We start from the raw sequence: 48,988 nt of genomic DNA, 5'->3' as shown, positions 1-48,988 counted from the left end.
CGCGGGGGGCGGCGTGGCGGGCTTGGCCTCGGGCGCGGGCGGCGGCGGGGCCGGGGGCGGCGCGGGCGGCGGCGCGGACGCGCACGCGGCGAGGAAGACGGTCGCGGTGGCGAGGGCGAACGAACGGGAACGAGGGCGCATGGCGCGGTGCAACATTCCATTTCCAGCCGCGCGTCAAGCGTCGTGTGTGGTGCGGCACTGCGGAACCTCCGGCGGCGGGAAGGTGTCCTCCCAAGCCATGAGGTTCCACGTTCACGCTTTACGCGGGTGGCTCGTCGGTCGGCGGCTCGGCAGGGAGCGATGGGTCTCCGGGCAGATGACGACGCTCTCGTGGCTCGGCAGGGGCACGCTGCTCCTCCTCGCGTTCGTGATGGTCCTCGGCGACGACGAGGATCAAAAGGCGCGCGCGAAGGGGCTCATGCCCGTGCAGATCGAGCCCCTGCCGGCGTTCGTCGGGGCGCACTCATGTATCTCGCCGAGCGACGTGGACGAGCCTCCGCCCGAACCGGAAGAGCCGCCCTGCCCACGAAAGGGCAAACGCCCGGACGCGCGCTGAGCGCCGCTACTGCGCCCGCTCGGGCAAACCGAGCGCAATCCGGCGGAGCAGATCGAGCACGGCATACGCTGCGGCGATCTGCACCTCCTCGCGTTCGCCCTGAAAAACCTTGCTCCGCACGACCGTGCCGCCCGGATGCGCGACGGCCCAGTACACGAGCCCCACGGGCTTCTCCGGCGTGCCGCCCGTTGGGCCCGCGATACCCGTCACCGACAGACCCACGTCCGTCTCGCATGTGCGGCGCACGCCCTCGGCCATCTCCGCCGCCACCTCGGCCGACACCGCGCCGTGCCAGCGCAGCGTGTCCTCCGAGACCCCGAGCAGCCGCGTCTTCGCGCTGTTCGCGTACACCACCGCGCCGCCCACGAGGTAATCGCTCGCCGGGTATCGCGTCAGCATGTGCGCGATGAGCCCGCCCGTGCACGACTCCGCGAGCGCCAACCGATAGCCGCGGCTGCGCACCGCGCGGCCCACCATCTCGGCGAACGCCTCGTCGCCCTCGCCGTACACCACGTCGCCGAGCCGCGCCTTCACCTCGGTCGACGCCCGGATCGCGAGATCCCGCGCCACCTCTCGATTCGCGCCTCGCGCGTGCACCTTCACGTCGACCTCGGGGAAATGCACCCGATAGCCGAGCGTCACGCCCGCGTGCGTCCCCTCGATCCCCGCGAGCGCTTGCCCGACGAGGCTCTCGCCGAGCCCGTACGTCCGGAGCCGCACCTGGGACGTGTTGTTCGGCGCCGACGGCCGGATCCGCGGCAACACCTGATCCGTGAACATGCGCTTCATCTCGCGCGGCACACCCGGCAGGAAGAAGAGCGGCGTGTCCCCGAGCAGGATCGAAAAACCCGGCGCCGAGCCCACGCTGTTCGACAGCACGTCCGCGCCCGCGGGCAGGTCCGCTTGTTTCTCGTGGCCCGCGTTCATCGTCTTGCCGCGCGACTCCACGCGCCGCCGGATCGCGAGCAGCGCGCTCTCGTCGCGCGCGAGCGACACGCTTGCGGCCTTCGCCGCCGCTGCTGCCGTGAGGTCGTCCGTGGTCGGCCCGAGCCCGCCCGTCACGACGACCAGCCGATGCGACTGCGCGAGCGTGCGCAGCGCCGTGACGATCTGGTCCACGTCGTCGGGGATCGCGTCGATCACATCCACGGTGAAGCCCGCGGCCGTCAGCTCCGCGGAGAGCCACGCCGCGTTCGTGTTGACGATTTCGCCTCGGGTGAGCTCGGTACCGATCGAGAGAATCGCGGCGGTCATTTGGGGGCATGCACTCTATCCCATCACGCGCCCTTGACGAGGGGCTCGATGGCGAAAAAGCCACGATTCAGCGCGGAAGGGCAGAGCCCTCGGCCGCCGCCGCGAACGGATACACACACCGGAAGCCCACCTCGGTCGAGCGCGTGCTTGCCGCGATCTCCAGCCGATTCCAGCTCCGAAGCGCGCTCGCCGCGCCGTTTCCGAACGACCCGCCCCGCACCTCGGCGAGCGCCGCGCCCTCGACCTCGCCCGTTCTCGGCGCCGCCCACTCGGCCACGTTGCCGGCGAGATCGTGCGCGCCCTCGGGCGAAGCGCCGTCCGGATGCGAGCCGGCGATCTCCGGCCCCGTCGCGCCCTCGCCGCAAGGACCACGCACGAGCCCCCACGCCGCCCGCCGACAAACCGCGCCCGTGTCTCCCCAAGCGTAACGTCGACCCTTCGGACCCGCGGCCGCGAAGGCGAGCTCTTCCGGCGTGGGGAGCGCGCCGCCCGCCCACGCGCAGAACGCGCGCGCCTCGGACAAACCCACGCCGGAGAGCGCGCGACCGGGCTCGTCCGTGAGCGGCACCGGCGCACAGGCGGACGCGGCCACGCAGGCGGAATACCGAGCCTCCGTGACCTCGTAGGCGTCGAGCGCGAAGGCCTCCATCGGCACGACGCGCGGCGTGACCTGACCTTGCGCTTCCCAGTCACTCGGACCGATCCGCAAGAGGCCCGCCGTGATGCCCACGGCGCGCGGCGTGGCCACGCACCCGGCCTCCGTCACGACGAGCCCCGCCGCGCATCGCGTGGGTTTGCCCGCGCAACGATCACCCGCGAGGGTTTGCCCTTCCCCGCAACAGCGCGCCCCGAGCGCGATCATGCCGGCCGCGCACCGTGCCGGCGGGGCCGCGCGCTCCCGCGCCACGAGCACCACGGCGACGGCGAGCCCGATCGAAAGGGCGACGAGGCCGATCGTCCGGACGACCGGCCTCGCCCTGCTCGCTTCAGGCCGAGCCACCCTCGCCGCGGGCCTCCCCTCGGGGTCGTCGCGTCTCGCCGCGGTCACGCCTGCGCTGCTCGGCGCGCGCGGCCTTCACCTCGTCGAGGCGCGCTTCGATCCGCGCGAGCGCGTCGAGCAGCGCGGCCTTGAGCCGACCGTACGTCTTCGGACCGATGTCGCCCTTCTTGTGCGCCTTCTCCAGCGCGACGAACTCGCCGAGCAGCGCCTCGCGGGCTTCGATGAGATCGTCCTTCGCCTCTTCGGGCACCGAGCCCTCCGTGCGCTGGCGGATCGTGTAGGCCGCCGCGAGCGCGGCTGCCGAGAGCGCGAAGAACAGCGCGAACCAGCGCGTGTTTCCGGGCACGGGCAGGCCCGTGATGGTGATGTCGAGCCCGCCGATGCCGCGCTCGCCTTGCATCGCCTGGCGCATCGTCACCATCACCTTGCGGCCGTCGCGCCCGGTCTGGCGTTGCGCCTCGGGGAAACCGGCGACCTGGAGGCCCATGGTCTTGTTCGCCTCGGAGAAGATCCGCACCTCGCCCACGCGCGGCGGGAGCGCGACGTGGAAGGTTTGTCGGTCCTTGCCTTCGAGCTTCACCTGGTAGCTGAACGAGGCCTCGTGCCGGCCGGGCGCGATCGTGCCCGAGAGCCACGGTCCTTTGTTCGGCTCGTCGACGAACCGCACGTCGGTCATGCCGTCGGGGATGCGGAACGCTTGATACCCCTCGGGCAAACCGACCTGCGCGTCGCCCTTGCCCGGCACCCACGCGACCTTGCCGATGTTGAACACGTTGAAGAGCTGCTCGACCTGCAGCACGCCTTCACGCAGCGACACGAACACGAACGACTGCGCGCCGACGAGCGCGTTGTTCACGTCGTTGGTCGCTTCGTAGGAATGCAACACGACGCGCTTGCCGGCCTTGTCCGAGAGCGCGAACGGCTCCGTCGCGTACGTACCGAGGCCACGCTGCGTGGTCACGCGGTAACTCGTGCCCGCGCCGACGGCCAAGCCCTCGAGCCGCGCCGTGCCTTGCGCGTCGGTCGTGACCTCGCGGCGCTCGCGCTTGTCGCCCTGCGCCACGCTGCTCTTGAGGATGCCAATGATCGCGGTCGCGTTCGGGATCGGGCGATCGTCGGCGTCGCGGATCGTGAAGACCATCGTGCCCGGCGGCAGCGTTTGATCCTCGACCGCGGTGTCGGGCGGCGCCTCGAAAAACCCGCTGTTGTTGCGGCGCATGTCGCCGCCATGCGGGTTCGCCCCGTGCGGCGATTCGCCGGGCCCGTGCGGATCCATCCCCGCGCCGTCCTCGACGCTCGGATGCCCCGGCGGAAGCTCGCCGACGTCGGGATGTCCCTCGGGCAGGGGACCGGCCGTCTTGCCGGCATCCCCCGCGCCCGCGTCGCCGGGCCCTGCGTCGGGTTTGTCTGCGCTGGGCTTTTCCTTCTCGGCCTTCGCGTCCGGCTTCTTCGGGGCCGCCTCGGCCTTCTTCGGCTCCGCGGGTTTGTCCTCGCCCGCGGCGGTCGCCACGTGCGGCAGCGAGATCGCGGCGGCGATGGTCAGGGCCGCGCCGAGGATCCCGAGACGGGTTCGTCGGATCGTGCTCACGACGCCTCCGCCTCCTCGTCGGCCTTCTTCGCCTCGCGGGGCTCTTCCGCGGGCTCGGGCGCGGCCATGCGCGCGCCGCATTTCTTGCAGAACAAAGCGTCCTCGTCGTTCTCCGTGCCGCACGCGTCACACGCGCGCTGCGCGGCGGCCTCGTCGCTCGCCTGTGCGGGCTTCTTCGCCTTCTTCTTTTTCTTGGGCTTGCGCGGGGCCTCGTCGGCCTCTTCCTTCGCCGCCACAGGCTCCGGCGCGTCCTTCGGCGCCGGGGCCTCCACAGCCTCCGCAGCCTCGTCCGTCGCGCCGTCCTCGTCCGCCTCGTTCGTCTCTTCCTCGGCGTCGACCAGGCCGAGCTGCTTCAGGCGTCGCTGCACGAGCGCCTCGGCCCGCTCGCGGCCGGGCGCCGCGCTCTGGTCGAGGGCCTGGAGCAGGCGCTTCGCTTCGGCGCGGTACTTCGCGACGAGGGCGCGATAGTCCTCCTCGCTGATCTTGCCGACGCTGCGTTCGAACTCGAGATCCTTCAGCGCGCGGATGACGGCGCGCTTCTGCTCCTCCTCGGCGCGGGGCGGGGCGCCGATCGCGTAGGCGTCAGCGCCGGAGAGCGGCGTCTCGCCGAGCAGCGTGCGCAGACTCGCCCAGAAACTCGCGATCACCGTCACGAGGACGCCGGCCGCGAGGACCAGGATGGCCGTGGACACGTCGACGAAGAGGCCGCCGAGGAGCGCGAGAAAGGCCGTCACGATCGGAACGCCGTACTTCACGGAATCCGCGATCTTGCGCTCGAGCTCCTCGTCGCGCTTGTCCGCAGCGCGTTTGTCCACGGCGCGCTTGTCCGTGCTCTTCTCGGAGCTCATTCGTCGTCGAGGTCCTTCAGCTCCTGATCGAGCCTGTCGTCGTAGGCGTCACGCGCCTCGTTCTTGGCCTGGGTCTTCTTCCCCGCGGGCGCGGCCGCCGCGGCGGCGAGGCCGCGGCGCTGCCAGCGACGCAACATGACGAACACGAGCCCGGCGCCGGCCACGATCGCCGTGATGGGCACGACCCAGAGCGCGCGGCTCGCGCCCTGGTTGCGCGGCACGGCGAGCGACTTCGGCCCGTACTGCGACACGTAGACGTCCTGCGCTTGCTCGACCGTCTTGCCCTCGGCGAGCAGCTCGCGGAGCGCCGAGCGGCGCTGATGCGCGATGTCGCACGGGCAGGTGCCGAGTGTCTCGCGCGGGCAGCCGCAGGTGCAGATGAGGCTCCAGAAGAGCTGGCGCTCGGTCTCGTTCTGGATCGACACGGTCCCCGTGCCGCCCGTGTGCTGGCCGTGCGCGAGGTGCGGATCGAACGTCAGCCACGCGGCCGCGAGGCCGGCCGCGGTGAGCAGCGCGAGGTGGAGCGGTGTTCGTCGGGTGGTCATTCGGAGTTACTTGGCGGGAGCGAGAGCAGCGCCGGGAGCTGGCGCAGGGGAGGGCGCTTCGATCGCCGGCGCGGGCGGGGCGCGCGGCGCGGCCGGTCCGCCGTACGCGAGGGAGGGGCCGCCCGCGAGGAGCAGGGCGAAGATGACCGAGGTCGCGACCGAGGCCGCGGCGCGGATGTAGCCGAACGCGCCCGCCTCCTCCAGCGCGACCTCGGGCCACATCGACACGATCGCCCCGAGGATCAGGATGCCCACGCCGATCCAGATGAAGTTCACGAGCGGGTTCACGTGGAACTGGAACGAGGCGACCTTCGTCGTCGGGTTGACCATTCCTACGATCACGTAGAGATCGTCGCGGATGGTCATGTGCTTGGCGACCTCGGTCGAGGGCTGATCGGCGCCCGTCTTGTAGATGAACTTCGCCGGCGTGACGCGGCCGATGGCCTTGCCCTGACGGACCACGTCGAGGTCCGTGAAGATCATGCGCTTCTCGTTGTCGACCTCCATGCGCGGGCCGACGTACGTCATGGAGTAGTAGTCGACCTGGGCCGTCTCGCCCGGCGACATGCTGAGCTCCTTGTCGACGCCCCACGCGCGGCCGGTGAAGCCGAGGAACATGAGCGCGATGCCCACGTGCACGACGTAGCCGCCGTAGCGGCGGCGCGACTTCGCCACGAGGTTGAAGAGCGAGGTGAACAGGCCCTCGTCGCTCTTGCTGCGCTGCCGCGCCGCGACCCCGCGGTAGAACTCCTGCACGACCACGGTGATGTTGAACGCGACGAGCATCACCGTGACGAACGGCAGCTTGCCCGAGATCCAGGCGAGCGCGCGGCCGAGCGTGCCCTCGTAGATCGGCGCGGCGTCGTAGAACGCCGGGTAGTTCACGCGCTTGCCGACGAGCAGGTGGAGCGCGCCGACGACGAGCATCACCGCGACGGGCCAGCGGAAGCTCTTCAGGAAGAGCTCCGGGCTCGTCTTGCGCCAGCCGAGGAGCGGTGCCGCGCCCATGAGGAAGAAGATCACGAGCGCGAGCGGCGGGATCCAGGTGTTGTAGAACGTCGGCCCGAGCGTCGACTCCTGCTGCAGCAGCCACTCGCTGATGCGCGGCCACGTCGTCGCGACCGCGATGAAGACCGTGAGGCTCAAGAGGCCCCAGTTGTTCAGAACGAACGCGGTCTCGCGCGAGAGCACCGACTCGAAGACGCCGTCGCTGCGCAGCCGCGGCAGGCGGTAGGCGATGAGCGAGATGCTCACCGCGGCGATCACGCCCATGTACCAGACGAAGAAGATGCCGATGCCGGACTGGGCGAAGGAGTGGACCGACGAGATGAGGCCGGAGCGCGTGAGGAACGTGCCGAAGATCGTGAGGAAGAACGTCGCGCAGATGAGGAAGACGTTCCAGACCTTCAGCATGCCGCGCCGCTCCTGGATCATCGTCGAGTGCACGTAGGCGCTCGCCGTGAGCCACGGCAGGAACGCCGCGTTCTCCACGGGATCCCAGGCCCAGTAGCCGCCCCAGCCGAGCTCCTCGTAGGCCCAGAGCATGCCGAGCGCGTTGCCGATCGACAGGAAGAGCCAGGCGAAGAGCATCCACTTGCGCGTGGCCACGATCCACTCGTTGTCGAGCCTTCCCGTGGCGAGCGCCGCGATCGCGAAGGCGAACGGGATCGCCGAGCTCGTGAACCCGATGTACAGGCTCGGCGGGTGGATGATCATGTAGAAGTTGCGGAGCTGGTAGTTCAGCCCGCTGCCATCCATCGGCGCGCCGCCCGCGCTCGTCTGGAAGGGGTTCGCCGCGAAGATCATGAGGATCGCGAAGAAGCCGATGATGGTCATCAGCGTCGCGATCACGAAGGGCTGGAGCTCGAGGTATCTGCGCTTGAGCCACGCCACACAGCCCGCGGAGAAGCCGGACGTGAGGAAGAGCCACCAGAGGAGCGAGCCATCCTGGCCGCCCCAGAGCGCCGCGACGAGGTACGGCGTGGTCATCGAGCGGTCGCTGTACCGAGCGACGTAGCTGATGCGGAAATCGTGGCTCACGAAGGCGAACGCGAGGACCAGGACCGAGAGCCCGACGAGCGCCACGGTGCCGTACGCGCCGAGTCGAGCCGCCTGGAGCAGGCGTGGCCTGCCCGTGCTCGAGGCGAGCGCGACGGCGAACGTGTACGCCGCGGCGATCAGGATCGCGTAAAGAACGCCGGTTCCGAACTCGGGGAGCGATTGCCAGATCGACATGGCCGGGGGCAGAGCTTAGGCCGGCCACGGAGCCGGGGCCACGTCTACGCGCCCTATTTCCCGAGGACGCCTCGTCGCCGCTCGCCGGGCGCGGTCACGACGACGCGAGGCGGCAAATACGCGTCCCCTCGTCCGATGGGAGCGAACGCGATTATACTCTTCCACATGAGCGCCACGCCCGACTTCCGATCCGACGACCTCATCTACGACTGGAACGAGATCGGGCGCAAAGGACGCTTGATCCCCCGGGACGTCACGTTCTTCGACGAGACGCTTCGCGACGGTCTGCAGAACCCCTCGGTCGCGGATCCGAACATCGAGCACAAGCTCCGGCTGATTCACCTGATGTCCAAGATCGGCATCCACGTCGCGGACATCGGCCTGCCCGGCAGCTCCAAGCGCGCCTTCGACGACGTCCTGCGCATGTGCCGCGAGATCACGGACAACCGCCTGCCGCTCGGCGTGGCGTGCGCGGGTCGCACCGTGGTCTCCGACATCACCCCGATGATCGAGATCTCCCAGCGCGCGGGCATCCCCGTGGAAGTCTACTGCTTCATCGGGTCGAGCCCGATCCGCCAGCTCGCGGAGGACTGGGACCTCGACACGATCGTCAAGCGCAGCGCCGAGGCGATCGACGTCGCGGTGAAGGCGGGCCTGCCCGTCGCGTACGTGACGGAAGACACGACGCGCTCGCGGCCGGACATGCTGGCGACCTTGTTCAAGATGGCGATCGATCACGGCGCGTCGCGGCTCTGTCTCTGCGACACCGTGGGTCACGCGACGCCGGACGGCGTGCGCAACCTGATCTCGTTCACGAAGGCGATCATCGCGGGCCATGGCGCGGACGGAAAGGTCCGCATCGACTGGCACGGTCACAACGATCGCGGGCTCGCGCTGGAGAACGCGCTCTGGGCGCTGGAGTTCGGGGCGGATCGGGTGCACGGGACGGCGCTCGGCATCGGCGAGCGCGTGGGGAACGCTGCGATGGAGCTGATCCTCCTGAACCTGAAGCTCCTCGGCCTCCTGGAGCACCAGGACCTCACGCACATGCTGGACTACTGCAACACGGCGGCGGAGGCGGTGGGCTGGCAGATCCCGATCAACTACCCGCTCGTCGGCCGCGACGCGTTCCGCACGGCGACGGGCGTGCACGCCGCGGCGATCATCAAGGCGCAAGGCAAGGGCGACGCGTGGCTCGCGGATCGGATCTACTCGGGCGTGCCGGCCGGCATGTTCGGGCGCAAGCAGGAGATCTGCGTGGGGTACATGTCGGGCGCCTCGAACGTGAATTTCTGGCTGCGGCATCGAAGGATCGAGCCTTCGAAGGAGCTCGTGGAGGCGATCCTGAAGAAGGCCAAGGGGTCGAGCCACATCCTCTCGGACGAGGAGATCCTGGCGGTCGTCGAGGAAGTGAACGGGCGGTAGGGGGTCGGACGGCTCTCCGGAGCGGTTCGAACCACCCTCGGAAGGTCGATCGACCTGCTCGAACCGGTTGCAGACGTGGTGGAGGAGGTCGATCGACCTGCTCGAACCGGTTGCAGACGTGGTGGAGGGGGTCGATCGACCTGCTCGAACCGGTTGCAGACGGGGTGGAGGGGGTCGATCGACCTGCTCGAACCGGTTGCAGACGGGGTGGAGGGGGTCGATCGACCTGCTCGAACCGGTTGCGGACGGGGTGGAGGGGGTCGATCGACCTGCTCGAACCGGTTGCGAGGCGAACACGACCCCTGCGACCGCTCACTTGGGATCCGGGATGTCCTCGGCCGCGAGGCGGAAGATCAGATACGCGCGGAACGTGTTCGAGCCGGTCGATTGAAATGGATTGGCGATGCCGCCCGGCTGATACCACATCCAGCGCGCCTCCGGGTCGATGCTCGCCGCCTCGGGGGGCGCGACGGTCGTGGGGCAGGTGGGAGGAAAGGTGCCGCCCGGCGCCGGATCATTGGCTTCCCCCACCGCGAGCGAGCCGACCGCGCCGGGCGTCACGGCCCCCGCGACGTTCACCCAGCCCGCGCTCGTCGTGGACTCGTCCCCATTGCCGCTGTTGCAAAGGGCGATCTGCTCGTTGATTTCGTTCTGGGTCGGGCCGGTCTGGCTCGCCTGCATGTTGATGCCGGTCGCGCAGACCTCGAACTTGGCGTCGCCGGTATACAAAGGCGCGCCGTCGCCGCGGCGGAACTGCCCGAGCACGCCTTGCGTCACCGAGAGGTCGTCCCAGGTCACGATGTACAGGTACGCGGACGGAGGCGCGTCGGCCGCGGGCACGACGTAGGCCTCGGGTCCTTCGCCGCAATTGAAGATCTGGCCCGCCGTCTGCGCGCGCGTGCCCTGCGTGAAATGCGTGATTCCGTCGACGTTCCCGTACCCGAAGCTGTACGCATTGTCGGCCGTGATGACCACGTCGACGTCGACCAAGGGGACGCCGCCGCCGCTCCCGGTCGTGAAATCGATGCCGCCTTGTCCCCCCGCGCCGCCTTGATCCTGGCCGCCGACGCCGCCCATTCCACCCATGCCGCCGGCCGAGCCACCCCCCGTCGAGCTGCCCGAACTGCTGGTCGATCCGCCCTGACCGCTCTCCGCGCTGCAAGCGAGCGCGGTGAGGCCGAGCGCGGCTTGGAGGATCAAGAGTCGAACCAAAGTGTTCGGGTTGGGTAAGGTGCTCATGGGTCGATTCTACCGATCGTCGGGTGGGTGTCGTACATGCTCCTGGCTGGTCGCCTCGCTGGGACCGCGCTAGCAACAGGGGACGTGAGCGCCCGCGTCCCGCACCCCTCCTGGCCCTCACGCCTCGTCGCGATCCTCGCCGCCCTCGTGTGCTTCGTCTACGTGGGGGGGCTCTTCGACACGCGGCTCTCGCCCTTCGACCTCGTGATGCAGGCGCCCGCGCTGCCGGCGATGCTCTCCACGCGCGACGCCGACGTGCGCGTGGCCATCGTCGACGAGCACGACAAGCCGCTGCCCGGCGCGTTCGTGCGGCTGTTCTCGATCCAGGGCGGGACCACGTACTTCGCAGGCGAGGCGCGCGCAGGGCAGGACGGCGTCGCGTCGCTGGAGAGCATGCCGCGCGGGGAAGCGTGGTTTCTCGCGTACGCGGAGGGGCGCGCGCGAGGGTCGGTGCGGGTCGTGCTCGGGCCCGGCGAGCGCGTCGTGAGGCTCGTGCTCCAGCCGGCCGCGGCGATCGACGTCGTCGTCGTCGACGAGGCCGAGAAGCCGTACCCCAGCGCGAAGATCACCGTCACGGGCGGGGATCCGCTGCCGTTCGTGAGCATGACCGGCGCGGATGGGCGCGCGCGGATCGATCGGCTCGGGCAGGGTCCATTTTCCGTGCGCGTGGCGGCGCGCGGGTACGACGACGTCGTGCGGACGGGCGTCTTGCCGGGTCCGGTTCCCGTGCGGATCAAGCTCGAACGGCTCGGCGCGCTCGAGGTGTCGGTCGTGGAGGCCGATGGCAAACCGGCGCCCTACGCGCGCGTGCTCTGCGCGGGCGCGGGGCTCTGGCCGGCGCGCAGCACGGTCGCCGATGCGAACGGCGTCGCGCGGATCGTGGGCCTGCGGCGCGGCGGGTACGATCTCAAGGCCGAGCTCGGCGAACGGGTGAGCGCGACGGAGCTCGGAGTCGAGCTCGAGCGCGCCGTGACGAAGCCCGTGAAGCTCGTGCTCGGCGCAGGTCGACGCATCACGGTGAAGGTGACCGACGGCGAGTCCGAGGACGCGCCGCCCGTGAAGGAAGCGAGCGTCGTGCTCGCCGAGGAGGGCCTGAGCCCGTTCCCGATCCACGGTCGTACGGACGCGAAAGGTGTGGTCGTGCTCGGCCCGATCGCGCTCGGCTACGCGACCGTCAGCGCGCGCGCCCCGGGCTTCGTGCCGCGCAGCGCCGTGCCCGTCGAGGACGACACGACCGAGGTGCGTGTCTCGCTCTTGCGCGGCGGCGCGCTCGTCGGCGAGGTCGTCGACGATCGAGGTTTTCCCGTCGGCGGCGCGACGATCGAGGTCGTCGGCGTGGACATCGAGGGGATGCCGATCGACGAGACGAGCGCGATGGCCGAGTTCCGCGACGATCACTTCGATCTCGCGCTGCCCGGCCCGCTGCCGCTCTTGCCCATCGGTGAGCTCGGCGTGATGCCGGGCCCGATCCCCGACTTGCCGCGCGCGGGCTCCTTTGCTTCCACCTCGCTCGGCGTCGGCGGTGATCCGTGGGTCACGCGCGCCGACGGTGAGTTCCGCGCCGAGCCGATCCCGCCCGGCCGCGTGCATGCGATCGTGCGGCATCCCGACTACGTCGAGGCCGAGAGCGAGACGGTCACGATCACCTCGGGCGGCGAGGCGCGCGTGAAGGTCGTGCTGCGTCAGGGTGGCTCGCTCGAAGGCCGCGTCGTCGATGCGGATCACCGACCCGTCGGCGGCGCGCGTGTCGAGATCGCGGCGGCGGTCGGTACGTTCGAGCGCGTCACCTACACCGACGACAGCGGCAGTTTTGCGGTTGCCGCCGTCCCGGACGAGGTGTTGATCAGCGTCGCGCGCCCCGAGACGCCGGGCGACGTCGCGGCGCGGCTCATCGTCGAGATCCCGGATCGCGAGCGCAAGGAGGTCGAGATCGTCCTGCCGCGCCAGCGCGACGCGGTCGTCGTGCACGTGACCGACGATCGCGGCTACGCGCTCGATCGTGTCGAGGTGCGCGCCGTGTCGCTCGACCCCGCCGTCCCGCTGCGCCGGACGTTCTTCACGGACGACGACGGCAACGTGGAAATCCCCGACGCCGCGGGTTTGCCGCTGCGGTTCGTGCTCATGCGGCCGAGCAAGGCGCCGATCGTCGAGGAGGTGGAGATCGCGCCGGCGAAACTGACGTACGAGCTCGCCGAGGGCATCACGGCACGCGGCGAGGTCACGGGCAGGGATGGGCGCGAGCGCATCGAAGGCGCCGAGGTCGTGGTCTACACGGACGCGGGCGTGCGGCGCGCGCGCAGCGATGCCGAGGGCGCGTTCGAGGTGAAGGATCTCGCGCCGGGCCGCGTGCGGATCGTCGCGTCGCATCCGGACTGGGCGCAGAACGAGAAGATCGCCACGGTCGCCGCGGCGCCGAGCCGCGAGGTGGATGTCGGCGCGGTGGATCTCGCCGAGGCCGGCGAGGTCGAGGGCACGGTGATCGATCCGAACGACGAACCCGTCGCGGGCGCGCGCGTGGCGGCGGGGCTCGTGCCCACGTACTTGCCGCTCGGGCCGCTACCGCGGGGCGTTGCGACGACGGATCGCGAGGGGCACTTCAAGCTCGTCGGCGTGCCCGAGGGCGATGCGACGATCGAGGCGTATTCGTCGGACCTCGGGCGCGCGTCGACGACGGTGAAGGTGCGCGCGGGGAGGAGCACGTCACGCGTGGACATCACGCTGCCGGGCGAGGGGAGCGCGAAGGGCGAGGCGAAGGGCGCGGGCAGCATCGCGCTGACGCTCGGCGAGCGGACGGAGCGGGGCGCGAAGGTGATCGTGGTGGTGATGGTGCCGCCGAACGGGGAGGCGGAGGTCGCGGGTGTGGAGCCGGGGGATCGGCTACTCAAGGTGAACGATCACGAGGTGCGGACGATCGAGGATGCGCGGAGGCGCATTTCGGGGCCGCTCGCGGAGGATGTGGTGCTGACGCTGGCGCCGGATGGGGCAGGGGAGAAGGCGCGGAGGCTCCGGGTGCGGCGGGAGCGGGTGCGGCGGTAGCTACGCGTAAAACGCGATGAACGCCGTCTGGCAGGCGGAGATGGTCCAGGCCGCGAAGAAGAGCCCTCGCGTCACGTTCACGTGCGCCGGCACGTGGAGCGGATGTGCATGCCGCAGGCCTTCCACGAAGCCCATGGGACCCAGGAGAACGCCGAGCAGCGCGGCCATGACGATGAAGATGTCGTAGTCCGCCGAGGGCTTGTACCTCTCGGGGTCACGAACGATCGACAGGACCAGGTACTTGCCCATGAGCCCGGCCCCGAGGACCGGACCCACGGCCGTGATCCACAACGCTCCGGCGGTATCGCGGATCGAGCGACGCTCGAGCGTCGTGTAAGCGCTTCCAGCGAGCGCTGCCCCGAGCGTCAATGCCCACACGACGAGGATCCACATTTCGCTGGGATCCCGAACGGCCGAGAGGCCCGCTTCAGTTCTGCACGGACTTCACGAGCACGATCTCCCGACCGTCCCCGATCTTCCACCGGAGCTGACCCTCGCCGACGAACTGCAACTCCGCCTCGTCGCGGCCGCCTTCGTCGCGCAGGAAGCTCAGGAGCACGCGGTCGCCGTTCGCCTCGGTCACCCGGAACGAGCCGGTGCGCGGCGATTCGGCTGGGATCGTGACCGTCACCTTGCTCCCGGTGAACTCGAACGCCGTGCCTTTCACCCAGCCCATGGCCTTGGCGAGGTGCGGCTCCGGCACGTTTTCGATCGATTCTCCGAGCCATCGCCCCTGGAGCCGGTCCTTCGGCGTCTTGCCGCAACCCGACGCGAACAGGGCGACGGCCGTCAGCGCGAGGGCCGTCTTCTTGGAAAAACGCATGGGCCTCCAACCGACGAACCGAGGCCGCGATCTCCACTCGCGTGCCACGTCCGCCGGCTGGGCAAAACGTTAAGGGAGCCTGGATCCTGGGGCCAACAAATGTAGGAGATCAGGCGACAATGTGCCGACGTGAAGGTGTGTCCCCTACGTAGCCCACCCTCACGGGCCGTCACCTTCGGCTGGACAAGGGGCCTCGACCTGCGCCAAGGCTAGCGTCCGGTGGGAGCACATTTCACGCATCGAAGGCTAGGCGAGGTAGAACGTAAGCGGCTGCTCCGCGAGGTCCTGGAGCGGTTACGCGATCGCTCCCGGGGGGCAGGCGTCGTCGTCTTCGACCTCGATGGCACGATCATGGACAACCGGCCGCGGGTCGTCGCCATCCTGCACGAGCTCGCCGAGGTCTGGCGGACGCGGCACCCGACCGAGGCCGCCGCCCTCGCCGCCGCCGGCATCCACGACGTGGTCTACGGTCTCGTCGACACGCTGCGACGCCTCGGCGTGAGCGAGCCGACGCTCCACGAAGAAGGCTTCCGGTTCTGGCGCGAGCGCTTCTTCTACGATCCGCACATCCGCCACGACACCGAGATCGCCGGCGCCCGGGACTACGTGCGCGCTTGTTACGACGGCGGCGCGACCATCGTGTACCTGACGGGCCGCGATCTGCCGAACATGGCGCTCGGATCCTTCGCGAGCCTCCGTGATCTCGGCTTTCCGATCGGCGTCGTCGGCACCGAGCTCGTCACGAAGCCCGCCTTCGAGACGCCCGACAGCGTCTTCAAGCGCGAGGTCGCGCCGGCGCTCTCGCGGCTCGGCGAGGTCGTCGCCGTCTTCGACAACGAGCCGGCGAACTGTAACCTGTTCGTGGAGATTCACCCCGCGTGCACGACGGTCTTCGTGGACACCCAGTACGCCCCCGATCCGCCGCCGCTCGATCCACGCGCCCACGTGATCCACTCCTTCGAGCTCGAACCATGAAACCCCCTGTCGCGCTCGCCCTGCTCCTCCCGGCCCTCGCCGCATGCGAGGCGCCGCCCGGCACGCCCTCTTCCACGACGTCGACGACCGACGCCGCCAGCCCCAACGCGAGCATCCTGCCCGCGCCCCTCGCCACCGAGGCGGAAGAGGCGCCGCACGACGCCGGCCTCCCCGAAGGCGGGCCGATCGGTCTCATGGCCGATCCCTCGGGCCGCCTGATCATCCCGGACGCGGGCGCGCCGCCGCCGGGGGTTCTTCGCGGCGACGAGGCGATCCCCGCGGAGGCGCCGGCCACGAAGGACCTCGCAGGCGCCACGCTCGAAGCCGTCTTCCGCCCGCGCAACGTCCCGCCCGCGCCCCGCGGCCCCGAGATCTCGCAGGACGGCATCAAGGCCGCCGCGGCGCTCACCGCGCCGAAGTGGAAGATCGACCTCACGGACACGGGCCGGATGCGCATCGAGTTCGCCTCGCGCGCGATGCCGCTGCCGCAGCGCTCGGAGATCCGCGCGCGTACCGATCGGTACGGTCACATCGTCCTCTGGCCCGACGCGACCGACTACCGCGTCGTCCCGCCCGGCGCGCTCCGCACCGTGCTCGGCGAGCGGCGCGTCGACGTCACGCCGCTCTCGCCCGGCGTCGTGCGTTCGGTCGGCGAAGGCAAACGGCTGCAGCTCCCGACGCGCAAAGTGGAGATCACCTCGAGCCTCGGCTCGGTGCGGCTCGAGCTCGGCAAGTCCGCGGAGATCGGCGAGGGCGGGGCGCTGCTCTGCCGCGCGCTCGTGGAGGTCGTCGGCGTCGATCCGCGCACGCCGGTTTGTCAGGGCGGCGAGGTCCCGCTCGCGGCCGCGTACACGTGGCAGGACGGCGGCGGCATCGACTTCGAGATCACCACGATCACGCGTCGCACCGACATCCCGACGAACGATACGCTCGTGCCTCCGCCCGGCTCGGCGTACCAGCCGAGCGGCCTTCCGGCGTCGCCTGGCGGCGTGTTCCTCACGCGCGAGGAGGTCACGGCGTTCCGATCATCGGCGCTTTCGCTCCCGCCGCCCACGGATCCGCTCGCGCCGGGCGAAGGGTTCGTCGCGGTGAACGCGTCCGACATGCTCGCCTACGTGCTCGTCGACGGCGTGCCCGTCGTCGCGGTCCCGCCGAACGACCAGCGCTACGTGATCGGCACGTTGCGCGGCAAATACGTGATCCAGTGGCGCACGTTCCTCGGCGACCGCATCGGCCCGGCGAGCACGCTCGACCTCCCGGCGCGCTTCACCTTCGGCGAGGTCCCCGACGCGGGCGCGCCGGATGCCGGCGGAAGCGCGAACTAAACCGTCTCAGGGCTCCGAAACACGGCAGCGATCTCCGCCGGCAAACGCTTCGGCGTGAGCTCGTTGCCCACGCATGCGAGCAGCGTCTCGCCTTCGCAGAGCACGTCCGCGCCGCGCAGGATGCGATAGGCGAAGCGCACGGTCACACGCGTCACCTCGGCGCACGTCGTCTCCACGACGAGCGTCTCGTCGAAGCGCGCGGCTTTCCGGTAGCGGAGCTTCGCCTCGACGACGGGGAGGTGGATGCCCATTTCGACCCACTTTTCGTAGGAGATGCCGCGCCGGTGGAGCCAGTCGACGCGGCCGGCTTCGAAGTAGGTCAGGTAGTTCGCGTGATGCACGATGCCCATGAGGTCCGTCTCGCAGAAGCGGACGGTCAGGGTCATGCGGCTCGTCAGGTGCTCGGGGAGCGGCTCTTTTCCGGTGGCCATCACGAAATTGCGCCGGCCGAGCCCTCGTTGGAGCTCTTTTTCTTCACTTTCCGCTCGAACATCCGGCGGGTCGAGATCGGCACGAGGCGCGGAATGGTCGGGTCCTGCTCGTGGGCATTCTCGAAGGCGCTGATGATGTGCGTGAGCAAGAGGAGATTCACCCCGTCCGCGCGATCGAGCGACCCCTGGGTGATCTTCTCCCCCGCGGGCCGCGCCGAGGCGGCCCGGGCCGTGATCGCGAGCGTATTGGCGGCATTCTCGAGCTTCGCGACGTACTCGAAATCGAGCCGCATGAGCTGAGCGCGCGTCTTCACCGGCCCGGACAGCTCGTCGAGATACTTCTTCGCGAGGGCGACGAGCGCGCCGAGCCCTCGCGCGAGCGCCGCCGGATCCTCCGCGGTCCCCACGGCCTGATTCACCTCTTCCTCGGCCGCGGCGTGATTGCCTGCGACCTTGAGCAGAATGGAGTGCGCCTGATCCCGCAGCGTCAGCGCCTTCTCGAAGGCCTCCCTGAGCGCCGCGTCGCGCGTCGCGCGTGAAGCCTCCCGCGAATCTCCCCGCTCCTCGTGCTCGACGAGCATGGCATCGAGCGCGATCGCCTGATGCACGGCGACCGAGAGCAATGCCGGCGAAAACCCCCGGAGCGCCTCCTTCTGCGTAACCGTGGCCGATTCCCAGAACGAATACGCGAGCGCATAAAGCCGCCGCACATCGGTGAGGACGCGCGACGAGGCGACGTGTTTCCCCTTGGCGACGAGCTGGGCCTCGGTCGTGCCGTCGAGCAATGCATCGAGCAGCGCGGGATCGGGCGCCCCGAGCGCGCTGGCGATGCTTGCGAGGGTGTGTTCGGACATGGGGGATTCTCCGGGGACGGGATGAGGGTGGTGGGGCAGGGTACGAGGGAGGGTGGTGGGGTGTAAAGGGTGGAAACCCTGCTCTGTAGGCTGCTGTGGGTGATGCTTGACAGCCGAGCCCATGCGTGCCGGCTACGCCGCGACCCACCGTCACCCGGCCAAGACCCATGGTCACCTCGCCGGGACCCATGGTCACCCGGCCGGAGCCCATGGTCACCCGCCCATCGACCCGCGCAACGCCTCCCGGAACGCCCGCACCGCTTGGCTCTGGTTCGGCGATTCGAGGAAGCTCTGGAGCAGCGGCAAGTCGAGCTCGGGCAAAAGGGCGCTCCTCGACGCCTTCTCGTATCGACCTGCGCGGAGCAGGTGCACCGAGATCCCCGCGCCTCGCTCCCAGACCCAGACCTCGCCCACGCCGAGGCTCCGGTAGATTTCGAGCTTGTTCAGGCCGCCGCTCGTCCACACGACCTCGATGGCGAGCTGTGGCACGTCGCCGCTCGGCACGCCGAGCGCGTAACATTCGTCCGGCTCGATGCCCTTTTCCACGAGCGCGTTCTTCAGCGTCCAGGAGCCGTAGCCGTTGAGGTCGAGCCCCCGCTCGTCCGCGTAGGCCTCGACCAGACGAGCCATCGTCTTCTTGACACCCTCATGGTTGATGGAAGGACTCATCAGCTCGATCGCTCCGTTCGAGTAGGCCATGCGGACGCCCGACTCGTCTCCGCGGACGGCGAGCAGGATCTCGTAGTCTTTCCAGCTCATCCCATTCAGGATCACCCGCTGATCCTCGGCCGGCGCGGGCGCGCTCCAGGCATGAGGCTCGGGCTTGTCCGGACGGGCCGACGGTTCGACGTGAAGCGCCATGCGAACAGCATAGCGCGCCACGGAATCCACCGGGAGCGCGCCCCCACGCCGTCCACCTAGTCGCCCCGCCCCTCCGGTGCTACCTCGCGCTCCCGATGGCCACCAACGTCACCACGATGATCGACTCCGACCGCATCGCGCAGCGTGTGCGCGAGCTCGGCGCCGAGATCACGCGCGACTACGCGGGGCGCAACCTCGTCCTCGTCTGCGTCCTCAAGGGCAGCTTCGTCTTCACCTCGGACCTCGCGCGCCACATCGATCTGCCGATGCGCGTCGAGTTCCTCGGCGTGCGCAGCTACGGCGAGGGCACCAAGTCCTCGGGCGTCGTGCAAATCACCCACGACCTCACACAGCCCGTCGAGGGCGACCACGTCCTCATCGTCGAGGACATCGTCGACACGGGCCTCACGATCGCGCACCTGCTCGACCTGCTCCGCACGCGCAAGCCCGCGAGCGTGAAGGTCTGCGCGCTCCTGCACAAGCCCGCGCGCACGCGCATCCAGGTGCCGGTCGACTACCTGGGCTTCACGATCGAAGACAAGTTCGTCGTGGGCTACGGGCTCGACTGGGCCGAGCGTTACCGCAACTTGCCGTTCATCGGCCTCGTGGAGTCGTCGTCGTGAGCAAGCGCCTCGCGGTCCTGGAGAGCATGATCCAGAAGGGATCGAAGGATCCCTTCGCGTGGTACGCGCTCGCGATGGAGTACGCGGGGGCCGATCGGATCGACGACGCGCTCCGCACGTTCACCGAGCTGCGCGACATGGATCCGAACTACGTGCCGCAGTACCTCATGTGCGGGCAGATGCTCGTGAAGGCGGGGCGCGTGGACGCGGGGCGCGAATGGCTCGAAGAGGGCGTCACGCGGGCGCGCGGCAAGGGCGATTCGCACGCGCTTTCGGAGCTTCAGTCGGCTTTGTCGGCGCTCGACGACTGATCCTTCGGCTCGGACGACTCGCTCACCCCCGACCCTTCTTCGTCGCGACGCTCTTGCTGCGCGCGTACCCATCGCACGCGCTCGGCGATCACCTTCTCGTAGCCGCGCTCCGTCGGTTCGTAGAAGTGCGTCCCTGCGATCTCGTCCGGCAGGTACGTCTCGCCCCACGCGACGCCGCCCTTCTCGTCGTGCGCGTAGCGATATCCCGTCCCGTACCCCTCGCGCTTCATGAGGCCCGTCACCGCGTTGCGTAGCTTCATCGGCACGGGCAGGCTGCCCCGCTCGCGCACGACTTCTTGCGCCGCCTTCCACGCCATGTTGCACGCGTTCGATTTGGGCGCGCACGCGAGGTAGATCGTCGCCTGCGAGAGGAAGTAGATCCCCTCGGGCATCCCCACCCGCTGAAACGCCGCGTCTGCCGCGACGGCCACGTCGAGCGCGCGAGGGTCCGCGTTGCCCACGTCCTCGCTCGCGAAGATCATCATGCGCCGCAAGAGAAACAGCGGATCGTCGCCCGCTTCCAGCATGCGCATGAGCCAGTAGATCGCCGCGTCGGGATCCGATCCGCGCATCGATTTGATGAACGCGCTGATGACGTTGTAGTGCTCGTCCCCCGCCTTGTCGTAGAGCAGCGTCTTCTGCCCGCTCGTCTGCACCACGTCCTCGCGCGTCACGCGCGCGCGAGGCTCCCCTTCCCCGCGGCGCTTCGCCTCGTCGGCGGCGATCTCCAGCGTCGTCAGCGCTCTGCGCGCATCGCCGCTCGCGAGCTTCGCGATCGCCTCGATCGCCTCCTCGTCCGCGTCCACCGACCCCGCGAGCCCCTCCTGCGATTCGAGCGCGCGCCGGAGTAGCTCCGTGATCCCCTTCTCGTCGAGCAGGTTCAGACGGAAGACGCGGCACCGCGACAGGAGCGGCGCGTTCACGGCGAACGAAGGGTTTTCCGTGGTCGCGCCGATCAGCGTGATCGTCCCGTCCTCCACGTGCGGCAAGAACGCGTCCTGCTGCGCGCGGTTGAACCGGTGGATCTCGTCGACGAACAGGATCGTCCGCTTCCCCTCGTACGCGCGCGCCTCTTTCGCCGCGGCCATCACTTGCCTGAGCTCCGGCACGCCGCCGAGCACCGCGTTGAACGGGACGAACCGCGCCCGCGTCGACTCCGCCACGATCCGCGCGAGCGTCGTCTTGCCCGATCCCGGCGGCCCCCACAGGATCATCGACGGCACCCGATCCGCCGCGATCGCGTGCGCGAGCAGCTTCCCCTCGCCGACGATGTGTCCTTGCCCGACGAGGTCCGAGAGCGCGCGTGGTCGCATCCGCTCGGCGAGCGGCACGAGCTCCGCGAGCTTCGGGTCACGCTTCAGCGCGGCCTCGAACAGCGTCGGGCCCGCGTCCTTGTCGCCACCGCGAGGACTTCGCCGAGCCGTCATTTCACCGGTCCAGGAGCGCGATCACCGCGCGCTGGATGCTCGACGGATCACGCCCCACGAAACGCACCGTCCCCGACCGATCGACCACGAACGTCGTCGGCACCTCCGACACCCCGAACGCGTACTGAAGCCCGTGACCGCCATCGTGCACGATCGGGAACGACACGCCGAACGCCTCGGCCCCGCGCGCGGCTTCATCGGCGCTGTCGTCCACGCTCACGCCCACGACCACGAGCCCCTCGGCGCGTCGATCCTGATAGAGCCTCTCGAGCGCGGGCATCGTCTGCTGACACGAGCCGCACCACGACGCCCAGAAATCGATCACGGTCACGTGTGTGCGGAGCGTGCCCGGCACGTCGACCGAGCGCTCGTCGATCGCGGTCTCGTGAAACGGCGGCGACGTCGAGCCGAGCAGCGGATGGCCCATCGACACGGGCATGGCCGGCGCGCAACCGAAGAGGCCGATCGCCCACGCGCAAGCGAGCACGCTCGGCGTGGCAGCGATGGATCGAAGAGGACCACGCATGGGGATGCCCAGACTCTAGGCCGCCTCCTTCGGGAAGGCTATCGGGCGCCGAAGATGGCCGTACCGACGCGGACGATCGTCGCGCCTTCCTCGATCGCCACGTGGAAGTCGTGGGACATGCCCATCGAGAGCTCGGGCAAGAGCGCGGGCGCTTCGAGTGTGTCGCGCAGCGCGCGCAGGCGCGCGAAGTACGGGCGGACGGCCTCGGGATCGTCGAGGTAGGGCGGGATCGCCATGAGCCCGACGACGCGCAGATGCTCGGCGCGCCTCGCCGCCTCGAGCAGAAGAGGAACGGCCTCGGGCGCGCATCCGGCCTTCGACGCTTCGCCGCCCACGTTCACCTCGAGCAGCACGTCGAGCTTGCGCCCGAGCGCGCCGGCGCGCTTGTCGAGCTCCGTCGCGAGCTCTTCGCGGTCCACCGTGTGGATGACGGCGGCCGCGCTCGCGGCTTGCTTCGCCTTGTTGCGCTGGAGCGCGCCGATGAAGTGCAGCCTGAGCTCCGGCAGGTCCGCGAGCGCTGCGGCCTTCTGGGCCATCTCTTGCACGTAGTTCTCGCCGAAGTCGCGCTGGCCCGCGTCGTACGCGGCGCGGATCGCCTCGAGCGGCTTGGTCTTCGACACCGCGACGAGCCGCACTGATCCCGGGCTCCGCCCGGCTCGGATCGCAGCTTCATCGATGCGCGCGCGCACGGCGGCGAGGCGCGCGGGGATCGTGCTCTCTTCCTCGTTCACGGGCCTCACGATACCGCGCCGCGCGCGCCTCGCGAGGGCTGCACCTGTGCCAACGGTGAGCGCGATCCGGGCGTCCGGAGACGTGCCAAGTTGTGCCGCTCGTGCGCCTCTTTCCTCATGGAAACGACGTTGGACGTCATGGCATGATGGTTGCGGCACAACGCCCTCAGCCATGCGAAAGCTCTTCGTCCTCTTCGTAATCACGAACCTTGCCATCACGGCGTGTTCCTTCAACCCGCAACCGGATCCGCCTGGAGCCACCGAGACAGGCAGCGCCGGCGCGGGCGCGTCCGACGGGGCGGGCAACGGTGGGGGCGGCGGCGCCTCGGGCGGCGTGGGTGGCTCGGGCGGCGGTTACGGGGGGGACGGCGGTCCCAGCGGGTCGGGTGGCGAAGGCGGCTCCGGTGGAGCGGGCAGCGCGAGTAGCTCCAGCGGCAGTGGCGGCGCAGGCGGCGCAGGCGGTGCCGGCGGAGAGGGCGGCGCCGGCGGAGAGGGCGGCGCAGGTGGTGCCGGTGGCGCAGGCGGCGCCGGTGGAGCTGGTGGCACCGGCGGCGGTGTCGGCGCAGGCGGCGCGCGCGGCAAGTAGACGAAGCGGACAGGCGCCCTCACCCCCGCGGGGGTGAGGGGCGTCGAGGCGCGGGTCGCTAGGTCCGGTTTGGCCGGGTGTACTCGTCGATCACGTTCGCGACGAGCTCGGCGAGCAGGTTGTCGCAGACGCGGAGGCGTCGGGACATCTCGCGCGCGATGTTCAGCACGAGCAGCGAGTAGGCGCGCAGGTCGCGCCGGTAGAGCGAGTCGAGGTCGTGCGCGGTGATCCGCAGCAGCCTCGAGGGCGCCACGGCGCGCACCGTCGCCGAGCGCGGCAGCACGTCGAGGATCGACATCTCGCCGAACCAGTCGCCCGGACCGAGCACGGCCACGCGCGCCTCGTGCTTGCGCTTCGACTGCTTCAAGACCTCCATCTCGCCGTCCAGCAAGACGAACATCTCGCGACCGCTGTCGCCCTCGCGGAACACCACCGAGCCGGGCGGGAGCTCGATCAGATCGAGCGAGCCCGACAGGTCTTGCAAGACCTCGTCGCCGAGCCCGCCGAACAGGCCGATCTCCCGCAGCCGCTCGGTACCCTGGAAGCCGAGTTTCAGAGACATGCGCCGTACGTCACGTTGCCGATGATTACTTCCACTGCGTCATTGCCGATCGTGATCGGCGTGCACGTCGTGCCCGAGGGACAGCTCGGTGCGTTCACGTTGCAGTACTTCAAGCACTCGTCCGTGCCCGTGTTGAAGCACCCGTACGTCGCCGCGCAATCGGTGTCGTCCGTGCACGCGGAGTTTTGTGTGCCGCTGCCGGCCTCGCGGCACGTCGTGTAGAGCCGCATCTGTCCCGCCGCCTCGCGCCCGAACGTGCAGGCCGTGCCCGCCGCGCAGCCGACGTTCGTCGTGGCGTTGCAGTTCTCCGAGCAGAGCGTGACGCCCGGGACCTGGCCGCCGCTGCCGTCGTTGAGCTTGATCACGCACAGGCCGCCCGGGGCGGTGCACTGCGCGTCGGTCGAGCAGAACTCGCCGCACGTGCTGATCGTCGGCGTCGTCGCGAGGCAGATGCCGCCGGCCGCGCAGTCGTTGTCGATGCCGCAGAGCGCGCCGATCGGCGCGCTCCCCGCGGGCACACACGCGCGCTCGCCCGTGCCGTCGATATCGCACATCTCACCGGCCGCACACCCGCACTGCGGCGACACGAGCTTGCAGGGCGTCTCGTTGCAAGCGCTGCTGCCGCCGGATCCGCTCGAGGACGACGACGACGAACCCGCGCCGCTCCCCGACGAGCTCACCGCGCCGCCGCCCATGCCTCCCGCGCCGCCCATGCCGCTCGCGGACGACGAGCTGTTCGACGCGGGCCCAGGCCCCTCCCACTCGCCGCCCTCGCCGCCGCCTCCGCCCACGCCCGTGCCCGAGCTGCCTTTCGCGCAGGCGCCGAGCACCGATCCCACGAGTGAAACGAGCCCTATCGCCACGGCCAAGCTTGTTCTCATCGTCACCTCGCGCGAACGGGAGCAGGAGGAAGAAGCGAGAGAAACGTTACGCCCAAGGGGCGAAGGCATCAACGAGCGGAGAGCTCCTTCGTGAACACGATCCGTTGACGCCCCGGGCCCGCGTAGTCCTCGACTTCGGCTCTCGACCAGCCGAGGGCGTCGTGGAAGCGCACCGAGCCCTCGTTGCCGAGCGTGGTGATCGCCTTCATCAGGCGACAGCCGGCCCCGTGACAATCGGCTTCGAACGCGGTGTAGAGCAGGCGCGCGACGCCGCGGCGTCGGTAGTCGGGATGGATGCCGACGATGTGCACGTAGCCGACCGGCCCTTCGGGCGCGATGAACCCGAACAGGAAGCCCACGAGCTGCTCTTCGTGCTCCACGACCCGCGCGAGCTTTCCGAGCTCGTAGAAGAAGATCGGATGCGCGAGCGCGCTCGTGGGGCCGCCCCACCAGCGGTCGATGACGCGTACGATCTCGTCGTAGTCGGACTTCTTGAGAGGTCTCGTCGTCAGCTCCACGGCGCCTCCTGCGTGAGCCCGGCTCGGGCTTCCCCAGGGTAGCCGCTCTTGGGCTGAGGACCGCAATGCAAAAACATGCTAGCCGTAGCCCCGTGAGTCGCGACGCGATCCGCATCGCCCCCTCGATACTTTCCGCAGATTTCGGTCGCCTCGCCGAGGAGGTCCGCGCCGTCGAGGCCGCGGGCGCCGACTGGATCCACGTCGATGTCATGGACGGGCGCTTCGTGCCGAACATCACGATCGGCCCGCTCGTCGTGCAAGCGGTCCGCGCCGCGACGAAGCTTCCGATCGACGTGCACCTCATGATCGTCGAGCCCGAGCGCTACGTCGCGGATTTCGCGAAGGCCGGCGCCGACCTCATCAGCGTGCACGTGGAGGCCTCGCCGCACCTGCATCGCACCCTCCAGCAAATCCGCGCCCTCGGGAAGAAGGCCGGCATCGTCTTGAACCCGCACACGTCGGAGGAGACGATCCGCTACGTGCTGCCCGACTGCGACTTCGTGCTCGTGATGAGCGTGAACCCCGGCTTCGGCGGCCAGCGCTTCATCCCGAGCGCGTTGCCCAAGCTCGACGCGCTCCGGCGCGCGATCGACGCGCAGGGCCTCGCCGTGGACCTCGAGATCGACGGAGGCGTCGCGGTCGGCACCGCGCGCGAGGTCGTTCGCGCCGGCGCGCGTGTGCTCGTGGCCGGCTCGGCCGTCTTCAACGCGGCATCGGGCGTCGCGGACTTCTCCTTCGACGAGCGCGTCGCTCGTTACGCCAAGGCCATCCGCGCGCTGCGCGAGGACGCGGCCGCGGGCGCGGAGGCTCAGCCGTGATGCGAGCCTGGCTCGGGGCCGTCGCCCTCGCGCTCGTCTCCGGCTGTGGCCCTTCGTCGCCGCCCTCGCGCGCTCCCGCGCCGGAGCGATCCAGCCATCCGACCCCGGCAGAGCCCAGGGAGATCAACCTGGACGACGAGTCCCCGCCCGACGCCGAGAGCACGGCGGCGGTGCAGAGGATGCTCCAGCGCGTCGCGCGCGCGCGCGGCCTGCCGATCAAGCGGACCGTGCCGGGCAAGGTCCTCGATCGCGACACGATGCTCCGCCGCATCCGCGAGACGGTCGAACAGGACACGCCGAAGGACGCGCTCGTCGCGCAGGGCGAGTTCCTCGCCGCGCTCGACGTCGTGCCTGCCGAGTACGACTTCGTCGCCGGCGCCTTCGCCCTGCTCGGCGGGCGCATCGCGGGTTTTTACGATCCGGACGACGGCGCCATGTACCTCGCCGACGACCTCGGCGAAGCGGAGGCCGAGGAGACGCTCGCGCACGAGCTCGCCCACGCCCTCGCCGATCAGACGTTCCCCCTCGCGCCGATGGTCGAATACGCGCCGGGCGCGGGCGATCGCCTCTCGGCCGTGCATGCGGTCATCGAGGGCGACGCCACGAGCGCGATGCTCGACGTCACGCTCGGCTCGGCTTTCCAGATGACCGAAGAGCAGGTGCGATTCGCGTTCGTCGCGTCGACCGCGATGTCCGACGTCGGCCAGAAGACCCCGCGCGCCATCACCTCCTCGCTGATCACGCCCTACACCGACGGCTTCGCGTTCATCCAGGCATTGCGCCGCCGCGGCGACTGGCCCGCGGTCGACGAGGTCTGGCGGGCGATGCCCGAGACGACGGAGCAATTGTTACACGTCGACAAACTCCTCGCGCGCGAGCCGGCCGAGGTCGTGGCGCCGCCCGTGCTCGGGGCGCTCGCACAGCAAGGCTATCGGGTGCTCGTCGACGACGTGGTGGGCGAGCAGGGGCTCCGGATTCTGCTGGAGGACGTCGGCAGCCGCGCGCAGGCGCGGGACGGCGCGGCGGGGTGGGGCGGGGATCGATTCATGGTGGCGGCGCGCGAGGAAGGCGCAAAGCGGCTCTTCGTCGTGGCGTTCCGGCTCCGCATGGATACGGCGGCGGACGCGGCCGAGGTCGCGGAGCTCTTCGAGCGCAAGTATGGGAAGGGTTGCCGGGAGCGGGATACGCTCGGCCCTGTCGCCTGGGGGGTGCGGGGTCGAGATATTGCGTTCGTCGCGGGACCTTACGAGAGGGATGGGGGACGACCGCGTGCGCGGGGTCAATGCGCCGAAGCGGTCACTTGGCTGGGGGAGGTTTGGCAGGCCGCACCACCGGATGGCGAGGCGGGCAGGGCCCGCGCGGGACGATGACGACGAAGACGCGGACGATCCTCGACGAGATTGGCCATACCCCCATCGTGCCGCTCAAGCGTATCGGCAAGGGCCTTCCCGTGCCGGTGTACGTCAAATGCGAGCACCTGAATCCCGGCGGCAGCATCAAGGATCGCATCGCGCGGGCCATCGTGGAGGACGCCGAAAAGCGCGGCCAGCTCAGGCCCGGCGCGACGCTCGTCGAGGCCACGGCCGGCAATACGGGCATGGGCCTCGCGCTCATGGCCGCGCTCCGCGGCTACGAGCTCGTCTGCGTGATGCCCGAGAAAATGAGCGTCGACAAACGCGCTGCGCTCTCCTCGCTCGGCGCGCGTCTCCACATCACGCCGAACGATCCGCCGGACAGCCCCGACAATTTCCGCAATGTGGCCGAGCGCCTCGCGAAGACGGAGGGCTGGTTCTTGACCGACCAGTTCCGGAACCCCGCGAACATCCGGGCGCACGAGGAGACCACGGGCCCGGAGATCCTGGTCTCGATGGGCCGCAAGATCGGCGCATTCGTGGCCGGCGCGGGCACGGGCGGCACGATCACGGGCGTCGGCCGGTATTTGAAGCGCCTCGCCCCGGGCGTACGAATCGTCCTCGCCGACCCGCGCGGCTCGGTCCTGGCGCATTGGGTGGAGACCGGCGAAATCGGCCCCGACGCGCCTTACCGCATCGAGGGCATCGGCGCGAGCCGGCCGCCGGAGTTGCTCGACCGCACGGTCATCGACGAGGCGATCACCGTCAGCGATGAAGACGCATTCCTCATGACGCGTCGATTGATCCGCGAGGAGGGCCTCTTCGTGGGCGCCTCCTCGGGCGCCGCCGTGGTCGCGGCGCTCCGCGTGGCGGCGAGCGGCGACCTCCAGGGCCCGGTGGTCGCGATCCTGGCCGATAGCTGGGACCGATATTTCACCCGGGAATGGCTGCGCTAGCGTAGCTTGAACACCCGTCGCGCGTTTTCCCCGAGGAACGCGGCGCGAGCCTCCTCATCGAGCCCGAGCGAATCGAGTTTGTCGAGGCAATTCACGGGTGAGAGCATGGGCCAGTTGCTCCCGAACAGCACCTTTTCGCGCCCGTGTCCGCGCATGAACGAGACGAGCTCCGGGGGATAACGGCTCACCTTGTAGGCCGAGGTGTCGATGTAGACGTTCGGGTATTTCGTGGCGAGCGCGACCATCTCGGTCGTCCAGGGATACCCGATGTGCCCGCCGACGATCCGGAGCTCGGGAAAGTCGCAGGCGACCTCGTCGAGATAAGGAATGGGCCGTCCGGGCTCGCTCGGCCGGAGCGGCCCTGCATGCCCGACCTGCAGGCAAAACGGCACGTCGAGCTCGATGCACTCGGCATAAAGCGGATAATACCGCCTGTCATTCGGCGGCAGCCCCCAGAGCCACGGCAGGATGCGGAGCGCGCGCATGCCGAGGGAGCGCACGGCGCGCCGGAGCTCGCGCACGGCGTCCATGGGCCTCGCGAGGTCGACGGAGGCAACGCCCACGAGGCGATCGGGATACCGACCGACGAACGCGGCCACGCTATCGTTATCGAGCATCGGCCCCGCGGGCCCCCACCACGCGGAGACGAGCGCGACCGAGACGGAAGCGGCCTCGAGCGCGCCGAGGGTGAAGGCATCGGGAATGACGTCGGGGAGCGCGTCCGCCTCGACGCCCATCCACCGGCGGAGGGTGGCGAAGAGCGGATCCCGCAGAAACGGGCCGGTAGGATGCTGGATCCAGGCATCGACGACGAAGGCGGGCGTGTTCATGGCACCTCGGCGACCGAGCATCGCACGCCCGGCCCGCGCCGAGGAGGTGCGACGAGCGCCGCCCCGTGGTAGTCCTGTCCCGAGCGCCGGTCCCCGGAGCCGACCCGGGACGAGGAAAGGCGAAGGGCGAGCAGGAGCACAAGCAGCAGGGGATTGACAAACCAGGAAGAAAAAGCCGAAGATTTTCGGCGTCCGTTCGGGAGGAGTGGCCGAGTGGTCGAAGGCAGCGGTTTTGAAAACGCCCGCCCGACCCTGAATGCGCTCCTCGGGTGAAACGGCGAAGAACCCTGGTTGCAGGCTGAAAACACGGCCTGGACGCGTACTTGGGTGCCTTGGGCAGGGGGCTTGGCCGAGGTGGGGAATGCGACAGGACGGGACGGGGGAGGACGGCTTGGGGCGAGCGCGTGGGCAACGGATGGGCAACGGGGCGTGGCCGGTGTGCGTGGGCGACGGCGCGTGTACACGAGGCCCCTCGTACCGCCGGCATTCACGTCATGCCGGGTCACCTACCCTGGCGAGGATGAGCTTTCCCAGCGTAAGGTCCGACGGCTCCCCCGGCGTCAGTCGCCATGCGCCGATACCGAACCGCTCGCGGAACTCGCTCATGAACCAGGGCTGGCATTCGGGATCGACCGCAGGGGCCAAGAGCAGGCCGCTGCGACATCGCCCGCCAAACGCCTCCCACCGCAGTGAATCGCGATAGATGTGGAGCGAGGCGAAGGCGTCCGCGATCGCGTCCCGACGAACGCGGTACTTGGCATCCAGGCAGATCCACGAGCGCTGGCCGGCCTGGGGCTCGAACGAGATCACAATATCGGGGCGTCTCTCGCCAGAAATGCTGTATTTGTCCGAGTTCCCCCGTGCGAGGTACCCGGAGAAGGTCACGTTGTATCGCAGGTCGAGGCGTGCTCCGTCCGCCCGCCTCGCGGTGAACGCCGCTCCCGGCCCAAAACCAGCGAGAAGCTCATTCCCCGGGACCGGGTGCCAGGTCCACGTCCATCCGTCGAGCGTCTCGGCGAGCGCCCGCTGGACGGCAAGCAGCGTCCACAGCTCGTAGAGCTCGAAGCTCGGACGCACCGGAGCCTCGCCGCCGTCCCGCGACTCGCACAGGCGAAACCGAGGCGATAGGAAAGGACGCGCCAGCGCGTGGGCGCGGGCGTAGACAGGATCGTCCTGCACCGCGAGAAGCGCGGCCTCGGTGGCGGGCATGGGCGTCAACGACCCGAGGAACGTTCGGCGCAACGTGGCCAATAGCTCGTCGGTGGCGCTCGCAGCCGCGCGGCCTCGCGCGCGACACCATTGTGCGGTGTCCGGTTGCAGACGCGGATTTCGAGCAGCGCGGCCGAGCGCGTCGGTCAGCTCGCCGAGCACGCGGGCGATTCTTCCGATGATCCAGGCGATATAGCGGTTGACTGGGTGATCGACGGTCTCATGCGTCGTGTCCTGCGGGACGTAGGGGTCCTGCAAGCCCGTGCGAGCGGCCAGCCATGGATCTACCGCGCGCGCGACCGCCGGGTGCCTTGCGAGCCACTGAAGCGTCTCCCGATCGGCGCGTCGCACGGCGCGTAGCGGGATGTCCTCGCGCGTGGACGTCGCGAGCTCCCGCGGAGCGGCGGCAATGGCCCGAATGGCTCGGATGAGCGCCGGCACGAGCGGCAACAGGGCCGCGGCCAGGATCGTGGCCGTGGTGCCCTCGGTCTGTACGGCGCCGACGCCGCCGCCCTCGAGGCCGATCGCCAGGCCCGGCGACCACGCCTCCAGATCCGCGAGCAGCGAAAGCCATGCGCCGTCGGAGAGCTTCTCTTGACGCGGCGCCACCTCGACAGGCACCACCGTCTCTTGCGTGCCGTGAGCTACCCGTAGCGCCGCCGAGCCGACCCAATGGCCCACTTCGAGCGTGAACGTCCCGCGTTCCTCGCTCCAGGGTAACTCCCGCGGCCCGAGCCACGCCCGCGGCGCGCTCGCGCCGGGCAACGCGTCGATGTGGTAGGTTCTTGCCTCTTCGAGGCGCAAGACCCCGTCGATGATGTGCTCGTCCGAGCCATCCGCGCCGCGGACCTGGAGGCTCATGCCCAGAACCGGGTCACGCCCGTTCGCCTGAGCTGCTCCATCATGCTCCCGAGCTTCGCCTCACTCGCGCCAAGGCCGCGGCGCTTGCAGATCCCCATCAGGGTCTCGAGCGCGCCTTTGACGGCCGCCGTGTCCTCGCCACGCAGGCGGGGTAGCACCTTCGAGAACACGGCCTGGTCGAGGAATGTGGTCGACGTCGCGCCGCCCAGCGTTGAGCAGGCTTGCATGAACGCCAGAACCTCTCCGGCCGTTCGGTAGCCGAAGTGCCGGCGAATCCCACGCATTGCATCGTGCAGCTCGAGCAGCGTCTCCTCCACCTCCGGGAGCCGCTTCTCCGGCGCCTTGGCCGCGGCGCGGTCGAAGAAGCTCTTCAGGTCGACATCCCAGAACTCGAGCGTGAAGGCTCGGTCGAGCACCTTGTCGCTGAACGGGTAGGTCGTCTCGTCCATGTTGACGGTGCCCGCGATGTGGAGGTTCGCCGGCCACGGGACCCGAGGAGGAACGTCGTTGACGGCGACACCGTTGGCATGGAGCACGAGATCCTTGCCCGTCTCCATGGCCGAGAGGAACGGCGCGAAGTAGCGCTCGACGCGGGCCAGGTTCATCTCGTCGAGGATGAGATAATAGGGGCGCCCGGGATCCGCCGCTGCGCGGAGGACGAGGCGAAGGGCGGGCTCGGCCTGGAACGTGGGATCGGCGTGCAGGGCATTGAAGTAGCCGAGCAGACCGGAGGGATCTCGCCAGTCCGGGGAGACGGGCACGATCTCCCGGTGGTCGGAGACGGAAAGGCCCATCAGCTCGCAGACGGCGCGCGAGTAGCAGAGCGTGACGGCCGTCTTTCCGGTGCCGGAGAGCCCGGAGAGGAGCACGAAGCGCTTGCGTGGGTTGCTGCGCCAGGCGGCGTGGAGCGTGGCGAGTTGGCGGTCGTCGAAGACGAAATTGGCGATTTCCGAATCGGCCTTGAAGCGGGCGAGAATGGCGTCGAATTCCGGATAGGGAACGGTCGGCGACGCGGCGACGGTCGTGGTCGTGGTGGTCTCGACGCTCTCCTCCACGGGCGGCGTCGGCAGCTCCTTCGGAAGCCGGGCGACCCATGCCGCGCCGTACTCCGTGAGGCTGAGAGCGCCGCTCCCGTCGCGTTTCAGCAAGCCGAGGTAGCTGCTCCAGTTCCGAAGGTCGGTGGGGACGCGCGCGGTGGTCCAGTTGGGATAAAGGGCCCGCAGAGCGCCAACCATCGCTTCATCGTTCGCGCCTGGATGCTCGGCCACGAAGCGAAGGAGCTGGGCAAAGCCGAAGATCCGCTCGAAGAAGCGCTCGATGAGAATGTCGAACTGCCCGCTGCCCAGCAGTTCTTCACCGTCCTTCGTTGGATAGAGCAGGCCGCCTCGCTCCTCGACGAACCCGAGTCCTTTCACCCGGATGATGAGCAGCCGTAGTGACTGCGCCGCGATGTTCTCGAAATCGCCGCTCGCCTGGAGCACGCCTACGAGGTCATCTTGAGACAGCCCGGGGAGCGCCGCTTGCACCACGGCGCGGTAGGCGGCGCCGAAGTTGCGGATGCCGAAGTTACCCATGAACTGCTTGGCGAAGGGCCAGAGCACGAGCGGCGGCAGCTTGTCTTCGGGCGGACGAACGAGATTGTCGCCTTCACCGGCCTTGCTGCCGCTCGGGTCTTTGTCCTTCCAGGGCGGCAGTTGCCCGGCGACGAGGCGCGGGTGATTCTCGTGCAACCACCAGCAAAAGGTCGAGCGGCGAACGTGCTCGGCGAGGTCCTTCTCCTCCCCGAGCACCGCCCGCAGACGGGCGCGCATCTTCACCTGCCCCGAGGGCCCAGGCTCGCTCGCGTTGCCGAGGAGCAGTTCCGCGGCGTGGCGGTTCGCATCGTAGTTGAGCACGCAGGTGAGCTCTCCAGGCAACAGCACGCCGATGAGTCGATGCAGCTTGGCGGCGGGCCTAGGCTTGAGGCCACGTGCGACGGCCATGGCGAGGATTCGTTCGAACTCGCCCTGAATCGCCGCAGCACGCGCGGAGGTGTCCGTGGGCCACGCGCGTGTGCGCAGTCCGACGATGGCATCCACCACTTCCTGGTCGGCGAGGAGCGCCCCGACGTTGACCGCGTCGCCGTAGCCCGCGGGCGTGATCACCCGCGCGTTCCATAGCCGCTTCTGGGCACTCTCGATGCGCAGCTCCGCTTCGGGGGCCTCCCGTGCCCAGGCGACGAAGTCGAGGTAGTCCTTCTGCCACTTGGCCCAGGCAGGAACGTCGAAGTTGTTCCAGAGGGTGATGACTTGTTCGTCGGTCAGCATGTCATTTGCCTACGATGATCAACGGTGCTCGCGCGCGTTTGAATTCGGTGCTATCAATGCGGTATTGCGTCCAGCGCCGAGCGTGTTGCTCGCGCGAGAGCACGAAGATGTCGTCGGTATGGGCAAGCTGCCTCTTGCGGGCCTGCTCGAGTCCCGCCGGTAAACCCACCGAGCCGATATCCGAGAGGACGTAGCGATTGTGCAGTTTGTCGCCGGCGCTCTCTTCCCATACGCAGACGGCCAATTCCACACCCGGCCGAAGGTTCGCGGTGAACCGCGCACTGCACGTGTTGCATATTTCCCGTGCAATGTCCTCCGAGCGGCAGCTCGCTTCCTTCGGCAAGCCTTTACGACGAGCCTCATTGATCGCAGTATGTACTTGGAATCGAACGCCCCTGGGGTCGCGCCGTTGTTGCGCCGCCTCTATCATTGCAGCCAGAGGCTCACTGAAGTTGTCTTTCTCCGGGTCGAAATAGGGATCCACGAACCTGATATCTCGAGCAAATCGGAGCATCGGTCGTAGCGCCTTGGCAAATTCAGCCGCCCGCCGCGGCGTGGGAGGCGTCGGAAGGATCCAAGCCGGATGCTGTTCGTCGAGGTCCTCGGCGATCACGATGGGAGCGGTGGGCCGCGGCGTGGCGTGGCCGAGTAAGGCCGCGAACGGGTATTCGCGGTGCTCGGCGAGGATATCTTGCCGCCACGTCGTGGCGAGCGCGCCTCTCCGCTCCGATATGGGGCGGAAGTGCGACAGGAGCGCGTCCAGCCGCTTCCTCGCAGCTTGTTTCTCCGGCTCGGAACGTCCAACGAACGTTGCTTCTAACACTTCGACAACGCGTCTTCTCCATGCTTCATTCGAGGGGAAGGCTGACGCGATACGGCGGCAGCCGAGCCCGAATTTGCCATCGAAGAACCGATAAGCCGCTCGGTCGACCCACGAAGCGACCAACTCGGGTTCCAATGCGTATTCGTAGATCATCAGTACAGCTCTCGAAGTCGCTCGTCGAAAAACCCTTCGGGCCAAACGTCGCGAAACTCGCCACTGCTATCGAGCTCGAGGGGTACGAACCGCACGGCACCGTCATCGTCCCGCTGGACATAAATGACCCCCACGTGGTGCGGCGGCAGCCGAAGACGCTCCTCGCCGTCTTCAGTGCTCCCGGCGTCTGCTTCCGAGGATCCCCGGATACGGCGCATGAGTCGAAGCATCAGGTGCTCGCTGTGCGTCTCCAGCAAAAACCAATGATCGCTGCTCGTCCCCCTCGTGCTCTGCTCGATGAAGAGATCGGCCAGGGCCACCTGCAATCTCGGATGAATATGCAGCTCCGGCTGCTCAATGGTGACGAACGCACCGGCCCCGCGCTCCCCACGGTAAAGGGCGGCCACGATGATCGGGAGCACTTGAGAGATGCCTACGCCAACGTCGTAGGGTCGAACGGCAACGCCATTGCGCTCGTCGATCAGCACTAGATCAGTGCGTTCCCGCGCCTCTCGGACAACCTCCGCTACACGTCGAAAACAATCGAATTGGGCCCGCGACAACCGCACATTCCCTTCGTCATCGTGTAGCGCAGTATTGACGATATATGTTAGCTCATGATCCACATCTCGGATCGCTTCCGGCAGTTCGAAGACTTTCCGGAGTTCAATGCGATAACCGGCTCCGAGGCGTGTCATCCATTCGCTGACGCGGGAAGGCAAATGAGGCCCGCGCCGATAGAGTGCGTCCCATGCGCCCAATCCGTCGGCCCAACGAGAAAGGTCTTCCGTGAGCGGCGGCTGATAGCTTCGCGGCGGGACGACGCGGAGGGGACCTACGTACAGCATACGCTCGAGCTGGGCGAGGAGCTGCTCGCCAATCCCGACAGCTAACTTGCTCAGGAGCCGACGCAGCTCGATAAGTGCATCTGGAATGGGCTCCATGTCGCTCGTCGCCCAGATTCGGAGGGGCCGTCCCCAATTCGGGATGGCCGAGGGCTGATCATAGATGGGAAAAGAAGCGCGCCGATCCGGGCTCACGCCCACGTCAGCGTCGGCGAGGTGCTGGAGGAGTGGCGTCGCCTCGTCAGGCTCGCTGTTGGGCCGTGTGAATAGCGCGTCATCAACGTGGAGACTTAGCGTTGCGGGTTGCCCCTTTCCTGCGCTGGCGTCGATACGAATCACTGGCGTCTCGCGATCGTTGACGCCCACCTCATACACGAAGACCTGCGGTGCTCGCAGGGCGAGACTCCACCCAACTTCAATTCGAGCCCAAACCGTCATGATCTGATCATCCATGTCCGGGGCACCGGCAAAACCCGGCGACTCGGGCGTCAGATCCGTGTTTCCCACCGTATGATCTGGCAGCGTCGAGTCGCTCACGTCGATCGCAAACAGCATCGTAATGCGCTTGTCGAGGTCGTGGGCGTGTACCATGCTCTGGAACCCGCCGAGGTCGACGGAGCGTCCGCCGAGCGTCGTCCGGTCAGCATCAAAGTTACGGTGGCGGAATATCTCAAGCGCGTAATGCAATGCTTGGATGATAGTACTCTTGCCTGAACTATTGGCCCCAAACAGTAGCGTAATGGGCCTTAAATTCAGCGAAGCACGATCGCAGATGCCCTTGAAGTTCTCGAGTTCGATGCGGGTAATCATGCCTGCTTCCGTGTCGACGAAGCGTCGAGCACCTGCGTCTGCGGTTGCACCATCGAGATAGTTGATTTCGCCGTAAGCTCACCGCGGAACGCCCGCTGCACGAGTGCCGCGAACAAGCCATCTGCCTCGCCCTGCGCGCTCTCAAGCCGTCGTCCAAGCTCGCGAACACGGGTTGTGAGGGCGGCGAAGCGTTGCTGGTATTCAATCGGCGGCAGCCGGACGACCAACGACTTGATGAGACCAAGGTTGAGACCGCTCATGATGGCTCCTCGGTTCGCCTTGTGAACTTGCGCGAGGACGGCGGGATGGCGATGAATTGCCTGCGCCACGAACTCCGGCTCTGCCAATGCGCGGTTTAGCGTCAGAGTTGCAAGGTGCTTCGTCGTGATGGCGAGTGGGATGTCCTCGGGGACAACGGCGGACCTGCCGGTAGTCCCCATGATGGTTATGATGACATCGTGCGGTCGAACCGTGTACCGCTTGAGTCCCTCGTACTTCTCTTGCGTGATGTATCGTCTCTCGCCCCAGACGAACCGGTTCTGGACAGCGTTGTCGATGCCGAGCACCGCGACCCCGGTATCAACAAACTCCGAGTGCCGGAGGTCGCTTCCGAAGGGACCCGTCCTCATCGTGTTTGGACCGGGGTGCGCCAGGGTCTCCAAGGTGACTTCTCGCCATGTGCTGTAATCCGAAGCGTGCGGCCCCACCATCTTCAGGAACGCCGACCGCAGCAGCTCCTCGGTGAGGGCGATGGCCTCCTGCCGCTTGCGTCGAACCGCGTCGGCCTTGTCGAGGATGTCGGCGATGCGGCGCTGCTCGGGAAGGGGGGGAAGCGGAACTTCAAAAGCACTCAACTTCACGGCGGGGAAGTGAGCAATAGTCGCCTGATTCCCATGTCTTGCAAACGTGCCGCGTTCCGCAGCGAACGCCATGAATCGCTGTAAGAATCGGGTATCGAGGCGACTGTCTCGAGGTCGAACCCGCATCAACGCCTTCTGGAAAAAAACGCCGGGTTGGTCTCGCTCGACGACGGCGCACCTGCCTGGTTCTCCACCTTCGCACACTAAGAGGTCACCTTGCTTTAGCGAGAATTTGGCTCGGTCCTCTTCGTCGAAGTCCATCTCGATAAGATCGGAAAAGTCTAGTCGCCCCCACTGGACGTTCACGTTGCGCAGATAGGGGTAGCTCGACACGCCGGTACGTGCCTTCGGCGACAGCATTTTGCCGAGCTGGATGTCGGCAACGCTTCCGAGAGGTACTCGACGCCAGCTCAAAGCATCTCCTCCAGCGCATTCAGGTCGGTAGCGATCTCTGCCTCCAGCGCCCGCAGCTTCTTCAGAATCACCTTCGGCGAGTCGTAATTCACCTCCTCATGCACCGCCTCCTTGTAGCGGTTGATCGAGAGGTCGAAGTTCTTGTCCCGGATCTCGGCGACCGGCACCATGAAGTGCTTTACGGTTCGATCGGTGTCCGCTGGGCTCTTCTTGTGCCACCGTACGAGCGCGTCGGGGAGGTCGTTCTCCTTCACCCGGTCGCGTTTGTCGTCGAGCGAATAGCCGTCGGCCTCGACGTCGTAGAAGAAAACGTGCTCGGTCTTGCCACCCTTGGTGAAGACCAGGATGGCCGTGGAGACGCCAGCGTAGGGCCGGAAGACGCCCGACGGCAACGAGACAACCGCCTCGAGCTGGTTGTCCTCGACCAGCATTTGCCGCAGCGCCACATGCGCCTTCGACGACCCGAACAGCACGCCATCCGGCACAATCGTCGCGCTCCGCCCGCCCCTCTTCAACATCCGCAAAATCAGCCCGACGAACAGCAACTCCGTCTTCTTCGTCTTCACCTTCTGCGTCAGCGTCGGATGCACATCCTCGGCGTCCAGGCTCCCCTTGAACGGCGGATTCGCGAGAATCACGTCGAAATACCCCGTCGCCTGCTTCCCGAACTTCTCCGGGAACGAATTCGACAGCGTATCCTGATAATGGATGTCCGGGTTCTCGACCCCGTGGAGCATCAGGTTCATCGACGCGATCCGCAGCATCGTGCTGTCGAAGTCGAACCCGTGGAACATATCATTCTGGATATGCTCACGATACTGCTCGAGCTTGTCCCCCGTATAAACCTTCTCGCCGTGCTCGCCGATCACAATCCCCTTCGGCGACGTGTACTTCTCCAGTAGGTACGACATCACACCCACGAGAAAGCCCGCCGTCCCGCACGCCGGATCCCCGACCGTCTCCGTCGGCTTCGGGTCGAGCATCTCGACCATGAACCGGATGATGTGCCGCGGCGTCCGAAACTGACCATTGATCCCCGCCGTCGTGAGCTTGCTCAGCAGGTACTCGTAAAGGTCCCCTTTCGAATCGCCGTCCGTGATCGGCAGCGCGTCGATCATGTTCACCGCCGACACCAAAAGGCTCGGCTTCTGGATCATGAGCTGCGCGTCGGCCATGTACTCGGCGAACGTCGTCCCCCCGTTCAGCTTCCGGAAGTGCGGGAAAACCTTCTGGTTCACGACCGCCAGCATCTGCTCGGCCTTTAGGTGCTTGAAGTTCTTCCAGCGCCGTGGATCGTCCGGGCCGTCGAACGTCCCCTTGAACGCCTTCTTCGTCCGCTCCGCCCGCTTCTCGTTTCGCGTCTCGGTGACATCGAGCAGACGCGCGAACATGAGGAACGAAATCTGCTCGATGACCGTCAGCGGGTTCGTGATGCCGCCGGTCCAGAACTCTTCCCACAGCCTGTCGATATCGGTCTTCAGCTTGCCGGTGATCATGATGCTTGCTTTGCGGGGGGCGGCCGGCTCGACGGCGACGCCTTTCGCGGCTGGAAGGTCTCGAGAATGGCCAGGATCTCGTCGACCTGGCCCGCTTCGGTGAACACGCCGTCGATGCCTTCGGCGTGGATGGTGGTGAACGGTGGCTCGTAGAGCCGCTCGAGCTCGATGCCCCCGTTCTGCGCGATATGGTTCTTCAGCAGCTGCATGAACCGGAGCTGCTGCGCGGAGAGGTGAGGGTGCTTGTGCACGAAGACGGTGAAGGCCTCGTCGACCGCACCAGGATCGAGCCCCACCAGGCCGCGCAGCACGTCGAGCAGCGACCGCTTCAGTTCGGGCTGGACGAGGTGCTTCAGGTTGGCCTTGTCGTCGACGCGGAGCACCAGCGTGGCCAGCGCTTCGAGCTCTTCCTCGGGGACGGCCTTGCCCAGGCGGATGCGCTGCAGCGTCGGGTCGTTCGCGAAGTGCTCACGGATGACCTTCTCGACGCGGTGCCGGTACTCGATGAGCTCGAGCCCCTCGAGCTTGGGGGTATGGTCGACGCCTTCGATGTCGGAGTCGCTGACGTCGAAGACGCGCGGCGTGAGGCGACCCGTCGTCACCTGCGCCTGATACTTCATGATCCCGCGCAGCTCCCCACGGATGTCTTCGAGCTTTGGCACGGTGACGGCCGTCCAGAACTCCTTGCTCTCGACCGCCAGGATGGCCGCCGCCTTCGCCTTCACCGGGTTCTGGTTCTTCATCAGGCGGGCCACCTCGACTTCCACGGCCGCCTTCAGATCAGCCACGGCGGGGGCGCTCTTGAGCACCGCCTCTTCGAGCCGGGTCACGAGCAGGTCGAAGCGGTAAGCGTCCTCCTCGCCGCGAATGTTGCGCCACTGCATGAGCGGCGCCGCGATCGAGAGCAGGTCCGCCTTGGTCGCCGCCGCGAACTGGGCGAGTGTCTCCCGGTCGGACAGCCGCTCGAGCTCCATGCGCCTGTCGCGCACGGCAATGCTCTTCGAGGCAATCACATCCCGGATGTCCTGCACGAGAAGGTCGACCGTCGCCTGGAATACCGGCTCGTTCATCTTTTCGAGCGCCGCCTCCGCGACCGCGATGCGCGCCTCGAAGACCTTCTGCAACAGCGATTTCTGCGGCGAGGGCTGCTTCTCTTTGTACTTCTCCTCGAAGAACCAGAAGTTGCGCCCGTGGTCGAAGATCAGGAACTCGGTCTTGTCCTTCCCCGGCCCGAAGAGGTTCTCGCAGAGGCGCGTGCCGCGGCCGATCATTTGCCAGAACTTCACGTACGATTTGACCGGCTTGGCGAAGACGAGGTTCACGACCTCGGGCACGTCGATGCCCGTGTCCAGCATGTCGACCGAGATCGCGATGACCGGGTCGCTGTCCTTGTTTTTGAAGTCGTCGATGAGCTGGTCGGCGCGTGCTTCCTGGTTGTCGATGACCCGGCAGAACGTGCCCCCGTACTGCGGGTAGAGCTCGTCGAACAGCTCGGCGAGGTGCACCGCGTGGAGGTGGTTTCGCGCGAAGACGATGGTCTTGCCGATGCGGCTCCCGGTCGCATCGCGGATCCCCTCTTCCATGAGGCTGCGGAGGATGATCCGGCTCGTGGGCTTGTTGAAGACATCCTTATCGAGCTCGTCCGCCTCGTGCTCGACGGTCGACGCGTCTTCCTCCTGCTCCTCCAGCTCCGCCCGCTGGTCGGCCGACATCTGCGAATACTTGAATCCGTCCTTGCGGAACTTCGATTGGAACTCGCGCACGCGGAACGGCACGAGGTAGGACGGCGTCGAGTTGACGGCCTCCCCGAAGCTGAAGTTCGACGTTGGATCGTTATCTTCGCACCCGAACAGCTTGAACGTGTCGCGGTCGATGAACTGCACCGGCGTCGCCGTCAGGCCGACCTGCAGGGCGTCGAAGTACAGAAACAACTCGCGGAACTTCTTGTAGATGCTGCGGTGCGACTCGTCGGCGATGACCAGGTCGAAGAAGCCAACGTCGAAGCTCTCGAAGCACTTCATCATCGCCGGGTACGTGGCGAGGTAGATGCGTTTGTCCCGCTCCGACGAGGTCGTGCTGTCGACGACGACGCGCGGCTCGCCGGGCAGAAACTCCTTGAAGACCTTGTCGGCCTGCTTGCGGAGCTCGCGACGGTCGCAGAGAAACAAGATGCGCTTTGCCCAGCCAGCGCGCATGAGGAGCTCGCAGAGGGAGATCGCCACGCGTGTCTTGCCCGTGCCCGTGGCCTGTACGAGAAGCGCGCGGCGGAACTTCTTGTCGAAGCGCTCGCTGACGCGCTTCACCGCCTCGAGCTGGTACATGCGCTCGGCGATGGCGAGGTTCGGCGCCGCCGCGGCGAGCGGCATTTTGTTTTTTCGCTGGTGGATCAGGTACTCGAGGCTGTCCTTCGAGTAGAAGCCGTAGACCTTGCGGGGCGTGTATCCCTGGGCGTCGTCCCACAGGTAGATATCGCTCCCGTTCGTATAAAAGGCGGCGGGACGCTGGCCCGTCTCCTTCTCGAGGCACGTCGCATAGATGCGCGCCTGCTCGGCGCCGGCCCGTGCATCCTTGGAGGTCTTCTTCGCCTCGACGACCGCGAGGGGCTTGCCGTCATCGCCATAAAGCACGTAGTCGGCGTACCCTTCGCCCGAAGGCGTGGGCATGGTGAAGACCTGCACCTCCTGCCGTACCTGCTCCGTGTCCTTGCCGTTTTTCCCGACGTCCCAGCCTGCCTCGAGGAGCTGTTCGTCGATCAGCCGACGGCGCGTCGCGAGCTCGTTGAAGTGGAGGATGTTGGCAGCCTTCTGCCCCTCGGCCCGAAGCTGCTCGAGCTGCTCCTGCGTGACGGAGAACGACTGCTCGGCCGCCTCACGCTTCTTGCGTTCGGCTTCGAGGTCGGCGAGCACCTTCTTGAGCTGCGCTTCCTGAGCGGCGAGCTTGGCCTCGGCCTCCTTCGTCGCCTTCTCGAGCGCGGCGCCAGGTTGCGCCGGCGGAGGCGGCTCGCGGTACGCCGGGCATTGCCCTGGGCTCCCTCCGTCGAGCTGTACGTGCACCCACTGCCCGATGTCGAAGCCATCCCGCAGGTTCAGGAGAGCGACCTGCGTGCTCGGAGCCTCTCGATGCGCGGCGCGATTGCCCGACTTACGGATGGCGTGGAGCTTGTTGAGGACCACCTCGGGGACGGCCGAACGGAAGACCGTCTCGTTCAGCAAGTCGTTCAAGTTGTCGCTGTAGGGGCGCGGAAGCCCATACCCAGCGTAGATGAGGCCCACGACGCGCTCGACGAAGAGCCTCAGCTTGATCAGCGAGCTGCCCGGGTCGGTCCGCGCATACACCTCCGCGAACCCGCCGAGGTCGGCGAGCGCGGGATGCTTCCGTCGCAAGAACTCGAAGTTCTGCGATTTCATGATGGTCTCCTCGCGCAGCATGCCCGCGCCAAGTGCAGAGCCCGTTCCATCAACCAGCGACCTCGTACTTCTCGAGCCAGTTCTTCAGCGTCTGGTAGTTGGCGAGCCCGACGAGGGAAGCTGCCTTCGTCTTGTTCCCCTTCGCTTCAGCCATCGCGCGCGCCAGGTAGTGACGAGCGACGTCGCCGAGGAGGTCCGTCAAACTGAAGCCATCCCCGAGGGGGCGCTCCAGCACGTCCTGGGTCTGTCCCCCAGGGACCCCGACGAGCGCCTCACGCGCTTCAGCCTCCTCGATGACCGGCCCTTTCGACCAGATGTAGGCGCGCAGCAGTGTGGCCTCGAGCTCGCGGACGTTGCCGGGCCAGGGGTGCCGCTGGAGAAGGTTCTTTGCCCCGACAGAAAGTTTCTTCTGCACCCCGCCGGACTGGGCTGCCATGTCCACGTTGAGCCTGTCGAGGAGCTTCTGGAGGAGGAGCCCGACGTCTCCTTCACGATCGCGTAGCGGAGGTACCTTCAGAACGAGCACGGCGAGCCGGAAGTACAAGTCCTCCCGGAAGCGACGGGTGCGGACCTCTTCCAGAAGGTTGCGGTTCGTCGCCGCGATCACGCGGACGTCGACCTTGACCTCCTTCTTGCCGCCGATGGGCCGGACCTCCTTCTCCTGGAGCGCGCGGAGCAGCTTCACCTGCGCATCGAGCGGCAGCTCTCCCACCTCATCGAGGAAGAGCGTTCCGTTGTTGGCCTGCTCGAAGACGCCAGCGTAGTCCGCGAAGGCGCCGGTGAACGAACCCTTCACGTGCCCGAACAAGCTCGACTCGACGAGGTCCTTCGGAATCGCGCCACAGTTCACGGGGACGAAGGGTTGGCCCTTGCGCGGGCTCTCCATGTGGATCGCCGCCGCGAGCAACTCCTTGCCCGTCCCGGACTCGCCTTCGATGAGGATCGACGCCGAGTACGGTGCCGCTTGTCGAGCACGACGCACCAGGCTCTTCATCTTATCGCTGCGATGCAGGATGTCTCCGAACTTGGGCTCCTCGGGGCGAAGCCCGCCGCTCAGTCGCTCGAGATCCTCATCGGCGCGCCGGATTGCATCGGGGACGAACTCCGCGGCGAGCTCGAAGGGCACGTCGACGGTGCGGACGCCCGCCTCCTTCGATGACTCGATGAGCTCGGCCTCGAAGCGCGTCTTCGCGACGATGATCCAGATGGACGCCATCGCCGGTGTGCCGGGGCTCAGGTGGAAGGTCAGCTTCGCCTTCTTGCCGTACTCCGCGAGCACCCATGGAACCGCCCCTGTCACGGCGCGGTAGATGTCCGCGTGGTTCGTCGGAGAAGATAGCGTCTCCTGCCGGACCACGACGTTCACCTTCGCCTTCTTCTCGAGCCACCGTTCGAAGAGCGCAGCCTCTTCCGTGCGGTAGTTGTTCAGCAGGACGACGTGATCGAAGGCGCGCGCGGCGACAGCCTGTGCGATGGGACTATCGCCAGCCGAGGCGTCCCCCGTCGCAGCCTTGATGTCGGTTTTCCCAATCCAGGCCAAGAGAACGCGAGGCATCGCCGCCTGCAGGGTAACAAACCTTCTGGCGACAGAGAGCTTCTTCTTGTCCTGGTGCGTTCTTCTCGCGAAACAGCCGCGCGTTCTGCCTGACGCGCGAGCGCGAGCGCATGGCACGGGCCTTGAAGAAGGGGCCGTCCATGAACAACACGCAAGCCCCTCTCACCGTACACGTCAACACCCAGACCAACGCCATCGAGGCCCGCATCCTCGACAACCGCGCCGACGTCCTCGCCGCCTTTGCGCCCCTCAACGACGCCCAGCGAACAGGCCTCGTCACCGACGCGTGGACCGTCGGGCTGCGCGCGCTGTTGAACGCGCACCGGCAAGCCGAGGAGTCGCGCCTCGTGGATGTCGGCAAGACGCTGAAGGAAGATCTCGACAAACAGCTCGCTGCCTATATCGAGCGGCAGCAGACGACCCTCGTGCAGGTGCTCGCGCGCTACTTCGACCCCCGCGACGGCCAGGTCATCACGCGCCTCGAAGGCTTCCTGCGGGACGAAGGCGACCTCGCAAGGACGATGGAGCGCTTCTTGGCGCCCGAACATGGGGCCCTCGCGCAGACGCTCGCCCGCGAGCTCGGCGAGAACAGCCCGATGCTCCGCCGGTTAAGCCCCACCGACAGCGAAGGCGTCCTCTTCCTGCTCGAGTCGAAGCTGCGCGACGCGCTCGCGGAGAACCAGGCCGAGGTCACCCGCGCCCTCGATCCCGTCGCCGAGGACGGCGCCGTCGCGCGTTTCCTCCGCGCCCTGCGCCAGCAGCTGGAGGACGCGGACAACGACCGCAGCAAGCAACTCGCGCTCGCGACCAAGGCTCTCGACGCCAACGACGAGAACTCCCTTCTCAGTCGCCTCGTGCGTGAGACGGCTTCTGCCCGCACCGCCTTCGTCTCAGCCATGAACCCCGAGATGCCCAACTCGCCGATGGCCGTCCTGAAGAACGCGCTTTCCACGTTGCTTCGGCAGCACGGAGAGGAGCAGCGCGAGGTGATGGTCGCCATGCAGGAGCGCCAGGCGAAGCTCGAGCAGGAGATCCGCGAATCTCTCGTCCGTCTCGAGGAGCGCAAGCGCGGCGCCGCCAAGTCGACGCGCGGAGGATTCGAATACCAGGACGCCGTGCTGCGCTTCGTTCAGGGTGCGGTCCAGGGGGCGCCGGTGACGGTGGACACGACGGCGAACACCGTAGGCGCAAAGCCGAGCTGCAAGGTGGGCGACCAGGTCGTCCGCTTCACGCAAGAGAGCATCTACGCGGGTGGCGCCCTGGTGATCGAGGCGAAACGCGAGGGCGCGTACACCGTGACCAAGGCCCTGCAGGAGCTCGAGCTCGCGCGTGGTAACCGCAACGCGAACAGCGGGATCTTAGTCATGGCGCGCAGCCACGCCCCCGCGGCGTTCCCCAGCTTCGCGCGCTACGGCAACGACATCCTCGTGGTGTGGGACGAGGAAGACGAGGCGACCGACCCGTATCTCCACGCCGCCGTTCTCCTCGGCCTCGCCCTCGCGAGCCGTCAGCGGCGCTCCGACGATGCGGGCGATATCGAGGCGCTCGCCGACATCGAGCATCGCATCCAGAAGGAGCTCGAACGGCTCGACAAGATGCGCAAGCTCAGCGAGTCGATCCGGAGCGACGCGGAGAAGCTCGCCGACGAGGTGCGCAAGGGCGGCGACGCGCTCGGTTTGCTGCTGCGCAAGGCAAAGTCGACGCTGAAGGCGCTGAACGTGGAGCTCGCCGAGGTCGATGACGCGAAGAGTGCGCCGGTAATGTTGCCGGCAGGGTCGCTGCTGCAAGCGCGCGGAGCGTTCACGGAGCAAGGTGGCGAGGTGGACCCAGGGCGGACGGCGCGAAGTGCAGCTTCTACGGCCCAGACGCAAGCGTGCGGAGCATGAAGCGAGCTGCCCCATTTGCCGGAGCTCGGTGAGCTAAACGCTCAAGAACGAGTTTCGACCCGAACATCTCTAGAATGCGCTCCACCGAGTATGTGAACTCCGTGGCTTGACTACGTGGATCCAGCGAGTAGCAGAGGATGCCTCGCGAGGCGCACATGATCAATCGTCTGTCGCTGTCGAACTTTCGTGGGTTCCGATCACTCGACCTGGAGCTGGCGCCGATAACCGTGCTCGTAGGCCGCAACGCAACCGGCAAGACCACTCTGCTCCAAGCGATGCAATTGCTCACGCTCGCGACGGCAGATGTGCTTGCGAGCGGAGATGCAGAAGTGTTTGTTCGCGCAGACGGTACGTGCGTGCGACGTCGTCGGCAGCGTGTGGTCGATCCCAACTGGCCTGCGGGCCTCGGCTGGCGCAATCTCCTCCACCATCAGGGCCGCTACAAGGCAGACGGCTTCGAGATCGTGGCGTCATTCAGCGGGGCGAGAGGGCTCCGCCGTGGTCGGATGGAGTTTGCGGTCCGTGGCAACGAGCCGGATCTCACTGTCGAGGTAGAGAGCACCATGGGCCCTCCTCTGGCGGCGAATCCCGCGGTCTTCATCTCACGCATCCACCGCGTGCTGGCCAGCGAGCGCCTCCTCCTCAACGCAGAACTGGACGCGCTCCGGGCCGCAGGTCGACATGAGGAGATTGTACGAAACGGCCTTGCCCGCCTCTCGGAGCGATCAATCGCGCGTCTGAATGGTGCGCTGCGCGAGGCACAGGACACGGAGCTTGTCCGGCGTACGCCCATCAATAACGCGCCGGCCAATGCAATTCTTGAAGCTATGTTTCGCCGCCGGGGCACCGAGCTTGAGCTGGCGGCGAGCAATGAAGGGTTGCTAAACTTGACGACGATCTTGGTTGAGATCGAACGGAGCCACGAAAGGTCAAAAGACGGTGGCACGCTCCTGCTGCTCGATGAGCCCGAATTGCATCTTACCCCTCGTGTCCAGGAAGCCGTCGCTAAGCGACTCGCAAAACTGACGACCGCAGGGCACACGCAGGTGATTTCGGCGACGCACTCGATCGAAGTCGCTCATCAACTGGGACGCCGCCTTCAGGGGGCTCTGTATGCGCTCTCGGACGCATTCTCACATCCCCGCCGCCTGCAAACGGAGGCTGAAGCGGTCCAGGTCTTCGGCCGTACTCATAATCTCATGCCGTTTGCATCGATTAACTGGCTTAAGCATAGAAGAATACTATTGCACGAAGGCGCAGTGGACTACCTGATACTCCGCAACTGCGCAAGAGGATACTTTCGTGACCAGCCCCATGGACTACGGCGCTTCGAGGAGTGGACCCCAGTAGCGTTAAATGGAGCCCAAAACGCACCTGCGAGCTCCTTGCTCAGCAGCCTCTTCTCCTCGGATCTGCTCTTGTCACTTGACGCCGAGGACCGGATTGCTGTGGTGTCTGTACTAGACAGAGACTACGAGCGAAAGCCAGTGGTTGAAGAGATTTCGAGTGGACAGGTGTCGCAGAAACGAAAGGTCTGGACACGACACAGCATCGAATCGCTTTTCCTCGACATAGAGCCCTTGGCGGCCTGTTTTTCGGCGCTCCTCGAAGGAGAGAGCACGGGCGTGAGCGATGTAGGGCAACTCGTTAGCGAGGCGGTCTCGGCTGCAAACCGGGACCCAGATTTGCTGGAACACGCCGAGGACGAGCTGGCAGATGTACTTCGCCGAACCGAGCATCGCCAGAGCAAGGACGCGCAGAAGGCCGCTCGTGCAGCGGTGCGGGCGCACCCGGAGATCTGGCAGCGGGGGAAGGATCGGGCCGACTTCATACTCGACCGAGTGCGCCGTGCACTTCCGACTGCGGTGCAGCCCAAGGTGCGCTCGACCATACATGGCATGCTGGAAGACATCCCCACCGATCGTTTCTCGGCCGCAATGGTGCCTGACGAGATTGGCGAGTTCCTGAAGTAGCTGTCTTCGTGGTGACTTAACCGGGCAGCGCAATGAGCTATTTGGAGCGTACTGGAGGGATCGCCAGTCTCGCGCGGCGGCTTTGTCTCGCCCATGAGGAACGCTCACTATTGCATTGTGGGGTCTCCTGGGGCGGGCGCGTGTCGGCCATGGACGGCCGTTCGCTCCTGGTTGGATCTACCACTGGCGCTTGCCGCACAGAAGGGTCTGTTCGGCATCCCGTTCGCTTCAATCCGGGGGGTCGCCGGCGACCCGTAGGCTGCGCTGCCCCGCATCACCCTCACCTGTAAAGTTGCAGTCCGTCAAGAGGCGGGCAAGGGGCGGGATTCCACCCCAGGCGCCTGAGTGCAGGGACCCGTGCCGCGTAGGCACTGATCTCCCAGACCTGTACCCCAAAGCGTGGCACGGAGTGATCGCACGAATAGCGCCTATATTCTCTGCGCGAGAGCTCGGACGGTGAGTTCCGTGTGTCACAGGGCTACGCATGTAGCCTCAACGGCATTCGTCGGAGCTCCCAAACATCATAGCGACGGGGCTGAACCCTCTGTGAAATTTGTCGAGCCGAGCAGGGATAAGAGCCATAGCAGAGACAAAAGGAGCCCTCCCGCTGTGGCAGACAACCCCGACCACCTCTTCGCGGTTCCCATCGATATTGGTAGTTTCACCGACGAAGCCTTGATCGACCACGTGCTCGGACGCCCCGGCGTCGCAGCCCATCTCCTCGAATCCCTCGGCAACCTCGCCTCTCTCACCCGCCTCTCGCCCCTCGCCCTCACCGAGCGCTTCGCCCTCACCCCCGACGAAGCCACCCGTATCCTCGCCGCCCTGGAGCTCGGCCACCGCCGGTTCGTCGAAGCCGCAGACGTCACCTCGATCGCCTCCTGCCTTGACGTCGTCGCCTGGGCCCAACCCCGGCTCGGGCACCTCATCCACGAGGAGATGCACCTCCTTGCGCTCAGCGGGCAGAGCCACTTCCGCGGGGCACGGATGCTCGCCCGAGGCGGCCTCCACGCACTCGCCGTTCGCACATCCGACATCCTGCGCGCTGGCCTCGAGCTCGCCGCTTCGGGGTTCGTCCTCATCCATAACCACCCGAGCGGCAATCCCAATCCCTCGGCCGAGGACATCGAGCTCACCCTGCGCGTCAGTATCCGTCCCGCCACCCCCATCCTTCCGCCTCCCCCCTCGGCCATGCATGTATGCCTCGTTGAAGGGAGGCTTGTCATGGCTACGAGGACGACCAAGGCCGAGCGTCGCTGGCGGCGGATCGTGGA

Annotated in this window: 41 protein-coding genes; 14 read left to right on the top strand and 27 right to left on the bottom strand. The window is 67.5% G+C overall.

Features of this window, described 5'->3' with window-relative positions; genetic code table 11:
- Positions 1-238 precede the first annotated feature (238 nt).
- The gene (locus QHF83_RS41160) at positions 239-556 is read left to right on the top strand and encodes a hypothetical protein (protein ID WP_282423571.1); all 318 of its coding nucleotides are present in this window, start codon (positions 239-241) and stop codon (positions 554-556) included.
- A 6-nt stretch (positions 557-562) separates the two neighbouring features.
- Here QHF83_RS41160 and QHF83_RS41155 read toward each other — a convergent pair whose 3' ends face one another.
- The 6 genes from QHF83_RS41155 to QHF83_RS41130 all read right to left on the bottom strand — a co-directional run bounded on the left by QHF83_RS41155 (position 563) and on the right by QHF83_RS41130 (position 8,026).
- The gene (locus tag QHF83_RS41155; protein WP_282423570.1) at positions 563-1,810 is read right to left on the bottom strand and encodes a CinA family nicotinamide mononucleotide deamidase-related protein; all 1,248 of its coding nucleotides are present in this window, start codon (positions 1,808-1,810) and stop codon (positions 563-565) included.
- Between the two features lie 67 nt (positions 1,811-1,877).
- Entirely contained in the window at positions 1,878-2,810 is a 933-nt protein-coding gene (locus QHF83_RS41150; protein WP_282423569.1) for an SUMF1/EgtB/PvdO family nonheme iron enzyme, read from the bottom strand.
- Positions 2,797-4,398 (bottom strand): hypothetical protein, encoded by a 1,602-nt coding sequence (locus QHF83_RS41145; protein WP_282423568.1) that lies wholly within the window; start codon positions 4,396-4,398, stop codon positions 2,797-2,799. Before QHF83_RS41145 ends, QHF83_RS41150 begins: the two co-directional genes overlap by 14 nt.
- Positions 4,395-5,246 (bottom strand): zinc-ribbon domain-containing protein, encoded by an 852-nt coding sequence (locus QHF83_RS41140; protein ID WP_282423567.1) that lies wholly within the window; start codon positions 5,244-5,246, stop codon positions 4,395-4,397. Before QHF83_RS41140 ends, QHF83_RS41145 begins: the two co-directional genes overlap by 4 nt.
- Entirely contained in the window at positions 5,243-5,791 is a 549-nt protein-coding gene (locus QHF83_RS41135) for a cytochrome c-type biogenesis protein CcmH (protein ID WP_282423566.1), read from the bottom strand. Before QHF83_RS41135 ends, QHF83_RS41140 begins: the two co-directional genes overlap by 4 nt.
- 6 nt (positions 5,792-5,797) lie before the next feature.
- Positions 5,798-8,026, bottom strand: a complete 2,229-nt coding sequence (locus QHF83_RS41130) for a cytochrome c-type biogenesis CcmF C-terminal domain-containing protein (RefSeq protein WP_282423565.1) — start codon at positions 8,024-8,026, stop codon at positions 5,798-5,800.
- 165 nt (positions 8,027-8,191) lie between these two features.
- On the opposite strand from QHF83_RS41130, the gene QHF83_RS41125 reads away from it, so the two are divergent.
- The gene (locus tag QHF83_RS41125; RefSeq protein ID WP_282423564.1) at positions 8,192-9,451 is read left to right on the top strand and encodes a LeuA family protein; all 1,260 of its coding nucleotides are present in this window, start codon (positions 8,192-8,194) and stop codon (positions 9,449-9,451) included.
- Positions 9,452-9,763: 312 nt separating this feature from the next.
- Here QHF83_RS41125 and QHF83_RS41120 read toward each other — a convergent pair whose 3' ends face one another.
- Positions 9,764-10,690 (bottom strand): hypothetical protein, encoded by a 927-nt coding sequence (locus tag QHF83_RS41120; RefSeq protein ID WP_282423563.1) that lies wholly within the window; start codon positions 10,688-10,690, stop codon positions 9,764-9,766.
- An 84-nt stretch (positions 10,691-10,774) separates the two neighbouring features.
- Between QHF83_RS41120 and QHF83_RS41115 the strand changes: the two genes are divergently transcribed.
- Entirely contained in the window at positions 10,775-13,726 is a 2,952-nt protein-coding gene (locus QHF83_RS41115; RefSeq protein ID WP_282423562.1) for a carboxypeptidase regulatory-like domain-containing protein, read from the top strand.
- Here QHF83_RS41115 and QHF83_RS41110 read toward each other — a convergent pair whose 3' ends face one another.
- Together QHF83_RS41110 and QHF83_RS41105 are read right to left on the bottom strand one after the other, a co-directional pair.
- Positions 13,727-14,119, bottom strand: a complete 393-nt coding sequence (locus QHF83_RS41110; protein ID WP_282423561.1) for a hypothetical protein — start codon at positions 14,117-14,119, stop codon at positions 13,727-13,729.
- Between the two features lie 34 nt (positions 14,120-14,153).
- Complete coding sequence (locus QHF83_RS41105; protein WP_282423560.1) at positions 14,154-14,549, bottom strand: hypothetical protein; 396 nt, start codon at positions 14,547-14,549, stop codon at positions 14,154-14,156.
- A 219-nt stretch (positions 14,550-14,768) separates the two neighbouring features.
- Here QHF83_RS41105 and QHF83_RS41100 point away from each other — a divergent pair, with 219 nt between their 5' ends.
- Both QHF83_RS41100 and QHF83_RS41095 read left to right on the top strand, forming a co-directional pair.
- On the top strand, positions 14,769-15,524 hold the full coding sequence (locus QHF83_RS41100) for an HAD family hydrolase (RefSeq protein ID WP_282423559.1): 756 nt from the start codon (positions 14,769-14,771) through the stop codon (positions 15,522-15,524).
- Positions 15,521-16,849, top strand: a complete 1,329-nt coding sequence (locus QHF83_RS41095) for a hypothetical protein (RefSeq protein WP_282423558.1) — start codon at positions 15,521-15,523, stop codon at positions 16,847-16,849. The genes QHF83_RS41100 and QHF83_RS41095 overlap by 4 nt, the downstream gene beginning before the upstream one ends.
- On the opposite strand, the gene QHF83_RS41090 is transcribed toward QHF83_RS41095, so the two are convergent.
- The 3 genes from QHF83_RS41090 to QHF83_RS41080 all read right to left on the bottom strand — a co-directional run bounded on the left by QHF83_RS41090 (position 16,846) and on the right by QHF83_RS41080 (position 18,995).
- Positions 16,846-17,280, bottom strand: a complete 435-nt coding sequence (locus QHF83_RS41090) for a thioesterase family protein (protein ID WP_282423557.1) — start codon at positions 17,278-17,280, stop codon at positions 16,846-16,848. The genes QHF83_RS41095 and QHF83_RS41090 overlap by 4 nt on opposite strands.
- Positions 17,280-18,134 (bottom strand): hypothetical protein, encoded by an 855-nt coding sequence (locus tag QHF83_RS41085; protein ID WP_282423556.1) that lies wholly within the window; start codon positions 18,132-18,134, stop codon positions 17,280-17,282. The genes QHF83_RS41090 and QHF83_RS41085 overlap by 1 nt, the downstream gene beginning before the upstream one ends.
- A gap of 213 nt (positions 18,135-18,347) precedes the next feature.
- On the bottom strand, positions 18,348-18,995 hold the full coding sequence (locus tag QHF83_RS41080; protein ID WP_282423555.1) for a Uma2 family endonuclease: 648 nt from the start codon (positions 18,993-18,995) through the stop codon (positions 18,348-18,350).
- Positions 18,996-19,090: 95 nt separating this feature from the next.
- Between QHF83_RS41080 and hpt the strand changes: the two genes are divergently transcribed.
- Together hpt and QHF83_RS41070 are read left to right on the top strand one after the other, a co-directional pair.
- Positions 19,091-19,618 (top strand): hypoxanthine phosphoribosyltransferase, encoded by a 528-nt coding sequence (hpt, locus tag QHF83_RS41075; RefSeq protein ID WP_282423554.1) that lies wholly within the window; start codon positions 19,091-19,093, stop codon positions 19,616-19,618.
- Positions 19,615-19,929 (top strand): tetratricopeptide repeat protein, encoded by a 315-nt coding sequence (locus QHF83_RS41070; protein WP_282423553.1) that lies wholly within the window; start codon positions 19,615-19,617, stop codon positions 19,927-19,929. Before hpt ends, QHF83_RS41070 begins: the two co-directional genes overlap by 4 nt.
- On the opposite strand, the gene QHF83_RS41065 is transcribed toward QHF83_RS41070, so the two are convergent.
- From QHF83_RS41065 to QHF83_RS41055, 3 genes are read right to left on the bottom strand one after another with little or no spacing between them, the layout of a single operon-like run.
- Complete coding sequence (locus QHF83_RS41065) at positions 19,899-21,356, bottom strand: replication-associated recombination protein A (protein WP_282423552.1); 1,458 nt, start codon at positions 21,354-21,356, stop codon at positions 19,899-19,901. The genes QHF83_RS41070 and QHF83_RS41065 overlap by 31 nt on opposite strands.
- Position 21,357: 1 nt before the next feature.
- Entirely contained in the window at positions 21,358-21,882 is a 525-nt protein-coding gene (locus QHF83_RS41060; protein WP_282423551.1) for a TlpA disulfide reductase family protein, read from the bottom strand.
- A 38-nt stretch (positions 21,883-21,920) separates the two neighbouring features.
- Complete coding sequence (locus QHF83_RS41055; RefSeq protein ID WP_282423550.1) at positions 21,921-22,613, bottom strand: YggS family pyridoxal phosphate-dependent enzyme; 693 nt, start codon at positions 22,611-22,613, stop codon at positions 21,921-21,923.
- A gap of 172 nt (positions 22,614-22,785) precedes the next feature.
- Here QHF83_RS41055 and QHF83_RS41050 point away from each other — a divergent pair, with 172 nt between their 5' ends.
- On the top strand, positions 22,786-23,199 hold the full coding sequence (locus tag QHF83_RS41050; protein WP_282423549.1) for a hypothetical protein: 414 nt from the start codon (positions 22,786-22,788) through the stop codon (positions 23,197-23,199).
- Positions 23,200-23,257: 58 nt separating this feature from the next.
- Here the strand turns inward: QHF83_RS41050 and QHF83_RS41045 are convergent, their stop codons facing one another.
- The 3 genes from QHF83_RS41045 to QHF83_RS41035 all read right to left on the bottom strand — a co-directional run bounded on the left by QHF83_RS41045 (position 23,258) and on the right by QHF83_RS41035 (position 25,160).
- Positions 23,258-23,761 (bottom strand): cyclic nucleotide-binding domain-containing protein, encoded by a 504-nt coding sequence (locus tag QHF83_RS41045; protein WP_282423548.1) that lies wholly within the window; start codon positions 23,759-23,761, stop codon positions 23,258-23,260.
- Complete coding sequence (locus tag QHF83_RS41040) at positions 23,752-24,642, bottom strand: hypothetical protein (RefSeq protein WP_282423547.1); 891 nt, start codon at positions 24,640-24,642, stop codon at positions 23,752-23,754. Before QHF83_RS41040 ends, QHF83_RS41045 begins: the two co-directional genes overlap by 10 nt.
- A 68-nt stretch (positions 24,643-24,710) precedes the next feature.
- Positions 24,711-25,160: a GNAT family N-acetyltransferase gene (locus QHF83_RS41035; RefSeq protein WP_282423546.1), complete on the bottom strand. Its 450-nt coding sequence runs from the start codon at positions 25,158-25,160 to the stop codon at positions 24,711-24,713.
- 92 nt (positions 25,161-25,252) lie between these two features.
- Here QHF83_RS41035 and rpe point away from each other — a divergent pair, with 92 nt between their 5' ends.
- The 3 genes from rpe to QHF83_RS41020 are packed head-to-tail and all read left to right on the top strand — an operon-like array spanning position 25,253 to position 28,286.
- Positions 25,253-25,978 (top strand): ribulose-phosphate 3-epimerase, encoded by a 726-nt coding sequence (gene rpe, locus QHF83_RS41030; protein WP_282423545.1) that lies wholly within the window; start codon positions 25,253-25,255, stop codon positions 25,976-25,978.
- The gene (locus tag QHF83_RS41025; protein WP_282423544.1) at positions 25,975-27,348 is read left to right on the top strand and encodes a hypothetical protein; all 1,374 of its coding nucleotides are present in this window, start codon (positions 25,975-25,977) and stop codon (positions 27,346-27,348) included. The genes rpe and QHF83_RS41025 overlap by 4 nt, the downstream gene beginning before the upstream one ends.
- Positions 27,345-28,286 carry a cysteine synthase family protein gene (locus QHF83_RS41020; RefSeq protein ID WP_282423543.1) on the top strand — a complete coding sequence of 314 codons (942 nt, stop codon included), beginning with the start codon at positions 27,345-27,347 and terminating at the stop codon, positions 28,284-28,286. The genes QHF83_RS41025 and QHF83_RS41020 overlap by 4 nt, the downstream gene beginning before the upstream one ends.
- Here the strand turns inward: QHF83_RS41020 and QHF83_RS41015 are convergent.
- The 9 genes from QHF83_RS41015 to QHF83_RS40975 all read right to left on the bottom strand — a co-directional run bounded on the left by QHF83_RS41015 (position 28,283) and on the right by QHF83_RS40975 (position 43,855).
- A complete protein-coding gene (locus tag QHF83_RS41015; RefSeq protein ID WP_282423542.1) occupies positions 28,283-29,116 on the bottom strand; it encodes an amidohydrolase family protein in 834 nt (277 codons plus the stop codon). The genes QHF83_RS41020 and QHF83_RS41015 overlap by 4 nt on opposite strands.
- A gap of 492 nt (positions 29,117-29,608) precedes the next feature.
- Positions 29,609-31,186, bottom strand: a complete 1,578-nt coding sequence (locus tag QHF83_RS41010) for a DUF2357 domain-containing protein (RefSeq protein WP_282423541.1) — start codon at positions 31,184-31,186, stop codon at positions 29,609-29,611.
- Entirely contained in the window at positions 31,183-33,492 is a 2,310-nt protein-coding gene (locus QHF83_RS41005) for an ATP-binding protein (RefSeq protein WP_282423540.1), read from the bottom strand. The genes QHF83_RS41010 and QHF83_RS41005 overlap by 4 nt, the downstream gene beginning before the upstream one ends.
- Position 33,493: 1 nt before the next feature.
- Complete coding sequence (locus tag QHF83_RS41000; RefSeq protein WP_282423539.1) at positions 33,494-34,468, bottom strand: hypothetical protein; 975 nt, start codon at positions 34,466-34,468, stop codon at positions 33,494-33,496.
- Complete coding sequence (locus QHF83_RS40995; protein WP_282423538.1) at positions 34,468-36,123, bottom strand: DUF3696 domain-containing protein; 1,656 nt, start codon at positions 36,121-36,123, stop codon at positions 34,468-34,470. Before QHF83_RS40995 ends, QHF83_RS41000 begins: the two co-directional genes overlap by 1 nt.
- Positions 36,120-37,397 carry a restriction endonuclease subunit S gene (locus QHF83_RS40990; protein WP_282423537.1) on the bottom strand — a complete coding sequence of 426 codons (1,278 nt, stop codon included), beginning with the start codon at positions 37,395-37,397 and terminating at the stop codon, positions 36,120-36,122. The genes QHF83_RS40995 and QHF83_RS40990 overlap by 4 nt, the downstream gene beginning before the upstream one ends.
- Entirely contained in the window at positions 37,394-38,893 is a 1,500-nt protein-coding gene (locus QHF83_RS40985) for a class I SAM-dependent DNA methyltransferase (protein WP_282423536.1), read from the bottom strand. Before QHF83_RS40985 ends, QHF83_RS40990 begins: the two co-directional genes overlap by 4 nt.
- Positions 38,890-42,300 carry a DEAD/DEAH box helicase family protein gene (locus QHF83_RS40980; RefSeq protein ID WP_282423535.1) on the bottom strand — a complete coding sequence of 1,137 codons (3,411 nt, stop codon included), beginning with the start codon at positions 42,298-42,300 and terminating at the stop codon, positions 38,890-38,892. Before QHF83_RS40980 ends, QHF83_RS40985 begins: the two co-directional genes overlap by 4 nt.
- Positions 42,301-42,349: 49 nt before the next feature.
- Positions 42,350-43,855, bottom strand: coding sequence for a sigma 54-interacting transcriptional regulator (locus tag QHF83_RS40975; protein ID WP_282423534.1), 1,506 nt, complete (start codon positions 43,853-43,855; stop codon positions 42,350-42,352).
- A gap of 140 nt (positions 43,856-43,995) precedes the next feature.
- Between QHF83_RS40975 and QHF83_RS40970 the strand changes: the two genes are divergently transcribed.
- From QHF83_RS40970 to QHF83_RS40960, 3 genes are all read left to right on the top strand, one after another.
- Positions 43,996-45,741: a hypothetical protein gene (locus tag QHF83_RS40970; RefSeq protein ID WP_282423533.1), complete on the top strand. Its 1,746-nt coding sequence runs from the start codon at positions 43,996-43,998 to the stop codon at positions 45,739-45,741.
- Positions 45,742-45,896: 155 nt separating this feature from the next.
- Positions 45,897-47,714, top strand: a complete 1,818-nt coding sequence (locus tag QHF83_RS40965) for an AAA family ATPase (protein WP_282423532.1) — start codon at positions 45,897-45,899, stop codon at positions 47,712-47,714.
- Positions 47,715-48,260: 546 nt separating this feature from the next.
- Positions 48,261-48,988 (top strand): JAB domain-containing protein (locus tag QHF83_RS40960; protein ID WP_282423531.1); only part of this gene is annotated, 728 nt, incomplete at its 3' end.

This window comes from Polyangium sp. 15x6, assembly GCF_029960785.1.
Taxonomy (GTDB): Bacteria; Myxococcota_A; Polyangia; order Polyangiales; family Polyangiaceae; genus Polyangium.
The sequence above is the reverse complement of the archived record's forward strand: the minus strand, read 5'-3'. Positions and strand labels throughout refer to the sequence as shown.

Bases quoted from the DNA above. Each gene is read 5' to 3' on its own strand.
- QHF83_RS41160 (WP_282423571.1), top strand. From the start codon at position 239: ATGAGGTTCCACGTTCACGCTTTACGCGGGTGGCTCGTCGGTCGGCGG.
- QHF83_RS41155 (WP_282423570.1), bottom strand. From the start codon at position 1,810: ATGACCGCCGCGATTCTCTCGATCGGTACCGAGCTCACCCGAGGCGAA.
- QHF83_RS41140 (WP_282423567.1), bottom strand. From the start codon at position 5,246: ATGAGCTCCGAGAAGAGCACGGACAAGCGCGCCGTGGACAAACGCGCT.
- QHF83_RS41135 (WP_282423566.1), bottom strand. From the start codon at position 5,791: ATGACCACCCGACGAACACCGCTCCACCTCGCGCTGCTCACCGCGGCC.
- QHF83_RS41130 (WP_282423565.1), bottom strand. From the start codon at position 8,026: ATGTCGATCTGGCAATCGCTCCCCGAGTTCGGAACCGGCGTTCTTTAC.
- QHF83_RS41125 (WP_282423564.1), top strand. From the start codon at position 8,192: ATGAGCGCCACGCCCGACTTCCGATCCGACGACCTCATCTACGACTGG.
- QHF83_RS41120 (WP_282423563.1), bottom strand. From the start codon at position 10,690: ATGAGCACCTTACCCAACCCGAACACTTTGGTTCGACTCTTGATCCTC.
- QHF83_RS41110 (WP_282423561.1), bottom strand. From the start codon at position 14,119: ATGTGGATCCTCGTCGTGTGGGCATTGACGCTCGGGGCAGCGCTCGCT.
- QHF83_RS41105 (WP_282423560.1), bottom strand. From the start codon at position 14,549: ATGCGTTTTTCCAAGAAGACGGCCCTCGCGCTGACGGCCGTCGCCCTG.
- QHF83_RS41095 (WP_282423558.1), top strand. From the start codon at position 15,521: ATGAAACCCCCTGTCGCGCTCGCCCTGCTCCTCCCGGCCCTCGCCGCA.
- QHF83_RS41090 (WP_282423557.1), bottom strand. From the start codon at position 17,280: ATGGCCACCGGAAAAGAGCCGCTCCCCGAGCACCTGACGAGCCGCATG.
- QHF83_RS41085 (WP_282423556.1), bottom strand. From the start codon at position 18,134: ATGTCCGAACACACCCTCGCAAGCATCGCCAGCGCGCTCGGGGCGCCC.
- QHF83_RS41080 (WP_282423555.1), bottom strand. From the start codon at position 18,995: ATGGCGCTTCACGTCGAACCGTCGGCCCGTCCGGACAAGCCCGAGCCT.
- hpt (WP_282423554.1), top strand. From the start codon at position 19,091: ATGGCCACCAACGTCACCACGATGATCGACTCCGACCGCATCGCGCAG.
- QHF83_RS41065 (WP_282423552.1), bottom strand. From the start codon at position 21,356: ATGACGGCTCGGCGAAGTCCTCGCGGTGGCGACAAGGACGCGGGCCCG.
- QHF83_RS41060 (WP_282423551.1), bottom strand. From the start codon at position 21,882: ATGCGTGGTCCTCTTCGATCCATCGCTGCCACGCCGAGCGTGCTCGCT.
- QHF83_RS41050 (WP_282423549.1), top strand. From the start codon at position 22,786: ATGCGAAAGCTCTTCGTCCTCTTCGTAATCACGAACCTTGCCATCACG.
- QHF83_RS41045 (WP_282423548.1), bottom strand. From the start codon at position 23,761: ATGTCTCTGAAACTCGGCTTCCAGGGTACCGAGCGGCTGCGGGAGATC.
- QHF83_RS41040 (WP_282423547.1), bottom strand. From the start codon at position 24,642: ATGAGAACAAGCTTGGCCGTGGCGATAGGGCTCGTTTCACTCGTGGGA.
- QHF83_RS41020 (WP_282423543.1), top strand. From the start codon at position 27,345: ATGACGACGAAGACGCGGACGATCCTCGACGAGATTGGCCATACCCCC.
- QHF83_RS41015 (WP_282423542.1), bottom strand. From the start codon at position 29,116: ATGAACACGCCCGCCTTCGTCGTCGATGCCTGGATCCAGCATCCTACC.
- QHF83_RS41010 (WP_282423541.1), bottom strand. From the start codon at position 31,186: ATGAGCCTCCAGGTCCGCGGCGCGGATGGCTCGGACGAGCACATCATC.
- QHF83_RS41005 (WP_282423540.1), bottom strand. From the start codon at position 33,492: ATGCTGACCGACGAACAAGTCATCACCCTCTGGAACAACTTCGACGTT.
- QHF83_RS41000 (WP_282423539.1), bottom strand. From the start codon at position 34,468: ATGATCTACGAATACGCATTGGAACCCGAGTTGGTCGCTTCGTGGGTC.
- QHF83_RS40995 (WP_282423538.1), bottom strand. From the start codon at position 36,123: ATGATTACCCGCATCGAACTCGAGAACTTCAAGGGCATCTGCGATCGT.
- QHF83_RS40985 (WP_282423536.1), bottom strand. From the start codon at position 38,893: ATGATCACCGGCAAGCTGAAGACCGATATCGACAGGCTGTGGGAAGAG.
- QHF83_RS40980 (WP_282423535.1), bottom strand. From the start codon at position 42,300: ATGAAATCGCAGAACTTCGAGTTCTTGCGACGGAAGCATCCCGCGCTC.
- QHF83_RS40975 (WP_282423534.1), bottom strand. From the start codon at position 43,855: ATGCCTCGCGTTCTCTTGGCCTGGATTGGGAAAACCGACATCAAGGCT.
- QHF83_RS40970 (WP_282423533.1), top strand. From the start codon at position 43,996: ATGAACAACACGCAAGCCCCTCTCACCGTACACGTCAACACCCAGACC.
- QHF83_RS40965 (WP_282423532.1), top strand. From the start codon at position 45,897: ATGATCAATCGTCTGTCGCTGTCGAACTTTCGTGGGTTCCGATCACTC.